Below are 55,106 nucleotides of genomic sequence, written 5' to 3' on the forward strand. Positions count from 1 at the left end.
CTCGCGCTCGACGTCGATGGCCAGCACGACGGCTTCGACTTCCTGGCCCTTCTTGTAGTTGCGCACCGCGGCTTCGCCCGGCTCGTTCCACGACAGGTCGGACAGGTGCACCAGGCCGTCGATGCCGGCCGCCAGGCCCACGAACACGCCGAAGTCGGTGATCGACTTGACCGGTCCCTTGACCTTGTCGCCGCGCTTGAAGTTCTGGCCGAACTCGTCCCAGGGGTTGGGCTTGCACTGCTTCATGCCGAGGCTGATGCGGCGCTTGTCCTCGTCGATCTCCAGGACCATGACTTCGACTTCGTCGCCCAGCGTGACGATCTTGCTGGGAGCGACGTTCTTGTTGGTCCAGTCCATCTCGGAGACGTGCACCAGGCCTTCGATGCCCGGCTCGATCTCGACGAAAGCACCGTAGTCGGCAATGTTGGTGACCTTGCCGAACAGGCGGGTGCCGGTGGGGTAGCGGCGCGAGACGCCGACCCAGGGGTCGTCGCCCATCTGCTTCAGGCCCAGCGAGACGCGGTTCTTCTCGGCGTCGAACTTCAGGACCTTGGCGGTCAGTTCCTGGCCGACCTGGACCACTTCGCTCGGGTGGCGGACACGGCGCCATGCCATGTCGGTGATGTGCAGCAGGCCGTCGATGCCGCCCAGGTCCACGAACGCACCGTATTCGGTGATGTTCTTGACGACGCCGTGCACCACGGCGCCTTCCTGCAGCGTCTCGAGCAGCTTGGCGCGCTCTTCGCCCATCGAGGCTTCGACGACGGCGCGGCGGCTCAACACCACGTTGTTGCGCTTGCGGTCGAGCTTGATGACCTTGAATTCGAGGGTCTTGCCTTCGTACGGGCTCATGTCCTTGACCGGACGGGTGTCGATCAGGGAGCCGGGCAGGAAGGCGCGGATGCCGTTGACCAGCACGGTCAGGCCACCCTTGACCTTGCCGGAGACGGTGCCGGTGACGAAGTCGCCGGACTCCAGCGCGCGCTCGAGCGACAGCCACGAGGCCAGACGTTTGGCCTTGTCGCGCGACAGGATGGTGTCGCCATAGCCGTTTTCGAGCGAGTCGATCGCCACGGAGACGAAGTCACCCACTTGCACTTCGAGCTCGCCCTGGTCGTTGCGGAACTCGTCGATGGGGATGTAGGCCTCGGACTTCAGGCCGGCGTTCACGACGACGAAGTTGTAGTCCACGCGGACGACTTCGGCCGTGATCACCTCGCCGGAGCGCATTTCAGAGCGCTGCAGCGATTCTTCGAACAGGGCGGCGAAGGATTCCGACCCTTGGGCGGTTTGGGTGGTTTGAGACATTCAGTTTCCTGGGGCCAGCCGCAGCTGGCGTGAGGTGCAACCTGGGTTGCGGGTTGAGTTGTCGAACCGGACCTTCGGCGTGCTTTGCAGCACAGGAGGGGGAAAAGGCCCGGGCCTGGGTGCCCCGCTCGCGCGGGGCGTCGCCGTTTCGGTGGCACAGGGCCGCAAGGCCCTGACCGTCAAACCGGCCGGCGTTGCTGCCACCAAGCCAGCACCTGCTGCACCGATTCCTCGATGCTCAGGGCCGAGTTGTCCAGCGACACCGCGTCCTCTGCCGGCTTCAGGGGCGCCGCACTGCGGGAGCGATCCCGGGCGTCGCGCGCCTCCAAATCCTGGCGAAGATCGGCAATGGTAGTTGAAATTCCCTTAGAAATCAATTGCTTATGCCGGCGCTCGGCACGTGTGGCGGCACTCGCGGTCAGGAAGACCTTCAGCGCGGCGTCCGGAAATATGACGGTGCCCATGTCGCGGCCGTCCGCCACCAGGCCGGGCAGCCGGCGGAAGGACAGCTGCAGGTCGCGCAGCGCCTCCCGCACGGCGGCGTGGGCCGAAACGCGCGAGGCCAGCAGGCCGACCTCTTCGCGGCGCAGCGCGTCGGTGACGTCCCGGCCGGCCAGCTCGATGCGCTGGTCGTCGAAGCGCAGTTGCAGGCCGGCGGCCAGCCGGGCCAGGCTGGCCTCGTCGTCGGCCGGGATGCCGGCGTCCAGCGCCGCCAGCGCGGTGGCCCGGTAGAGCGCGCCGGAATCGAGCAGGTGGTAGCCCAGCGCCTTGGCGACTTCGCTGGCGAGCGTGCCTTTGCCGGACGCGGTCGGGCCGTCTATCGTGATGACCGGGATGTCGGCCAGCTCGGCCTTCGCGACGCCGAACAGGGTCTCGAAGTAGTCGGGGAAGGTCTTGGCGACGCACTTCGGGTCGAGGATGCGCACCGGCGCCCCCGGCGCGGCGCCGGCCAGGCGGTTGAAGGCGGCCAGCGAGAAGCACATCGCGACGCGGTGGTCGTCGTAGGTGTGGATCGCGGCCGGGCGCCAGCCGTTGGCGGCGATCGGGTGCACCTCGATGAAGTCGGGGCCCTCGTTCACCTGCGCACCCAGCTTGCGCAGCTCGGTCGCCATCGCGGCGATGCGGTCGGTTTCCTTCACGCGCCAGCTGGCGATGTTGCGCAGCCGGGTCGGGCCGTCGGCGTAAAGCGCCATCACCGCCAGGGTCATGGCCGCGTCGGGAATATGGTTGCAGTCCAGGTCCAGCGCCTTCAAGGGCCAGGCGCCGCGCCAGACCTCCAGCCAGTTGGGGCCTTGCTGCACGATGGCGCCCATGGCCTGGGCCGCTTCGACGAAGCGGATGTCGCCCTGGATCGATTCCGAGCCGACGCCCTCGATGCGCAGCGGCCGCGCGGCATCCGCCGCGAGCGCACCCAGGGCCACGAAATAGGAGGCCGAGGAGGCATCACCCTCGACGTGCACGTGCCCCGGGGAGCGGTAGCGGCTGCCGGCAGGGATCGTGAAACGGCGCCACTCCTCGCGTTCGATCGGGATGCCGAAACGCTGCAGCAGGTTGAGCGTGATCTCGATATACGGCTTGGAAATCAGCTCGCCCTGTACCTCGACCACCACCGGGCCCTGCTCGCTGAGCAAGGGCAGTGCCAGCAGCAGCGCGGTCAGGAACTGACTGGAGACGTCGCCGCGCACCCGGATCGGCGGGCCCAGCCGCGGTGCACCGCCGGCCAGGCGCAGCGGCGGGTAGCCCTCGTTGCCCAGGTAGTCGATCCGGCAGCCGACGCCGCGCAGCGCGTCGACCAGGTCGCCGATGGGCCGCTCATGCATGCGCGCGACGCCGCTCACCTCGAACTCGCCGCCCTGCAAGCCGCTCAGCAGCGCCAGCGCCGCGCACAGCGGGCGCATCGCGGTGCCCGCGTTGCCGAGGAAAAGCTGAGCCTGCGTCACGGTCAGGCGCCCGCCCAGGCCGATCACGCACAGGCCGCCATCCTGTGGCGCGATGCTGCAGCCCAGCTGCCGCAGCGCGGCGATCATCACGCGGGTGTCGTCGGAGTCGAGCAGGTCGTGCAACACCGTGCGACCCTCGCTCAGCCCGGCCAGCAGCAGCAGGCGGTTGGAGATGCTCTTGGAGCCGGGCAGTCGCACCGTGCCGGCCGCGGCCTGCAGGGGAGGGAGGTCGAGGAATTCGGTGGCGTACATGGCGTACCGGGCCCGAAGGCCCAAAACAGGGGAGAAACGGCCGCGCCGGCGGCCGCACGTTGGGCCGGACTAGCGGCCGGGCGTCGGCTTGGGCGTGGACATCTGCCAGCCCGAGCGGGCGTCGGCCGCGTTGCGGATCAGGTCTTCCAGCGCCTCGGCATTGCCGCTTTTCATCACGTGCTCCAGCGCGTCCAGCGTGTGGCGGAAGCGCAGCGATTGCTTCAGGATCTCTTCCTTGTTCGCCAGCAGGATGTCGCGCCAGATGGCCGGGTCGGCGGCGGCGATGCGGGTGAAGTCGCGGAAGCCGGGGCCGGCCAGCGAGAGGAAATCCTTGCCCGCCGGCTGCTTGTGGATGGAGCTGAAGTAGGCGAAGGCCAGCAGGTGGGGCAGGTGGCTGACCGCCGCGAAGGCGGCGTCGTGGTTCTCGGGGCTCATCTTGAGCACCTGGGCGCCAATGGCGGCCCACACGTCGGTGGCTTTCTGCAGCAGCTTGACGTCGGTCTGCGGCAGCGGGGTCAGGATGACCTGGCGCCCCGAGTAGAGCAGCGAGTCGGCGTGTTCGACGCCCGCGACTTCCTTGCCGGCGATCGGATGGGCCGGCACGAAGGACTCGATGCGGTCCTTGAGCACACGGCGTGCCGCGTCGACCACGTCGCGTTTGGTCGAGCCGACGTCCATCACCAGGACGCCCGGCTCGACAAGGTGGCGGATCGCCTTGAAGGTCGCCTCCGACGCGGCCACCGGCACCGAGATCAGCACCACGTCGGAGCCCGAGACGGCCAGCAGGGCCGATTCCGCGGCGATGTCGATGACCCCCAGGCGCTTGGCCTTTTCAGTCGTCGAGGGCGACTTGCTGTAGCCGATGACACGCTTGACCAGGCCGGCACGCTTGAGCGCCAGCGCGAACGAGCCGCCCATCAGACCGCAGCCGATCACACCCAGTTGATTGAACATATCTGTGCGGACTCCAACAGCTCAGTGCACATCGATAGGATAGGTGCCGAGCAGCTTGAAGAAGGCGCACACTCCGCGCAGCTCCTTCAGCGCGGCGGCGACCGGCGCGTCGTCGGGGTGGCCCTGCAGGTCGATGTAGAAGTAGTACTCCCACTGGCCCGAGCGCGCCGGGCGCGACTCGAAACGGCTCATCGACACGCCGTGCTGCTTCAACGGCACCAGCATGTCATGGACCGCCCCCGGGCGGTTCACGACCGAGACGACGAGGCTGGTGCAGTCGTGGCCGGAGGCCTTCGGCTGGGGATGGCTCTCGGGCCGCGTGACGATGGCGAAACGAGTGCGGTTGTGCGGATCGTCCTGGATCGCCGGTGCCACCACGTGGAGCCCGTATTCGCTGGCGGCCCGCTCGCTGGCGATGCCCGCCAGGCGCGGGTTCTCGGCGGCCAGCCGGGCGCCCTCGGCATTGCTGGAGACCGGCCGCCGCTCCACGTTGGGCAGGTGGTTGCTCAACCAGCCGTGGCACTGCGCCAGCGCCTGGGGGTGGGCGCAGACCGCCTCGATGTCGTGCAGCGAGGTCTCCCTGCGCAGCAGGTTGTGGCGCACGAACAGGCTGGTCTCGCCGATGATGAACAGCGGCGTGGTCAGGAACAGGTCGAGCGAGCGCGCAACCACCCCCTCGGTCGAGTTCTCGACCGGCACCACACCGAAGTCGGCCGCGCCGGCCGAGGTGGTGCGGAACACCTCGTCGATGCTGGCGCACGGTACCTTGACGATGGAGGCGCCGAAAAAGCCCAGCGCCGCGAGTTCGCTGAAGGTGCCGGCGGGTCCGAGGTAGGCGACCCGGGTTGGCGTTTCCAGCGCCCGGCAGGCCGACATGATCTCGCGCCAGATCGGCGCCACCGAGTCGGTCTGCAGCGGACCGGCGTTGATGGCCTTCAAGCCGTCGATCACCTGGGCCTCGCGCTCGGGGCGGAACACCACCGAGCCTTCCTTCTTCTTGAGTTCGCCGACGGCCTGGGCCAGGGCGGCGCGGCGGTTGAGCAGCGCAAGCAGTTCGCGGTCGACCGAGTCGATCTGCGTGCGCAGCATTTGGAGGTCTGCGGGGGACATGATTTCAGCCATGGCGAGCAGCAAATTCTCGCATGTAGTCCACCAGCGCCTGCACGCCGGCCAGGGGCATCGCGTTGTAGAGGCTGGCGCGCATGCCGCCGACGCTCTTGTGGCCTTTGAGCTGCAGCAGCCCGCGCTCCCTGGCGCCGGCCAGGAAGGCCTCGTTGTGCGCCTCGTCGGCCAGGAAAAAGGGCACGTTCATGCGCGAGCGGCACTCCGGCGCCACGGTGTTGCGGTAGAAACCCGAGGCGTCGATGTAGTCGTACAGCAGCGTGGCCTTGGCGATGTTGCGCGCCTCCATCGCGGCGACGCCCCCCTGGCGCTTGAGCCACTGGAACACCAGCCCGGCCAGGTAGATCGCGTAGGTCGGCGGCGTGTTGTACATCGACTGGTTGTCGGCGACCGTCTTGTAGTCGAAGGCCGACGGGCAGACCGGCAGCGCGTGACCCAGCAGATCCTCGCGCACGATCACCAGGGTGAGGCCGGCCGGGCCGATGTTCTTCTGCGCGCCGGCGAAGGCCAGACCCACGCGGGTCCAGTCGATCGCGCGGGTGGCGACGTGGGAGGAGCAGTCGATGACCAGCGGCGCATCGCTGCCGAGCGCCTTGAGGTCGGGCAGTTGGTTGAACTCGACGCCGTGGATGGTCTCGTTGGTGCAGATGTGCACATAGGCGGCCTGCGGGTCCAGCTTCCAGCCTGCCGGGTCGGGCAGGCGGGTGTGGTGGTCGGCCTCGTTGCTCGCGGCCAGCGCCGGCGTGCAGTAGCGCCTGGCTTCCTTGTAAGACTTCTGCGACCAGCTGCCGGTGACGACGAAATCGGCCCGGCCGCCGCGCGACAGGTTCATCGGCACGATGGCGTTCTCGGCCAGGCCGCCGCCCTGCATGAACAGCACCTTGAAGTGGGGCGGAACCGCCAGCAGTTCCCTCAGGTCGGTCTCGGCCTGGTCCCGGATGGACATGAACTCGCGGCCGCGGTGGCTCATTTCCATCACGCTCATGCCGCTGCCGTGCCAGTCGAGCATCTCGTGCGCGGCCTGCTCCAGCACTTCGGGCGGCAGGGTGGCCGGCCCGGCGGAAAAGTTGTAGGGGCGGTTCCGGTTCATGGGGTCCTTACTTCTTCGGCTTGGCGCCCGCGGCGGGCGTGGCGGGTGGCTGGTCCGGCAGGCCCAGGTGTTTGCGGATGCTGGCCTGCAGTGTCCGGATCTTGGGCTCGACGGCGGGACGGGTCTCCTCGACCAGCTTCTGGGTCAGGTTGCGTTCGACCTCGGGCAGCACCTGCTGGTACTTTTTATAGGCCGGGGATTCCAGCCACGCGATCACCTGCTTGAGTTCGTCCTCGCTGAACTTCTCTTCGAGCGCCGAACCGAGCGTGGTGGGGGCCAGCTTGAGGGCCTTGTCACGTACCAGCGGGGTGGCCTGCTCGGCGTACTTCTTCAGGTCGGCCTCGATGGCCTTCGCGACCTCCTGGCGCTTGGCCTCGGGCACCTGGGTCTTGAGCAGGCGGCCGGCCTCCTGCATCAGCTCGACCGCGGGCTGCTCGGCGATGCGGCGTGCCATGTTCTCGACGGCAGGCTGCTGCATCTGCAGCAGCTTCTGGACCAGCTCCTTTTTGGTCTGGGCCTGCGCGGGCACTGCAAGGCCCCCCAGGGCGAGCACCAGCGCGGAACAGGCGAGGACGCGGGACGTGGACATGTAAGCCTCCTGAAGTTGAACTGTGCCATGCGCGGCGCGCGTCTGCTGCGCGCCGCGTGGCGTGTTGGAAGACGCCGCCGAGGGGCGGGCGCTCACTCCTGTGGCGCGCCCTCGGCACCGGCGGCGTCGTCGCCGCCCGCGTCGGCCGCCGTGACGGCGGCGTCGTTTTCGACGATGCGCTGCAGGCCGCTGAGCTTGGAGCCGTCATCCAGCGCGATCAGGGTGACCCCTTGCGTGGCGCGGCCCAGCTCGCGGATCTCCGACACCCGGGTGCGCACCAGCACCCCCTTGTCGGTGATCAGCATGATCTCGTCCTCGGGGCGCACCAGCGTGGCTGCCACCACCTTGCCGTTGCGCTCTGACTGTTGGATCGCGATCATGCCTTTGGTTCCCCGCCCGTGGCGGGTGTACTCGACGATGGAGGTGCGCTTCCCGTAGCCGTTCTCGGTGGCGGTCAGCACGCTCTGGGACTCGTCCTCGGCGACCAGCATCGCAATCACGCTCTGGCCTTCCTCCATGGTCATGCCGCGCACGCCGCGGGCCTGGCGGCCCATCGAGCGCACGTCGTTCTCGTCGAAGCGCACCGCCTTGCCGCCGTCGCTGAACAGCATCACGTCGTGCTTGCCGTCGGTCAGGGCTGCGCCGATCAGGAAATCGCCCTCGTCGAGGTCCACCGCAATGATGCCGGCCTTGCGCGGGTTGCTGAACTCGTCCAGCGCGGTCTTCTTCACGGTGCCCTGGGCGGTGCACATGAAGACGTAGTGATCGGCCGGGAAGCTGCGGAACTCGCCGGTCAGCGGCAGCACCACGTTGATCTTCTCGCCCTGCTGCAGCGGGAACATGTTGACGATGGGCCGGCCGCGCGAGTTGCGCGAGCCCTGCGGCACCTCCCAGACCTTGAGCCAGTAGACCCGGCCGCGGTTGCTGAAGCAGAGGATGTAGTCGTGCGTGTTGGCGATGAAAAGCTGGTCGATCCAGTCGTCTTCCTTGGTCGCCGTGGCCTGCTTGCCGCGGCCGCCGCGCCGCTGGGCGCGGTACTCGGCCAGCGGCTGGCTCTTGATGTAGCCGGTGTGGCTGAGCGTCACGACCATGTCGGTCGGTGCGATCAGGTCCTCGGTGTCGAGCTCCTGGGCGTTGTGCTCGACCACGCTGCGGCGGGCGCCGACCTTGGTCTGGCCGAACTCCTGCTTGATCGCGGTGAGCTCCTCGGAAATGATGAAGGTCACGCGCTCGGGCTTGGCCAGGATGTCCAGCAGGTCGGCGATGTGGGCCATGACCTCCTTGTACTCGCCGATGATCTTGTCCTGCTCCAGTCCGGTCAGGCGCTGCAGGCGCATCTGCAGGATCTCGCCGGCCTGGTCGTCCGACAGGCGGTAGAGCCCGTCGGGCTGCAGGCCGTAGTTCGCCGGCAGGCCTTCGGGCCGATAGGCGGCGCGGCCGGCCTCGCTGTCCGAGGCGCGCGCCAGCATCTCGCGCACCATCGAGGAGTCCCAGGAGCGGCTCATCAGCTCCTGGCGCGCGATGGGCGGAGTGGGCGAGTTCTTGATGATGGCGATGAACTCGTCGATGTTGGCCAGCGCCACCGCCAGACCTTCCAGCACGTGACCGCGCTCGCGCGCCTTGCGCAGCTCGTAGACGGTGCGGCGGGTCACCACCTCGCGGCGGTGTTCCAGGAAGATCGCCAGCAGGTCCTTCAGGTTGCAGAGTTTCGGCTGGCCGTCGATCAGGGCCACCATGTTGATGCCGAAGGTGTCCTGCAGCTGGGTCTGCTTGTAGAGGTTGTTGAGCACGACCTCGGGCACCTCGCCGCGCTTGAGCTCGATGACGACCCGCATGCCCGACTTGTCGGACTCGTCCTGGATGTGGCTGATGCCCTCGATCTTCTTCTCGTTGACCAGCTCGGCGATCCGCTCCAGCAGGTTCTTCTTGTTCACCTGGTAGGGGATCTCGTCGACGATGATGGCCTGGCGCGCGCCCTTGTCGATGTCCTCGAAGTGGCAGCGCGCCCGCATCACGACGCGGCCGCGGCCGGTTCGGTAGCCATCGCGCACGCCCGACAGGCCGTAGATGATGCCGGCGGTCGGGAAGTCGGGCGCCGGGATGATCTCCATCAGCTCGTCGATCGAGGCCTCGGGGCTCTTGAGCAGGTGCAGGCAGGCGTCGACCACCTCATTGAGGTTGTGCGGCGGGATGTTGGTGGCCATGCCGACCGCGATGCCGGCCGAGCCGTTGACGAGCAGGTTGGGCAGCCGCGTCGGCAGCACCAGCGGCTCCTTCTCCGAGCCGTCGTAGTTGGGGCCGAAGTCGACCGTTTCCTTGTCGATGTCGGCCAGCATCTCGTGCGCGATCTTGGCCAGTCGGATCTCGGTGTAGCGCATCGCCGCAGCGTTGTCGCCGTCGACCGAACCGAAGTTGCCCTGGCCGTCGACCAGCATGTGGCGCAGCGAAAAGTCCTGCGCCATGCGCACGATGGTGTCGTAGACCGCGGAGTCGCCGTGCGGGTGGTATTTACCGATCACGTCGCCGACGATACGGGCCGACTTCTTGTAGGGTCGGTTCCAGTCGTTGTTCAGCTCGTGCATCGCGAACAGGACCCGGCGGTGCACCGGCTTCAGTCCGTCCCGGGCGTCGGGGAGGGCCCGCCCGACGATCACGCTCATCGCGTAATCGAGATACGAACGCCGCATCTCTTCTTCAAGACTGATGGGGAGGGTTTCTTTAGCGAACTGAGTCATGCGATCCCTGAAATCGACGAAGCAAGGGGCGGGCGCTCGATGGCGCTGGCGTTAAACGCCAGAACCCAACATTCTAAATGGGGGTTGTTGTGGCCGTGACGCAACAGGGTCGGCCCGCGTACCGCACCCTATAGACAAAAACTTGTCCATGTGACGTGCTATGGCACAATGATTTGTCGGTAGCGAAACCCGCGCGTAACCGTGCGTTTCCTTAAGCCGTCCGATCTTTTAATGGACGTTTACGCAGTGACTCTGCGGCTTTTCTTGAGAGGAGAAACATGAACAAACTCAACAAAGTGGCGATGCTGTTTGCCTCGGCCGCATTGGCTTCTGGTGCCCTGGCTCAATCCGTCGACAACTGGCGCAACGTCGATGGCAACGTGTGGAAGAACGGCACCAATGAACTGTGCTGGCGCGATGCCACCTGGACCCCCGCGACCGCTGACCAGCGTTGCGACGGCGCCCTGAAGGCTGCCGCCCCGGCCCCGGCTCCGGCACCTGTCGCCGCCCCCGCCCCGGCTCCCGCTCCTGCGCCCACTCCCGCTCCCGTCCCCGCTGCTCCGACCAGCGAGAAGGTCACCTTCGCCGCTGACGCCTTCTTCGACTTCAACAAGTCCGTGCTGAAGCCGGAAGGCCGCGCCAAGCTCGACGACCTGGTCAGCAAGATGAGTGGCATCAACCTGGAAGTTGTCATCGCCGTGGGTCACACCGACTCCGTCGGCAGCGATGCCTACAACCAGAAGCTGGCCGTCAAGCGCTCCGAAGCCGTGAAGGCCTATCTGGTCAGCAAGGGCATCGAAAAGAACCGCGTCTACACGGAAGGCAAGGGCGAGAAGCAGCCCGTGGCCGACAACAAGACCTCCGAAGGTCGTGCGAAGAACCGCCGCGTCGAGATCGAAGTGGTGGGCACCCGCAACCGTCAGTGATCTCCCTTCTCCTCAAGAAACCCCGCCACGGCGGGGTTTTTTTTCGTCTGCAAGCGCCGACGGCCTGTGGCCTGCGCACCGGCCTCCGCGGTCTTCAAGGCACAATCCACAGCCATGACCCAAGCGACCAATGCCGATCCCCAGGAGCTGGCCAAGTTCAGCGAGCTGGCCCACCGCTGGTGGGACCCTGAGAGCGAGTTCAAGCCCTTGCACCGCATCAACCCGCTGCGCCTGGAGTGGATAGACAGGCAGGCGCGGCTGGACGGCAAACGGGTGGTCGACATCGGCTGCGGCGGCGGCATTCTCAGCGACTCGATGGCGCGCAAGGGCGCCAGCGTGCTGGGCATCGACCTCGCCGGCAAGGCGCTGAAGGTGGCGATGCTGCATGCGATGGAAGCCGGCACGCAGAACCTCGAATACCGCGAGGTCGCGGCCGAGGCGCTGGCCGCGGAGCAGCCCGCGCAGTTCGACGTGGTGACCTGCATGGAGATGCTGGAGCACGTGCCCGACCCCTCGTCCATCGTGCATGCGGCCAGCACGCTGGTCAAACCCGGCGGCTGGCTGTTCTTCTCGACCCTGAACCGCAACGCCAAGGCTTTCCTGTTCGCGATCCTCGGTGCTGAATACCTGCTGAATTTATTGCCGAAGGGAACCCACGAATACGGCAAATTCATCCGACCCAGCGAGCTGGCGCGCTGGTGCCGCGAGGCGGGGCTGGATGTCGTGGAGACCCGTGGCATGGAATACAACCCGCTGACGCAGCGCTATTGGCTGTCGGGCGATACCAGCGTCAACTATCTCCTGGCTTGCCGCAAAACATGAGTGAGGTTTCTTCCCGACGGATGCCGGCACCCTGGGCACCGCGTGCGGTGCTGTTCGACCTCGACGGCACGCTGGCCGATACCGCACCCGACCTGGGTGGCGCCTTGAACCGCCTGCGCGGGCGGCGTGGTTTGCCGGCGCTGCCGCTGGAGCAGTTGCGCCCGGTCGCCTCGGCCGGTGCGCGCGGCATGCTGGCGGTCGGCCTCGGCCTCTCGGTCGACGACCCCGACTACCCGGCGCTGCGCGACGAGTTCCTGGCCGAGTACGAGGCGGCGCTCGACGTCGACTCGACCCTGTTCGACGGGGTGCCCGCCTTGCTGGCAGCGCTGGCGGCTGCCGGCATCGCCTGGGGTGTCGTCACCAACAAGGCGATGCGCTTCACCGGGCCGGTGCTGCGCGGCCTCGGGCTCGAGGCCGCCGCGGTCGTCATCGCGGGCGACACGACGCCGCATCCCAAGCCGCATCCCGAGCCTTTGCTCGAGGCCTGCCGCCGCTTGAAGATCCGTCCCGAGGACGCCATCTACGTCGGCGATGACCTGCGCGATGTGCAGGCGGCGCGGGCGGCCGGCATGCCGGTCGTTGCCGCGGCCTACGGCTACCTGGGCCAGGAGCCGGACCTCGCGGCCTGGGAGGCGGATGCCGTCATCGAGCGGGTGGCGGCGCTGCTGCCGCTGGTCGGTATTGCGCAAGAAGTTCGCTGACGAAGAAGTTTGTGGGCGCCCCCTTGAAAGCGGGGCGGCGCACCCGATCTACAATAGCGAACACGGGGCCGACCTGGTTTCGACGTGGGTGCGGAATCAGAGCGGTGCATGCCGAGCACCAGTACGCTCGTAAATCCACTGGATCAAAGTAACTGCGAACGACGAACGTTTCGCCCTCGCCGCTTAACACCGGTGAGCCTCTCAACGGTTGGCCGATAGGCCGGGCCCGCAAGGGCTGAGAGGTCATTCATATCGGCTGGTCCTGAGCCGGGTCACTCGACCCAGGACGAGATCTAGTGACTGGCGTCGTTGGTAGCGTGCTCCTGCGCGACCGCGGCGTAAGAACCAAAGCAGTGAGCTAAGCATGTAGATCTGCCTGAGGATGGCTTGCGGACGCGGGTTCAATTCCCGCCGGCTCCACCACCTCCGGCTGCATGAAGTGCTGATCTGCAGCACTTCATGCAGCCATGAAGGCCCAGGGCGCTCGATTTTTCGAGTCCTGGGCCTTTTTTCTTGCTGGATCAGCCGACACGCGGAGGGCGCCGCCCCTGTCGGCGCTTCTTCGGCGAACCTTATTGTGGGTTCCAAGGCTCCCTCCACCGCGCGCCTCCGGGTATACCTCGCACCGGGCTGGTGCCGCTCGTCCCCTGCCTTGCTCCGTGGCAGCGGGGCCGCCGCCCGAAGAAGTAGCGCGCCATCCGCCAGGCGACCGGGTGGCGCGCTATGGCGGCGAGGAGTTCGCGGTGATCCTGCCCGATGCCCCGCTGGACGGCGCCCTGGTGGTCGCCGAGCGCATCCGTGCCGCGGTGGCGGCGCTGGAGCTGCCAGCCGCCGAGCCGCCCGGCAGCACGGTCTCGGTGAGCATTGGGGCGGCCACACTCCAGCAAGCGGAACGGGTGGGGCCGCGTGAGCTCATCCAGGCGGCCGATGCCGCGCTCTACCAGGCCAAGCCCGCCGGTCGCAACTGCGTCGCCGGGTTGGCGGCGGGGCCCGCACTCGCCTGAGGCTCAGCGCGGGGCCCGGGTCGACCTCGCGCACTCGCGCTGCAGCGCCCGCAGGTGAGCGGCGAAGACCGCGGCGTCCATGTGCCGTTCGGCGCTGTAGAGCAGGCGCGGACCAGTGATGGGGGCCGTGGGGGCGCCGGCTCGCTGCACCGCCTCGGCCTCGACATGGTGCAGGCCCGCGTCGTGGTCGGTGCGCACGCTGACGCGGCTGTCCAGCAGTGGCACCTCGAAGGACGCCTGCACGTGCTCGCCGCGGCGCTGCACCGTGCTGAAGGCGCAGGGGTCGGTGAGCGTGTAGCGCCAGGCCGCCCCCGCCGCGTCCTCACTGCCCAGCGTGTTGAGTTCGCGCAGCCGTTCACCGGCGCTTTGCGGCGGAGGCGGACCGAACGCGTCTTCACCCTCGGGGTAGCCGTCCTGGCAACCCATGGCCAGGGCCAGGGTGAACAGCTGCACCGCGGCCCAGGCGGCGCTGACGCTGCGGTCCCGGCCTCGGCGCGCCGATGCCATGCTCATTCCTCGGCAGCGGTCAGCGAGACCGGCGTCTCGTCCGGTGTCCGCCTCGCGAGCACCTTGTCGATGCGCTTGTTGTCCATGTCGACGATCTCGAACGTCCAGTCCTGCCAGTGCACCACGTCGCCGGTCTGCGGCAGCTTGCCCTGCAACAGCATGAGCATGCCGCTGAGCGTGTTGTAGCGGCCGCGCTGCTCCTCGGGCAGCTGGTCCAGTCCCAGGCGCTCCTTCAGCTCGTGGTTGGGGATCAGGCCGTCGACCAGCCAGGACCCGTCCTCGCGCTGCACGGCCCAGGCGTCCTCGGCGCGGTGCGGCTTGAACTCGCCGGTGATGGCTTCCAGCACGTCCTGCAGGGTCACCAGGCCCTGCACCTCGCCGTATTCGTCGATCACCAGCGCGAAATGGGTGTTGGTCGAGCGGAAGTTGTCGAGCAGTTCCATGCCGGTGAGGGTCTCGGGCACATACACCGCCGGCTGCATGTCCAGCGTCAGCCGGGGCTGTTCGCCGCGCAGGGTCTGGGCCAGCAGCTGACGGGCGTTGGCGAAACCGAGCACGCGGGCCAGTCCGCCCTCGCAGACCGGGTAGCGGCTGTGCTCGGCCGCTTCGAGCTTGCGCAGGCTCAGCTCGAGGGGTTCCTCGACATCAAGGTACTCGATCGCCGAGCGCGGCACCATCAGCGCGGTGATATGGCGCTCGTCGAGCTGGAACACATTGCGCACCATCTGGTGCTCGTGGTGCTCGATGACACCGGCATGCGAGCCTTCGGCCAGCATCGCACGGATGTCCTCCTCGGTCACCGGATGGGACGGCTGGTCGCGGATGCGCAGCAGTTTCATCAGCAGTTGCACCGAGCCCGCGAGCAGCCGCACGAAAGGCCGGGCCAGCGTTGCCAGCCCCAGCATGGGCCCGGCCACCCGGCGGGCAATGGGCTCCGGATTGAGCTGCCCGATGCGCTTGGGCAGCAGCTCGCCCAGCACGATGGAGAAATAGGTGATCAGCACCACCGCCAAGGCCGTGGCGGCCACTTCGCTGGTCTCGGCCGCGATGCCCCAGGCCTGCTGCAGCCAGCGCGCCAGCGGCCCGGCCAGCGCGGACTCGCCGACGATGCCGTTGAGCACGCCGATCGAGGTGATGCCGATCTGCACCGTGGACAGGAAGCGGGTCGGGTCCTCGCCCAGCTCGAGCGCCGCGGCGGCCGCGCCGTCGCCCTCGTCCACCAGGCGTTGCAGGCGTGACTTGCGCGAGGTCACCAACGCTATTTCGGACATGGCGAAAACGCCGTTGAGCAGGATCAAGCCAAAAAGCAAGGCGATTTCCATGAGGGGCAGCGCCGGCCGGCGGCGTGGTTGGGGGGGCAACCCCGAGCACCAGCAGGCGCGGTGCCGGGGGGCGATGGCCGGGGGTCAGCGCGGCACGCCGTGCTCCCACACCGACCAGCGTGCGACGATGTCGCGCACCAGCGCGCCACCGACCTTGGCGAGGTTGCGGGTGGCGGGCATGAAACCACCGGTGCTGCCCTCGGTCGACGCCATCAGCGACGCATAGGCATTCTGGCCCGGATGCGGCCGGTCGAAATTGGAGCCGGTGCGCAGCACCGCCAGGCGCTTGAGGTCCACTTTGCCGGCCGCCGCGGCGCGCGCCAGCGCGTTGTAGGTCGCATTGTCTTCCTGCTGGGTGGTGCAGTAGGTGGCCTGGCCATCGCTGAGCAGCCGGGTCCAGTCGCGCGCGTGCTGGCCGAGCCGGTGGCCGTGCCACCAGGTGTCGCCGCCCAGCGTGTCGCACTGGGTCACGCGCGGCGGCTGGTTGGCCGGCGGGAAGGGGTAACGCTTGCGGTAGGCGCGCGCGGCATCGCTGTCTTCCAGGGCCACATCGCGGCTGAGGGCCAGCGCCTTCTGCAGCAGCGCCTCGTCGAGCTGGAAGGCTTCGGTCCGGTAGTCGAACTTCGGTTTTTCGCCCGGCCCCTTGGTCATGATGCCGAAGTAGCCGCTGCGCCAATGGCGCGGCATCTCACGCGCATCGATCTCGTGCGCGATGCCGACGTCGACCAGCCAGCGCGCCCAGGCGGCGGTGCCCAGCGTGCCGCGCGCGGGGTCGATGCCGGCGATGCCTGCGATCAGGAAATAGGTCTTGCGCAGGTCGAACCGCGGGTCGAGCGTGACCGCCAGCGTGGACGCCGCCGCATTGGCGTGGCCCATTCCGGTGGTGAGCAGGCAGACGTCGTCGGTGTTGCAGCGCAACTCCGGCGCGTCCTGCGAGAGGCCGGGCACGCGGATCTTCTCGGTCAGCACGAAGGGATCGATCCAGGGCGCGGCCTCGGGCTCGAACATCGAGATGATGAGGACCTTGAGCGGACGCGGCGTGTCGGTGGCCTGGGCGGCGGCCCCGGCGGCCAGCAGGACGGCCGCCAGCAGGCGGCCGAGGGTTCTTGTACCGAGCTTCATCTTGACTCAACTCCTTGGAAGCCGTGCCGCCCCCTCGGCGGCAGCATGCAGCCGCAGCGTAGCGAGGGGCAGGGCGGCCGGCCGTGTCAAGATGTCTGCAGGGGCCGTCGCTTCAACGCCGGGGGAGCGGCGCCTCCGGCTCGGGGTGGGGCATCTGCGGCAGCTCCTCGTCCGGCGCCATCTCGGGCGGGATCGGATCTTCCTCGGGTTGCCCGGGCAAGACCCTGGGCGAGACCGGTTCGTGTTTTGGCGTGGGGGTGGCGTGGCTGAGCTTCATGGGCAACTCCTGCGCGGGGTGCCGGCGGCCGCTGCGGCCGGCCCTCGCCTTCCCGGAAAGGGAGCAATGCGGATGCCATGCGTGGCTGCGGCGCTTCAAGGTGTGCACTATTGCACCCGCCATGCGGCGGATGAAGACCTCAGGGTTATTTCCAGGGGCCGGGACGGGTCGGCCATTTAAGTTCCGCGCGCAGGCCGCCGCCTTGTACAGGCAGAGGGGATGACAGTTGCTCCCCCTGCTGTTCAAACCCAACCGGAGTTCCACCATGCTCAGCCTGCACACCAACGCCGCTGCCCTGTCCACCAAGTCCGCCCTCAGCAACACACAAGGCGCGCTGACCACCTCGATGACCCGCCTGGGCACCGGCTTCCGCATCAACTCGGCGATGGACGACGCCGCCGGCCTGCAGATCGCCACCCGCCTGAACGGCCAGACCCGCGGCATGGCCGTGGCGATGCGCAACACGCAGAACGGCATCTCGATGCTGCAGACCGCCGAAGGCGCCTTCAGCGAGATCACCAACATCCTGCTGCGCATGAAGGACCTGGCCACCGAAAGCGCCAACGGTTCGACCACCGCCGCCGACAAGACCGCCATGCAAGCCGAGTTCGACGCGCTGGGCCTGGAAGTCGCCAACATCATGAACAACACCACCTTCGGCGGTGAATCGGTGATGAAGAGCGGCACCGGCAAGCTGACCGCCGCCGTGAACTTCCAGATCGGCTCGGCCTCGGCCGAAACGATGACGGTGGACGTGACCACGGGCCTGGCCGACCTCGAGACCGCCTTCGCGGGCGTCAGCGCGAACTACACGGCTGCCGCGACCGGCGCCGAGCTGACGGGCGGCGGCGCCAACGCCATGATCGGCACCATCGCCACTGCGCTGGACAAGGTCGGCACCGTGCGCTCGGCTCTGGGTGCCGCGGCCAACCGCCTGAACCACGTCCACAACAACCTGTCCAACATGAGCACCAACGCCGAAGCCGCGCGTGGCCGCATCGTGGACGTCGACTACGCGACCGAAACCGCCAACATGACCTCCAAGCAGATGCTGCTGCAGGCCAGCACCTCGATGCTGAAGCAGAGCAACAGCATGTCGCAGCTGGTCCTGTCGCTGATGCAGTAATCGTCGACAACGCAGCGGGCGCCTGGCGGCGCCTGTCGCGCTGGACGCCAGCAAAAAAACAGGCCGGGCGCTTTGGTGCCCGGCCTGTTTCTTTTTGGAGTCCGGGACATCGAGGCGTCCCGGGCTCGCCTGCCCGACGGCTTACTGCGCGTTGCTGCCGCCGACGTCCAGGAAGATCGCCGAGACCGGGCCCTTCTGGCCCGAGGCGTCGCGTGCCTGCACATAGACAATGTGCCGGCCATTGCTCAGGCCGTTGCTGGACAGCGTGCCGCGCACCGCTTCGGTCTTCTCGTCGTAGCGGCCGTCAGCCGCCTGCAACGGCACGGCGACCGCGCCCGCCGCCCAAGGCGGCGTGTCGATGTAGGCATCGGCGCCGGCGATGTTCTGCGTCGGCTCGGTGCCGTTGCTGTTGTTGAAGCGCAGGTCGCTGACGCTGGCCGCCAGTTGCACCGATGCGCCTGGCGCAACACGCTTGGCGAAACGCTCGCCGTCCAGCGTCAGTTCGTCGGCGTCGGGCCCGGAGGGCAGGACGTAGGGCGCGCGCACCACCTTGGCCGCGTACACCAGGGCCTTGAAGTTGTCAGGCCGGATGGTGCCGTTGTAGTCGGCGCAGCTCTGGAAGAAGCTGGTGCCGAGCTCGAAGGTGAAGGCCGCGACGCCCAGCTCCCCATAGCTGGGGCCGTCGCTGGTGCCGTCGGTCGGGTAGAGACCGATGGACTGCTGCGGGGTGTAGCCGTTGAACCAGGCGAAACGCCGGCCCAGGGTCTGCAGGTCGCTCGCGTTGCCCGAGGGTGTGTCGGTGGTGCCCCAGGGCCACAGCACCAGCTCGCTGTAGCTGTGGATGTCGAGGTGGATGCCGCTGGTGTCGCGCGGTGCCGCGTCGCCCAAGTTGGGCCCGCGGCGGTCCGGCCACAAGGCGCGGATGTAACGCTCGATGGCCTGCACCTCCGGCTCGGAGCCCGGGCCGCTGCCGCGGTAGGTCTCGTCGCACTGGTTGCCGCTGGAGCCTTCGCCGCCGGTGCTGTTCCAGCTGAAGCTGAAGTTGCGGTTCAGGTCGGCGCCCCGGCGGTTGCTGCGCGGGCCGCAATAGGCCGTGTTGGTGTTCTTGCGCCAGAGCACGCCGCCTTCGGCTTTCTTGCGTCCGTCGGGGTTGGCGTGCAGCAGGATGTGCACCTCGTTGTGGTCCAGGATCCAGGTGGCGTCGGCGTGGCGGCCGTAGTATTCAACCAGCCAGCGCGCGAAATAGGTCGCCAGCGGCGCCGTGGTGTACTCGCGGGCGTGGATCGCGGCGTTGATGAACAGCTTGGGCTTGCTGCCGGTCACGCGGGTGTTGGTCAGCTTCAGCACGCGCATGTCGTAGCCGCCGATCCCCTTGGTCTTCTCCCAGGAGTCGCCGATGTCGACCCAGCTGGCCAGCCGAGGCTGGCTGGTGACCAGCCGGTCGCCGATCGCGAAGGTTTCCTCGACGGTGGGATAGCAGGCGAAGCCCGGGATGGCCGCGATGCCGACGTCGCCGGCGGCATCCGCGGCGATGCCGCTCTTGCGCTGCGCCGCGGCGGCCTCGATGGCCCGCACGAACTCGTCGCGTTTGGCGACGTAGTCCGGCGCGTGCTCGATGCGGAAGCCGAAACGCTGCAGCTTGGCGATGTCGGCGCCGTCGAGTTCCAGTACCAGGAAGCCGCCGTTGTAGTTGGCTTCGAGCAGCTGGGCGTGGAAGCTGATGGCGGCCTTGCGTGCGGTGGCGCGGTCCGGGAACCAGGCCTTGTAGATCTCGACCCGCTGCTGTTCCTGCTGGCGCAGCTGGCGCATGGTTTCCCGGCCATGATCGTGGCCCTGAGCGGCCAGCGTCGGCGCTGCCGCCATCGCGGCCAAGCCGGCCGCAGCCAGCGTTCCGCAGAGTCGGGTGCGGCTGAACTTGTTCATGTTGTCCCCTTCAGGTTGATGCCCGGCCGCCCGGCGAAGGTGTCAAGGGGCGGCAGGCCCCGCTTTGTGAACGGGGCCCTGACCAGGCACAGGCATTCTCGAAGGTGAGACAGGGAATCGGGGGATCGGCCCCGAATGTCATCGGTGGATACAGATCAGGAACGAGGGTAAGCGTATGCTGCCGCGCCCTCGACGAAAGCTGTGTGGAGTTTCGGCCGACGCAGTCGCGGTGTCCCTTGATGGGACTGGGGGCGCCGGCACGAAAAGGCCGATCGGCGAGACCGGGGGTCTGTCACCGGCAGCATGGGAGTGGCGCAGGAGTGTTACCTGTGTCGTCGACTGCAACGAGCACCGAGGGGACACCGCCGCCGGAACAAGGGCTTCGGGACGATCCGGAGGATTTTTATCCGAGCGTGCCGACGATGCTGATCTCGCGCCGCTCCGGGATCTCGTTGTAGGACAGCACGTTCATACCCGGCGCGAACAGCCTGGCATAACGCGCCAGCAGGGGCCGGATCTGCGGCATCACCAGTAGCAGCGGCGGCAGCGACTGCTGTTTCATCTGCTCGGCGGCCGCCGGCATGTTGAGCTGCAGCTGCGACAGCAGCTGCGGGTCCACCGGGTAGTTGTCGAGCGCCACCTTGCCGGCCTGGCGGGCCTGGTTCAGCGAGCCGAGCAGCATGTTCTCCAGCTCGGCGCTCAGGCTGAACACCTTCAGCTCCGGTGAACGGCCGCACAGTTGCGCAACGATCTCGCGCCGCAAGGTGCAGCGCACTTCGGCCGCCAGCAGGATCGGGTCCTTGGTCGTCTCGGCGCTGTCCAGCAGCGTGGTCGCGATCGGCACGATGTCCTTCAGCGGCACGTTCTCCGCCAGCAGCGCGCGGAACACCTTCAGCAGCTGGCTGTGGTTGAGCACCTTCTCCAGCGCGGCGGCCAGCTTCGGCGCCAGCGCCGCCAGGCGCTCCAGCAGCGCCGGCACGTCCTCGTGGCCCAGCAGCTCGGGCAGGTGCTCGCGGATCAGCTTGGACAAGTGGGTGGCGATCACGCTCTGCGGCTCCACCACCTGGTACCCCAGCCCCAGCGCATGCGCCTTGTCCTCCGGCGTGATCCAGGTTACCGGCAGGCCGTAGGCCGGCTCGATCCCCGGAATGCCGTCCAGCTGGCCCCACACCTGCGGCGAGGGCAGGGCCATCAGGCGGTCGGCATGCACCTCGGCCTCGGCCACGATGTTGCCGCTCAACAGCACCGCATACTGCGAGGGCTTCAAGGTCAGGTCGTCGCGCAGGCCGATCGGCGGCAGCAGCAGGCCCAGCGATTCGCTCATCGTCTGGCGCAGGCCCTGCACCCGCTTGCTCAGCGGCGCACCCTGCGCCGGGTCGATCAGGCCCACCAGCTTGTAGCCCACCGTCAACGAGATCGGCTCCACCACCGGCAGGCTTTTCCAGTCCAGCTCGGGCGCACGCTCGGTCAGCACGGCCGCCTGCACCGCCGCCACGTCCTCGGCGGCCGGCCGCACCGCCCGCTGGCTCATGCGCCAGCCGACAAAGGCCAGCACCGCCGCGAAACACAGGAAGGTCAGCCAGGGCATGCCCGGGATCGCTGCCAGCGCCACCATCAGGCCGGCCGCGCTGTAGAGCACGCTCGGCGAGGCGAGCAGCTGCGACGAGACCTGCTGCTCGAAGTCGCCCGAATCGCTGACGCGCGTCACGATCACCGCCGCCGCGGCCGACAGCAGCAGCGCCGGGATCTGCGCCACCAGGCCGTCGCCGATGGTCAGCAGCGCGTACTGGCGGAAGGCGTCGGCGAAGGACAGGTCGTGCATCAGCGCGCCGATCGCCACGCCGCCGACCATGTTGATCACCAGGATCAGGATGCCGGCGATCGCGTCGCCGCGCACGAACTTCGAGGCGCCGTCCATCGCGCCGTAGAAGTCGGCCTCGGTCGCCACCTCGCGGCGCCGCGCCTGCGCCTTCTCCTGGTTGATCAGCCCGGCGTTCAGGTCGGCGTCGATCGCCATCTGCTTGCCGGGCAGCGCGTCCAGCGTGAAGCGTGCCGAGACCTCGGAGATGCGCTCCGCGCCCTTGGTGACCACCACGAAGTTGATGATCATCAGGATGATGAACACCACCAGGCCGACGACGAAGTTGCCGCCGATCACGACATTGCCGAAGGCCTCCACCACCTGGCCGGCCACGTGGGTGCCCTCGTGGCCCTTGAGCAGCACCACCCGGGTGGACGCGACGTTGAGGAACAGCCGCATCAGGGTGGTCGCGAGGATCACCGTCGGGAAGATCGAGAAGTCCAGCGGCCGGCGGCTGCTCACCGCGACCAGGATGACGATCAGCGACAGCACGATGTTGAACGTGAACAGCACGTCCAGCATCACGCCCGGCAGCGGCAGGATCACCATGCCGAGCATCGCGAACAGGAACAGCGGGATCGCGAAACGGTGGCGGCGCAACTCCGCCACCGCCTGGGTCAGGTAGTTCATGTCGGTCTGGCCTTCAGGTCAGATGGGTCGGAACATCGAGTTCGGCGCTGCTCAGGAGGCGCGGCTCGGCCTTGCGCTTGCCGCCGCGGAACGCCTGCAGCTGCAGCACATAACCCAGCACATGCGCCACCGCCTTGTAGAGCGAGGCCGGGATCTGCTGGTGCACCTGGCTGGTGTTGTAGATCGCGCGTGCCAGCGGCGGCAGGCTCACCACCTCGACCCGGTGCTCGGCCGCCACGGCACGGATGTAGAGCGCCATCTCGTCCACGCCCTTGGCGACCACGAAGGGCGCCTGCGCGCGGCCTTCGTCGTATTTCAGTGCGACCGCGTAGTGCTCGGGGTTGACGATCACCACGTCGGCCGTCGGCACGGTCTTGCGCACGCTGCGCCGCGCGATCTGCTGCTGCAGCTGGCGGATGCGCTGGCGCACCTCGGGCCGGCCTTCGCTGGTCTTGTGCTCTTCCTTGATCTCGCGCTTGCTCATGCGCTGGCTCTGCATGAAAAAGAAGCGCTGCAGCGGCAGGTCCAGCAGGGCGAAACCGAGGAACACGACACACAGGGCCATCACGCCGTCGAGCGCCAGGTCCAGCGCGTGCGCGAGCGCCTGCGGCAACGGCATCGAAGGGGCACGCAGGTGTTCGCCCAGCGTCGACAGCGACACGTGATACAGCACCGCGCCCAGCAGACCGGCCTTCAGCAGCGAGACGGCGAAATCGCTCCAGTGCTTGCCGCCGGCCAGCCGGCCGAGGTTTTTCATCGGGCTCAGGCGCTCCATCTTGAAGCCGATGCTTGCGGTGCTGAACACCCAGCCGCCGGGAAAGAGCGAAGCCGCCACCAGGGTCGCCGGCACCGCCAGCAGCGGCAGCACCATCTTGACGAGCAGCAGCAGGGTGGTCGAGAAGGCGGTGGACCAGGCGTTGTCCAGCGCACCGTCGCCGCCCACGTGGGCGAAGCCGTGCGCGAACAGCAGCCGGAAGTCGTCCAGCCAGCCGGGCAGCATCAGCACCGTGAGCTTGAGCGCGATGAGGATGCCCACCACCGTCGGCAGGTCGCGCGAGCGCGCCACCTGGCCCTGCTCGCGCGACTTGCGCAGCTTCTGCGGTGAGGGCTTTTCGGTCTTGTCGTCGCTGCCCGGCTCAGCCATGCGGCCCTCCGACCTGCAGACTCTGGTGCAGCATCTGCAGCACCCGCTCGCTCATCCGCACATAGTGTTCGGGGATGAAACGCACCATTTGCGACAGCACGAACAGGCCGAACAGGGTGACCACCGAGAAACCGAGCGAAAACAGGTTGAGCGAGGGCGCGATGCGGTTGAGGAAACCGAAACCCAGCTGCACCACGCCGGTCGAGAAGATCACCGGCAGCGCCAGCAGCAGCGCGGCCGAGAACACCCAGGCGACATTCAGCGCCAGCCCCTGCAGGGTCGCCAGGGGGATGCCGGCGTTGCCGACCGGCCAGGCCTTGAAGCTCGATCCGAGTACGCCGGTCAGCACCAGGTGGCCGTCGATCGCGAAAAACACCAGGATGCTCAACATGTAAAGCAGGCTGGACACCACGTCCGAGGAGCTGCCGTTCATCGGGTCGTTCATCAGCGCCATCGACAGGCCCATCTGCGAGGACACCATGTAGCCGAGCACCGTCACCACCGCCATCGTCAGATGGAAGGCCAGCCCGAGGCCGAAGCCGATCAGGGCCTGCTCGATGGTCGCGGCCACGCCGCGCAGCGAAAAGGCGTCGATCGCCACTGCCGGCTGCGCCGCCGGCAGCAGCACCACGGCCAGCACCAGTGCCAGCAGCACGCGCGGCGCCGGCGGCACCATCGCTTCGCCGACCACCGGCGCGGCCGACAGCATCGCGAGCGTGCGGCAGAAGGGCCACCACAACGCGCTCAGCAGCGCCACCAGCTGGCTGAACATCAGCTCCATCGCGTTTATCCGACCAGACCCGCGGCCCGCTGGAAGATCGAGACGCAGAAATCCATCAGCCAGCTGGCCATCCAGCCGCCGGCCAGGGTGATCACGAGCAGCGTGACCAGCAGGCGCGGCAGGAAACTCAGGGTCTGCTCGTTGATCTGGGTGGCGGCCTGGAACAGGCTCACCACCAGGCCCACCACCAGGCCCGGCAGCGCCAGCACGGCCACCAGCACCATCACGATGTGCAGGCTCTCGCTGACGAGGTCGACGGCGACTTCAGGCGTCAGCATGTCAATACGCCTGGATGCTCGTGACGAGCGTGTTGACCGTCAGCGTCCAGCCGTCCACCAGCACGAACAGCAGCAGCTTCAGCGGCAGCGAGATCACCAGCGGCGACAGCATCATCATGCCCATCGCCATCAGCACCGAGGACACCACCAGGTCGATCACCAGGAAGGGGATGAAGAGCATGCAGCCGATCTGGAAGGCGGTTTTCAGCTCGCTCAGCACGAAGGCCGCCAGCTTGACGGTGAAGGGGTGCTGCTCGGGCTTGGCGACCTTGGGCGCGTTGGCCAGCCCGGCCACCTGGGCGAGCGAGGCCTTGCTGGTCTGCGCCAGCATGAAACGCGACAGCGGCGCCTCGGCGATCTTCAAGGCCTGCATCAGGCCGATCTTGTCCTCGTCGTAGGGCACGAAAGCCTCGGTCCAGACCTGTTCGCCGACCGGCCGCATCACCAGCAGGGTCAGGATCAGCGCGATGCCGGTCACCAGCCGGTTGGGCAGGCCCTGCTGCAGACCGAGCGCCTGGCGCAGCAGCGACAGCACGATCACGAAGCGGGTGAAACTGGTCATCATCAGCATCAGCGCGGGCAGCAGCCCGAGCAGGGTCATGATGATGAGGACCTGCGTCTTCACCGTGAATTCTTGGGTGGTTCCGTCGCTGCCGGCGCGGCCGAGCAGCTCGATGGTGCCCGCCTGCGCGGCCTCCGGCAGCAGCGCCAAGGCCGCCACGGCGAGGCCCGCCGGCAGGAGCAGGCGGCCTTGCGTCATGGGTGCAGCCTCTCGCTTCGCGAGATCCCTCCGGGAGGGATGGAGCGCCCGCTTCGGAGCGGCCGTGCGGGGGCGCTCACGCCAGCGCTCCCAGGTCCAGCCCGCTGCTCAGCTCCACCACCTTGAGCGCGTAGTTCTCGCCCGAGACCACCACCTCGGCCCGGCCCACCTCGGTGCCGTTGACCTTGATCACCAGCGGTTCGCCGGCCAGGGTGTCGAGCTCGACCACGCTGTCGGTGCGGATGTCGGCCAGGTCCTGCAGCGACACGCGGGCGCTGCCGACCTCCAGGGTCAAGGTCACGGGGATCTTGCGCATCATGGCGCCCAGGTCGCGGCGCGGCGCGGCCGCCGGTGCGGGGGCCAGGTCGTCGGCGGGTGCGCTCGCGGCGTCGCCGAGCAGGGCATCGATGGCGGCGTGGTCACTCTGGTCCATGGGGTCTCTTTAAAACGGGGATCGGTCAGTCGACGTCGGAGAAGGCGGTCAGGCACAGCTTGCCCTGGTGCTCGGCCACGGTCGCGGTGAAAAGCTGCGTGTCGTCGACCAGCACTTCGGTGGGGCCGAGCCGCACCGGGATCAGGTCGCCCACACGCAGCGCCAGCAGCTCGCCCAGCGGCAGCTCTTTTTCGAGCAGGCGCGCGGTCAGGGTCAGGCGCAGCTGCTGGCTCAAGGGCCGGGCCGGCTCGCTGCGCTCGGTCGCGCGCGGCCGCGCCGGCGCCAGGCCGGCCAGCAGCCGGTCCATCCAGGCCGCGTCCAGCGTGAACCACAGCGAGGTGTCGATGTCCAGGGCCGGCTCCAGCACACGGGCCTGCAGGGTCCAGCCGGCCGTGCGCGGCACCTGCAGCCCGGCGCGCTGCAGCGCGGCAGGGCCAGGGGTGTCGGGGGCGTCTTCGGTGCAGCCGGCCTCGATGCGCCCGGCCAGCGCTTCGGCGAACTGCTGAGCCAGCTGCGCGGCCAGCCTTTCCTCGGTGGCCGTTTCCGGCACCGCGGCCGGCGTCGCGACCGGGGCGCCATAACGCCGGGCCAGCAGCGCCAGCAGCAGCGGCCGCTCGATCGCGCAGGCGATGCGGCCGGCGGCAGAGGTGAAGGCCATCCAGCGGCCCGCGTCGGCCGGGGCCAGGCGCTGCTGCAAGCTCACCTCGCCGATTTCGAAGGCGGTGCGCCAGCGGCGGTTCAGCCCGTCGCGCAACTGCTGGCCGAGGTCCTCGCGCCAGCGCCGGGTGAAACGGTCCAGCCGGTGCACCGGACGGCCGAGGGTGGACGGATCCAGCACCTGGCAGGGCGTCAGCGGGGACGTCGTGAGTTTCATGGCGTGTGGGCTTGGACTTCTGAAGCGGACAGCGGCCGCGGCCGCCGGCATATCGGCGGACCTGAAATATTCTTGAGTGGAGATTTAAGTTTTTCGCTCAGGTGGCCGCCTTATAAAAGCGGGCACCGGAGCGGCCTCGATACTCGTTCGACTCGATGAAACATCGGGTGTCGCGGCGGATTGTATGGACCCACTCCGGGCGGTCTTAAGGCATTTTCCTAACCCTGCGGCAGGGTCGGGGCGAGGTTTGAAAACGCTGCGGGTGAGCGTGCAAAAATACCGTCGGACCGCACGCCGACTCCGTTTTGGAGAATTCACGGAAGTCCGCCGGCTCGATTTTCAAAAGCCGGCCGCCCTTCGAGAACTGGTTCTCGGTTGGCGGGCTTGATAAGAATTTTCCGGTGTCCCCCGAGTGCATCTCCTTTAGGGCTCGCTGCCCGTGGGGACGCAATATCGCTGCCCGAATGCAGCCCCGGTTTTCGCGTCCCGCGAGCCGCCCGGCTGCGCCAGACCTGGGATCACGCGATATGAACCTCGAATTGGGCGCCTGGGCGCGCGCCGCCGCTGGCGGCGATGCCGGCCTGTCCGACTTCGCACTGCCGCAAGCCCCCCGGCCGGCCGCCATGGAAGGCGACGCCGCGACCGGCAGCAGCTTTATGGACAGCCTCAAGAACGCCGTCCAGAGCGTCGACGCGCAGGACCGCGCCGCCAGCGACAAGATGGCGGCGGTCGATGCCGGGCGCAGCGACGACCTGGTCGGTGCCATGCTGGCCAGCCAGGAAGCCAGCCTCTCCTTCTCCATGCTGACCCAGCTGCGCAACAAGGTCGTGGGCGCGATGGACGAGCTGATCAAGCTGCAGCTCTGAGGGCGACGCCGTGTTGAACTCCGTCAAGACCGGGCTGCAGAGGCTGGGTCCCCAGGTGGTGCGCGGCGGCTTGCCCGCCGCGCTCTTGAGCCGCCTGCTGCCGCTCGTGCTGCTGGCGATCGGCGTCACCGCGCTGGTGATGATGCTGGTGTGGCGCGATCAGTCGGCCTACAAGCCGGTGTTCGGCAGCCGCGAGAAGGTCGCGGTGGCCGACATGATGGCCGTGCTCGACGCCGAGCAGGTGTCCTACCGCGTCCACCCCGAGACCGGCCAGGTGCTGGTGCCGGAGGAGCAGCTGGGCCGCGTGCGCATGCTGCTGGCCGGCAAGGGTGTGGTCGCCAAGCTGCCCGCCGGCCTCGAGCTGATGGACCGCAACGACCCGCTGGGTGTCAGCCAGTTCGTGCAGGACGTGCGCTTCCGCCGCGGCCTGGAAGGCGAGCTCGCGCTCAGCATCATGTCGCTCGACGCGGTCGAGACCGCCCGCGTGCACCTGGCGATGGCCAAGTCCTCGTCCTTCGTGGTCAGCGACGGCGCCCCCAGCTCCGCCTCGGTGGTGCTGACGCTCAAGCCCGGGCGCAGCCTGGCGGCCGAGCAGATTGCCGCCGTCGTCAAGCTGGTCTCGGGCAGCGTCGCCGGGCTGGACGCCCAGCGCGTCAGCCTGGTCGACCAGGCCGGCAACCTGCTGTCCTCGCGCATCGACCTGAGCGACGGCTTCGACGGCAGCGCCCAGGGCGACGAGGCGGCGCGCCGCGCCAAGGAAGAGACGCTGCGCAACGTCGCGGCCCTGCTGGGCCCGATGCTGGGCGAGGCCAACTACAAGGCCAGCGTCACCGCGGTGGTCGACAACGACCGTGTCGAGGAGACGCTGGAGCGTTTCGGCGAGGCGCCCAAGGTCACCAACGAAGCGATGCGCGAGGAGCAGGACGTCGACCCGATGGCGCTCGGCGTGCCCGGCTCGCTGAGCAACCGCCCGGTGCCGGCCGGCCCGGCCGCCTCGGGCGCCGAGCCCGGCACCGCGCGCAAGAACGCCACCACCCGCCAGTACGCCTACGACCGCAGTGTCACCCGCATCAAGCGCAGCCGCGGCAAGCTGAGCAAGCTCAGCGTCGCGGTGGTGCTCAACAACGCCGCCGCGCCCGGCGGCAAGGGCCAGTGGAGCGCGGCCGAGGTCGCCGGCATCGAGCGCCTGCTGCGCACCGGCCTCGGCATGGACACCGAGCGCGGCGACCAGATCGCTGTCTCCGCGGTGGCTTTCCCGTCTGCCGCGGCCCTGCCGCAGGTGGCCTGGTGGGAGCAGCACGATCGCTGGCTGGACATCGGCTCCTGGCTGCTGACGCCGCTCGCCTTCCTGTTCGGCTACCTGCTGATCGCCCGCCCGCTGCTGCGCAGCCTGCAGCAGCGTTTGACGCCGCGGGCTGCAGCGATGGCGTCAGGCGCCAGCGCTGCGGCCCTGGGCGGCGAGACGCTCGCGAGCCACCCCGGCGTGATCCCGCTCGGCGGCCCGGCGGCCGCCGGCCCTGCCGCGGTGGCCACCGCCGCGATGGCCGCGCCCGGCATGCCGGTGGTGCCCTTGCTGGAGAACTACGACCTGCCGCCCGCCGGCTCCCCGGTGGACGTGATGGTGGATCACCTGAAGACCCTGGCCGCCAAGGAGCCCGAGCGTGTCGCCGAGGTCGTCAAGCAGTGGATGCAGAAACATGGCTGACCTGAACAAGCCCGCCGAAGCCGTTGCCGAGAACAGCGCTCCCAGCCGCATCGAGCAGGCCGCCATCGTGCTGCTGAGCATGGGCGAGGCGCCTGCCGCCGCCGTGCTGCGCTGCCTGTCGCGTGAGGAGCTGCTCGAAGTGACCCAGGTGATGTCGCGCCTGAGCGGCATCAAGGTCGACTCGGTGAAGACCGCGCTGCAGCGCTTTTTCGACGACTACCGCGAGCAGAGCGGCGTGCATGGCGCCTCGCGCGCCTACCTGAAACGCTCGCTCGACCTGGCGCTGGGCAGCGACGTCGCCAACAACGTGCTCAACAGCATCTACGGCGACGCGATCCGGCCCAAGATGGCGCGGCTGCAATGGGCTTCGCCCAAGTGGCTGGCCGAGCGCATCGCCAGCGAGCACGTCGGCATGCAGGCGGTGTTTGTCGCCTTCCTGCCGCCGGCGCTGGCCGGCGACGTGGTCGACGCGCTGCCCGCCGAGGGCCGCGACCTGGTGCTGCTGCAGGTGGCCCGGCTGGGCGACATCGACGCCGAGCTGCTCGGCGAGCTCGATGCGCTGGTGGACCGCTGCCTGGAAGGCCTGGGCCTGCAGAGCGCCAGCGTCGAAGGGGTCAAGCAGGCCGCCGAGATCCTCAACCGGCTGCAGGGCAACCGCCAGCAGATGGTGGAGCTGCTGCGCGCGCACGACCCCCAGGTGGTCTCGCAGATCGAGGTCAGCATGTATGACTTCTTCCTGCTGTCGCGCCAGAACGATACGGTGCTGACCCGCATCATCGAGGAGGTGCCGCTGGAGCAGTGGGCCATGGCGCTCAAGGGCGCCGAGCCGGCCATCCGCGACGCCGTGCTGCGCTCGATGCCGCGTCGCCAGGCGCAGGCCTTCGAGGACACCATGCGGCGTGCCGGCCCGGTGCCGCTCAGCCGCGTCGAGCAGGCGCGCCAGGAAATCATGACCCAGGTCAAGGCGCTGGCCGACGCCGGCGAGATCGAGGTCCAGCTGTTCGCCGAGGCGGTGGTCGAATGACACAGCAGCACCGGCCGCATCGCTTCCCGCCGCTGTCGCAGCTCGGCGCCGGCGGCGTGCTGCCGCCCGGCGCGGGCGTGCACGCGCAGGCCTCGCTGGCCGAAGCCTTTCAGCAGGGGCTGGACCGGGGCTGGCGCGAGGGCTACGAGGGCGGCCAGCAGCGCGGCCTGGAAGAAGGCCATGCCGAGGGCCGCGCCGCGGGCCTGGCGGCCGGCCGCGAGGAAGCCTTGGCGGAAGCCCGGGCCGGCTTCGAGACCCTGGCCCGCCCGCTCGACAGCCTGTTGTCCCAGCTGCAGCAGCTGCAGCACGACTACCAGACCGCGATGCGCAAGGAAGTGGTCGAACTGGTGGCCCGCGTGGCGCGCCAGGTGATCCGTTGCGAGCTGGCACTGCAGCCGGTGCAACTGCTGTCGCTGGTCGACGAGACCCTGGCCACCATGCCGCCCGTCAGAGAAGGCGTGGAGGTCTACCTGAATCCCGAAGAGGCCCAGCGCATCGCCGAGCTCGACCCCGAGCGCGCGCGCCGCTGGACCTTGATCCCCGACCCGCGGCTGGAGGCCGGCGAATGCCGCGTCAAGGCCGACGGCCGGGAGGCCGATGCCGGCTGCCGCCAGCGACTGGCGGCCAGCATGGACCAGATCGCCGCCCAGCTGCTGCCGGGCACCGCTGCCGGGGAGGCCGCATGATCGCCGACCTGCTGCGCCGGCTCGAACTGGAGGAGGTCCCGGTCGCCACACCCACCGGCCGGCTGGTGGGTGCCTCCGGCTTGCTGCTGGAGTGTGTCGGCTGCCCGCTGCAGACCGGCCAGCGCTGCCGCATCGAGACTGCCTCGGGCGAGTGGCTGGAGGCGCAGGCGGTGGGTTTCCGCAACGAGCTGTCCTTCCTGATGCCCTTCAAGAAACCGGTCGGGCTGGTGACGGGCGCGCGCGTGCTGCCCCTGCCGGACAAGACCACGCTGTCGATCGGCCCGTCCTGGCTGGGACGGGTCGTCAACGGCCTGGGCGAGCCGCTCGACGGGCTGGGCCCGCTGGGCGGCGAGCACCCGCTGCCGGCCCAGCCGCCCAAGGTGCACCCGCTGCGCAAGCGCCCGGTGCACGAAACCCTGGACGTCGGCGTGCGCGCCATCAACGGACTGCTGACCCTGGGCAAGGGCCAGCGGGTCGGCTTGTTCGCCGGCAGCGGCGTTGGCAAAAGCGTGCTGCTCGGGCTGATCACGCGCCAGACCGTCGCCGACGTGGTGGTCGTCGGCCTGATCGGCGAGCGCAGCCGCGAGGTGCGCGAGTTCATCGAGATGTCGCTCGGTCCCGAGGGACTGAAGCGCGCCGTGGTGGTGATCGCGCCGGCGGACGAATCGCCGCTGATGCGCCTGATGGCCACCGAGCTGTGCCATGCCATCGCCGCGCACTACCGCGACCAGGGCCAGGACGTGCTGCTGCTGGTCGATTCACTGACCCGCTACGCCATGGCGCGGCGCGAGGTCGCGCTGGCGCTGGGCGAGCCGCCGGCGACCAAGGGGTATCCGCCGTCGGTGTTCAGCCTGCTGCCGCAGCTGGTCGAGAGCGCCGGCAACGGCGAGCACGAGCGCGGCAGCATGAGCGCGATCTACACCGTGCTGGCCGAGGGCGACGACCAGCAGGACCCGGTGGTCGATACCGCCCGCGCCATCCTCGACGGCCACATCGTGCTGACGCGCGAGCTGGCCGAGCGCGGCCACTACCCGGCCATCGACATCGCCGCCTCGGTGAGTCGCTGCATGGCCCAGGTGGTGCCCGAGCCCCACCTGCGCGCAGCGCGCCAGCTCAAGGAGCTGGCGTCCCGCCACGCCCAGGTGCGCGACCTGATCCCGCTCGGCGCCTACGTGCCCGGCGCCGACCCGCACACCGACCGCGCGGTGAGCCTGTTCCCGCGCATCGAGGCCTTCCTGCGCCAGGGCACGCGCGAAGGTGCCCCCCTGGGCGAGACCCGGGCCCAGCTCGAAGGACTGATGAAATGAGCGTGTCCAGCCTGAGCCGCCTGGTGGACCTGCGCGAGCGCGAGGTCGACCGCCTGAGCGCCGAAGTGGCCGCCAAACACGCAGTGAGCGAGCGCTATCGTCGCAACCTGGAGCGCATGGACGCGCTATGCCAGGGCAGCGGCGCCACCGCCGTGCTGCCGCCGGCGCTGTCGCTCAACTGCGGCAACTACAAGCAGGCGGTGATCGGCATGAGCCAGCTGCACCGCCAGGACCTGGCGCTGCACGAGGCCGACATGGCGGTAACGCAGCGCGCGCTCACTGCCGCGGCGCGCAAGCATGAGGTGTTTTCGCAGTTGCTGGTGCGCCGCCAGGACGAGCAGCGCCGCGTCGTCGAGCGCGAGGAGCAGAAGCGCCAGGACGAAATGGCCACCCAGGTGTGGTGGAGGTCCCAGCGGTGAGCGCTACCCGGCTTCAGCGGCGGGCGGGGACGGTCGCCTTATGCGGTGGAGAACACCCTTCGAGGAGCCCCGCATGACCCAGATCGACCCCGTCTCGATGGCGACCCAGCTCGCCACCGCCTACACCCAAGGCACGCGCACCCAGCTGAACACGCAGACCCAGCGCGCCGAGGAAACCTCCAGCGCCCTGAGCAAGCTGCAGTCGGCGCTGCGCGCCTTCGAGAGCGCGGCTGCCGCGATGTCGGCGAAGAAAGGCATGCTGCAGTTCGGCGCCAGCCTGAGCGTCAACGGCATCGGCAGCGCCAGCGCGACCAGCACGGCCCAGCCCGGCACCCAGAGCCTGTGGGTCGAGCAGGTCGCCACCGCGCACCAGATTTCGTATGCCAATGTGCCGGCCGTCCCGGTCGCCCAGGGCGGCACGCTGTCGCTGCAAGTCGGCTCGGGCACGGCCTTCAGCGTGGACCTGAGCAGCGCCGACTCGGATGCCGACGGCACCCTGAGCCAGGCCGAAACCGCGCGGGCCATCAACCTCGCGCCGAACAACCAGGGCCAGGTCTCCGCCATGATCGTCACGGTCGGCGCCCAGACGCAGCTGGTGCTGACCTCGGCACAGACCGGCGCGGGCAGCACGGTGACCCTGGATGTCACGGGCCTGCCGGCCGGTGCGCTGAAAGACTCGCTGTCCGCCGGCCCCACCACCCTGGCCCAGGCGCGCGACGCGATCGTCTGGCTGGGCGCCAAGGACACCGGCGTCAAGCTGCAGCAGGCCTCCAATACCTTCACCGCGATCCAGGGCGTGAGCATGACCTTCACGCGCGCCTCGGCGGTCGGCGACGCGCCGCTGACCTTGAGCGTCAGCCGCGACGCGGCCGGCACCGCCGACAACGTGCGCGCCTTCGTCGACGCCTTCAACACGCTCAAGACCACGCTGGACGAGCTGACCCGACCGGCCAAGGTCGACGACGGCAAGGCCGCGGCCGTGTTCGCCTCGGACTCCGGGGTGCGCTCGCTGCGCAACAAGCTCAACGACCTGATCCGCCAGGACTGGGGCGGCGTGCGGCTGATGGAGTTCGGTGTGGCGATGGACCGCCACGGCGCGCTCTCGCTCGACACCGCCAAGCTCGACAAGGCGGTGGCCGCCCGTCCCGACGCGCTCAACCAGCTGTTCGGCAGCACCAGCCTGAGCGCGCGTTCGGGCCTGCTCGCCGCGCTGGACACCGAGGTCGACCGCTGGGCCGACAGCTCGGGCGGGCAGATCAAGCGCCGCCAGGACTCACTGGCGACGGTGCAGAAAAACGTGCGCGCCCGCCAGACCCGGCTCGATGACCAGTACGAGCAGGCCTACAACCGCTACCTGAAACAGTTCTCGCAGCTGCAGACCCTGATGTCCCAGATGGACCAGACCAGCAGCATGTTCTCCACCACGACCTGAGAGCGGGCGCGGCCCGGCCGCGCCCGCTCCGATCCGAGGGACCGCCTTGACCTACGACGCCTACCGCAGCTACCACGCTGTCAACCTCGAAGCCCGCACCGCCCAGGCCTCGCCCGTGCAGCTGGTGCTCATCCTGATGGACGGCCTGCTGGAAGAGCTGGCCCGCGCCCGCGCCCACATCGAGGCGCGCCGCTACGAGCTCAAGGCGAAGAGCCTGGACAAGTGCATCGACATCCTCAACGGGCTGTCGAGCGCGCTCGACCCCGAGTCCGGCGGCGAGGTGGTCGCCAACCTGGGCCGCCTCTACGACCACTGCGCACAGCGGCTCTACCAGGCCGGCTACGAGCTCGATCCCGCGATGGTGGACGAGGTCAGCGGCCTGGTCGGCACGCTCAAGCGCGGCTGGCAGGGCGTGGAGTCGCGCCGTGGCTGACCGGCAGGCGCGGCTGCTGAGGCTGGCGGGGCGCCTGAGCCATGCCGCCACGATGCGCGACTGGGCCGAGCTGGCCGAGGCCGACGCCGAACTGCGCGCGCATGCCGCCGAGTTCGCCGCGCGCGAGCACTGGAGCACCGCCGAGCTGCGTGCCTTCGCGGTGCTGGAGCACGCCCATCTGCAGGCGCGCGAGCGCTGCGCCTGCGAGGCCGAGCGCACCGAGGCCCGGATGGCCGAACTGCGCAGCCGCAGGTCCGGCTGGATGGCCTACGCCCTCAACGGCGATCCCGACGAAAGCAACCCATGACCCCTCTCACGATGACGGCCCCGACGGCCGGTCGGCCGCTGGCCGACAGCGCACCGGCCTTGCCCGGTGGTTCGGCGCCCTTGGCCGCCGCTGGCCCCGCCGTGGCCGGCCGGCCTGCGGCGGCTGTGGTGCCGCCCTTTGCCGGCGCCTTGCAGCAAATGGTGATGCAAGGCGCGACGGAGCTCCTGCGCGAGCCTGCCGCGCTGCCGGTGCTGCCCGCCGGGGTCCCGGCACAGCCGGAGCCGGCCGTGGCCCCGCCGGCCCTGCCCATCGGGCTGCCGGTGCCGGCACCGCTGGCGGTCTTGTCTGCGCTGCCCGCTGCGGCCCCGGTACTCCGGCCCGTGGCGCCCCGGCCTGTCGAGGCCGCCGAGCCGGCAGTCCCTGCCGACGCAGCTCCGCGGCTGCCCGAAGCGTCCGCCGAGGCGGCCGCGGCGCTCGGACTCGCGATGCCGCCCTGGATGGCCGCGCTCCTCGGGGCGCAGCCGGCCACGGCGGCTGTGCAACCCGGCGCGCAACCCGTCACGGCGGCTGTGCAGCCTGCCACGGCGGCTGTGCAGCCGTCGGCGCTTGTCGGCGCCGACCTCGCGCTCGCCGTACCGGCCCGTCTGCCGGCCGGGGTGCCGGACCTGATGAATGCCGCTGCGGCGGCGCAGCTGAAACTGGCGCTGCCGGCCCAGGCGGCCGGCGAGCCGGCGTCCGCTGCCGCTGCCGCTGCCCCGGGGGCTGCGGCTCCCGCGCCGCTGCCGGCGCTGCTGCGCGAGCTGCCGGCCGTCGCAGCGCCGCCGGACCAGGGTTTCGGCAGCGGCGGCACCGGCGAACCCTTGCCCTCGCAGGCCGGCGCCACCGGCCACGCGCTGCAGGCGGCCTTGTCGCTGCAGGCCGGCCCCGACGCTGTCGAAGCGGCGGCCGCGCCGGCACAGGGCCTGCACACACGCCAGCCCGGCTCCACGGGACTGGCCGAGGTGCTGGGCGAACGCCTGCGCTTCCAGCTCGCCAGCGGCAGCGACCGCGCAGTGATCCGGCTCGACCCGCCCATGATGGGCAGCATCGAGATCGTGATCCGGCACGAGGCGGGCGGCCTGCAGGTGCAGATGAGCGCCACCCATGGTGAGGTCGCGCGCCAGCTGCAGGCGATCGGCGACACCTTGCGCCAGGACCTGGTGCAGCGCCAGTACGGCGAGGTCTCGGTGGTGGTGGTGGCCGACGGTGGCGCGCGCGATCGCGACGCCCAGGGCCGCCAGGGCCGCGAGCAGGGGCAGCCACAACAGCCGGGCCGTGGCCTGGCCGAGGAATCGGATGAAGGTCGCGGCGGCTTCGGGCTTGCCGACGACGGCAAGGAAGGACGATGAAAAAAAGCATGCTCGTGCTCAGCCTGGTGCTGGGCGGCACCCTGATCGCGGCGGCCGCCGGCGGCGCCGCCTGGTTCCTGTTGCCGCGCCAGGCCGCGGCGGGCGCCCCGGCAGCGGCCGCGCCCCCCAAACCGGAGCTGGAGCCGGACACCCAGGAGTACCGCTACGTCACGCTGGACAAGGTGATCGTGATGCTGCGTGGCCTGGACGGCGAGGCGCGGGCCCGCTACATCGCAGTGGATCTGGTCTTCAAGACGCCCGTGAAGAAGGAGAAGGCCACCAAGGCCCAGCTGCCGCTGCTGCGCAGCGTCACGGTGCAGGCGCTGTCGAACTACACCCGCGAGCAGGCCAGCCAGATGAACGTGGAGCAGTTCACGGCGGTGCTCAACCGGGCCTTCGCCAAGCGCTATGCCAGCGACCGGCAGGAGGCGCCTTTCACGCAGGCCATGCTCGGCAAGCTGATCATCGAGTGAGCACAGTTCCGGGCCCGGGCGCTTAAGGATTTGGCTGATCAAGGAAACCTGCGGAACAGCCGCAAACCAGGGGGCGTCCTGCCGTCGGCGGGCCGCCCCTTGTTCGATCCACACTGCCTGATACCGCACCCATGGACTACGGCTACGCCGAACTGCAGAGCGTCGAGAGCGTCGCCACGCGTCTCGCGCCCGGCGAGGAACAGCGCCAGCTGCTGGCCTATGCGCCGCTGGTCAAGCGCATCGTGCGGCAGCTGTCGTCGCAGGCGGGCGGCGCGATCGACCGCGAGGACATGGAACAGATCGGCCTGATGGGCTTGCTGGAGGCGTTGCGGCGCTACGGCACGCCGGACGAGAAGTTCGGCGCCTTCGCGGCGCTGCGGGTGCGCGGCGCCATCCTCGACGAGCTGCGCCGGCAGGACTGGCGGCCGCGCGCGGTGCGCCAGGAAAGCCACCGGGTGCGCGACGCGGTGCGCGAGCTGACGCGCAAGCTCGGCCGCGAGCCGGCCGAGGCCGAGATCACCCAGGCGCTGGGCTTGAGCTCCGAGGCCTGGCAGGCCCACCAGCTGAGCGAAAACGCCGAGGTGATGGCGAGCTTCGACGAGCTGCTGCACGAGCTGGACAACCAGCCGGCCGACACACTCTCGCCCGAGACCCAGCTGGTGCGCCGGCGCTCGCTGGAGCAGGCGCTGGGCCAGCTCGACGAGCGCGAGCAACGCGTGATCCAGCTCTATTACGAATACGAGGCGAACTTCAAGGAGATCGCGGCCGTGCTCGACCTCACCGAGGCCCGGGTGTGCCAGATCAACAAGGGCGCGCTGAAGAAGATGAAAGCCTTTCTCGAGGCCTGAACGGAGAACCAAGAGATGATGCAACTCATCGGTATCGGCATCGTGCTCGGCTGCGTGTTCGGCGGCTTCATGCTCATGGGCGGCAGCTTCAGCGTCATCTGGGAGCCGGTGGAGCTGTTGATCATCGCCGGCGCGGCGCTGGGCGCCATCGTGCTGGGCAACCCCAAACATGTGCTGGCGGAGATGGTGATCCAGCTGCGCAAGCTGATCACCACCAAGCAGCAGGGCTCGGAGTTCCAGCGCCAGCTGCTGCTGCTGATGTACGAGCTGCTGCAGACCGCCGGCGGCGGCCTGAAGGCGCTCGACCAGCACGTCGAGGCGCCGCACCAGAGCCCGCTGTTCCAGCGTTATCCGCTGATCCTCGAAGAGCCCAAGCTGCTGGCCTTCATCGTCGACAACTTCCGCCTGATGGCGATGGGCAAGATCAACGCCCACGAGCTCGAAGGCGTGCTGGAGCAGGAGCTGGAAGCCATCCACGACGAGCTGACCCAGCCGGCCAAGTCGCTGCACAAGATCGCCGAGGCGATGCCGGGCTTCGGCATCCTGGCCGCCGTGCTGGGCATCGTGATGGCGATGAACACGGTGGCCGACGGCGCCGCCGCCGGCGAGATCGCCGCCAAGGTGGCCGCCGCGATGGTGGGCACCTTCATCGGCATCTTCTTCTGCTACGGCGTGATGGACCCGATCAGCAACATGATGAAGCAGCTGGTGACCCAGGAGATGTCCACGCTCGAATGCGTGAAGGTGGTGCTGTGCACGCATGTGGCCGGCAAACCGCCGCTGCTGGCGATCGACGCCGGGCGCCGCTTGGTGCAGCTGAACATCAAGCCCAGTTTTGCGCAGCTGGAGTCGTGGATCGACGCGCTGCAGCAGCAACCTGCTTGAGCGCCAACGCGAACCACCCATGAGCTCAAAGCACGACAAGCACGCGGAAGCCGTCATCAAGCGGGTTTCGCGCAAGCACGAGGACGACGGGCACGGCGGCGGCTGGAAGGTCGCCTTTGCCGATTTCTGCCTGGCGCTGATGTGCTTGTTCATGCTGTTGTGGGTGCTCTCCGCACGCGACAGTGAGCGTGCCTCGCAGGCGCTGGCGGCCGGCAGCACGATCGAGGAGGGTGCCGGCCCCCAGTTTGGCGAATCGATGCGCAGCGCCGACGGCAGCCTGATCTCGCGCGAGCCGGTGCCGGCCACCGCGACCGGGCCCGCCGGCGATTCGGCCGAGCCGCGTCCCGAGAAGGTCGAGCCGGTCAAGCGCCGCTACGACACCGCCGCCGAGCAGGAAGACCTGTCGCAGCTGCTCAAGCAGCTCAGCGCGGAATCCGGCCTGGCCGGCAACCTGATGACCGACATCACGCCGCAGGGCCTGCGCGTGATGCTGCACGACACCGAGCGCCGCGGCATGTTCAAGCTGGGCAGCGCGGTGCCCAGCGAGCGTTTCTCGGAGCTGCTGCGCCGCATGGGCCCGCTGTTTGCGCAGATCGAGAACCAGATGCTGATCGTCGGCCACACCGATGCGCTGCAGTACGCGAGCGCCGGCACCAGCGGCCAGTCCAACTGGAGCCTGTCGAGCAACCGCGCGATGGTGGCGCGTGCCCACCTGCTGGCCGGCGGCATGCCGACCCAGAGCGTGCTGCAGGTGGTCGGCATGGCGGAGCGCGCGCCCATCGATGCCGTGCGCCCCACCGCGGCGGTCAACCGCCGCATCGAGCTGCTGATCATGACCACCTCCCAGGCCCGCGCGACCGCCGCGATGTTCGGCGTGCCGGGCGAGGTGAAACCGCTGACGGAAGGGGTCGACACGGCCCTGCCCGAGCGCGAGGCGCTGCGCGATCTGCGCCACCGACTGAGTGAGGGCGGGCCCGCTGCCGCGGGCCGCTGACCAGATGCGTACCAACAAGACACGAGGCGATCGAATGAGAATCACCGCAACCGGCCCCCAGACCGCGGCCGCTCCCGTCGCTTCCACCGCTCCCGCCGTCGAGGCGACGGCCCCCGTCGCGGCGGTTGCCCCGGTGCGCGCCGCCGGCCTGCAGTCGGCGGCCCTGCAGCCGGCGATGGCCGCGATGCAGGCCCTGCCCGAGATCGACGCCGCCAAGGTCGAGGCCTTGCGCGATGCGCTGGCGCGCGGCGAGGTGCGCTTCGACGCGAAACGCCTGGCGGGTCTGATCGAGCGCTATCACGGAGCCGGTCGATGAGTGCTCAGGGACCGCTGGCCCAGCTGCTGCAAGGCGTGCGCGCCGACCTCGGCGACTACGCCCGGCTGCACGAGCTGCTCGAAGCGCAGTTCGAGGCCGCGCTGCGCCACCAGAGCGCGCGACTGGGCGAGCTGGCCGAGCAGATCAGCGGCCTGGCCGCGACGCTGGAGTTGCGCCGCCAGCAGCGTGTTGTGCTGGCCGCGGAACTGCTCGGTGCCGGGACGCGCCCGAACGTCGCGGCGATCGAGCCGCTGCTGCCGCCGCAAAGCGGCGCCACCTTGCGCGAATGGTGGAGCTCGCTGGAGCAGAGCGTGCGCGATTGCAAGGCGCTCAACGCGCGCAACTGTCGCCTGATGATGGACCAGCACGAGATCATGCAGCGGGTGCTGCACCCGGAGGCCGACCTCTATGCTCCGGCCTGAGTTCGACCCTTTTTCCGCTGCGCTGCCGGCCTTCGGCGAGCGCATCGCCGCGCCCACGGGTGGCAGCGGCTCGGCCGCCTTCGCGCTGGGTGCGCAGGTGCGTGAGGAAGTGCGGTCCTTCATCGAAGCCGGCGCGGGTGGCAGCGCTGCCACCGGCCTGAGCGTGGAGGGCGGCCTGCATCGCGCGCGCCTGCAGGCCGGCTCGCCCGCTTCCATCGCGGCGGCGGCGTTGGAGCCGGCGGCCCTGCGGGCTGATGGCCTGGACCTGCAAGCGCCGGCCGGCAGCATCTCCGACCCCCAGCAGCGTTTCCTGGCCGAGATCGCTCCCTGGGCGGACGAAGCCGGGCGCCGACTGGGCGTCGCGCCGCACTTGGTGGCCGCGCATGCCGCGCTGGAGTCGGGCTGGGGCCAGCACCCGCTGCGCGGCCCCGACGGCCAGACCACCCACAACCTGTTTGGCATCAAGGCCGGCAGCCGCTGGAGCGGTGCGGCCGCCGATGCGGCGACCACCGAATACGTCGGCGGCAGCCCGGTCGCGACGACCGAGCGCTTCCGCAGCTACCCGGACGCCGGCAGCGCCTTCCGTGACTACGCGGGGCTGCTGCTGGGCAACCCGCGTTACCGCGAGGCACTGAACACCGGCAGCGACGCGCGCGCCTTCGCCGAGGGCCTGGCGCGCGGCGGTTATGCGACCGACCCGGCGTATGTCGACAAGCTGGTGCGCATCGCGACGCGCCTTCAGTCGGTGGAGTGAGCAGGCATGGCTGGCGGCAAGTCCGGTTCGACGGTGGAGCTTGAAGTGATGCGCGCTTGGATCACGCGGCCGGTTTTCGCGTTGCGCACGCGGACCACCTCGCCCCGGCCGCCGGCTTCCAGTGCCTCGCCGGCCACGCTGACCTCGATGCCGGCGTGGCGCGCGACGATCTGCACCTTGTCGCCGCGCCGGAGCAGCTGCGGCACCACCAGCGCGCGCCGCGACAGCGGCTGGCCGGCTTTGAGCGGGCGCCGGCTGGTGCGGCCCACCGCGTCCTCGGGATCCGACAGCGTGTCCTGCAGCGACGCCACGGGGCGCCGCTCCAGCGCCAACTCCTCGGCTTGCAGCGGGCGGCCGGCGGGCACTTCGGTGGTGCTCACCAGCACTTCGGCCGAGACGACCGCGCGCACGACCACCGCCACCCTCCAGCTGCCCGCGTCGCCCGCGCGGCAGTCGGCGACAAAACGCAAACGCGCCGGATGGCGTGCGTCGAGCGTCTCGATCTCCAGCGTCCCGGGGCAGGGCGGCAGCGGCCGCGTGCCGGTCAGCACCTTCAACTCGAAGCCCGGCTCGCGCAGCCCCTCGCGTCGGGCCTGCTCGTCGAGCAGCCCCCGCGCGACCTGCGCGACCTGGTCCTCGGGCGTCGCCGGGGCGCCGGAGACGGCCTCGCCCAAACACCCCCACAGCAAGGTTGCACCGCAGACCGCGGCGCAGCGCCGGTTTTTCTTCGATCCGTTTTTCGATGCGAAAGGCAAGAGCATGGCTATCGATTTCGACAAGGCCCTGGGTCTGCACCCGGAGGCCCTCAAGCTGAGGGCCGAACGGACGAAGATCCTGGCGTCCAACATCGCCAACGAGAACACCCCGGGCTACCAGGCGCGCGACATCGACTTCGCCGCGGCGCTCGCCGGCGCCGTGGCCGGTGAAGACGCCGGCGGCCTGGCGCTGGACACCGACACACTGTATCGCGTCCCGAACCATGCCTCTCAGGACGGCAACACGGTGGAACTGGGTGTCGAGCAGGCGGCCTTTTCCCAGAACGCGTCGGACTTCCAGACCAGCCTGACCTTTCTCAACATGAAGCTCAAGGGACTGGCCAAGGCCATCTCGGGACAGTGAGACCATGACCTTCCGCAACATCACCCAGATCGCCGGCTCGGCGATGACCGCGCAGTCGGTGCGGCTGAACACCGTCGCGAGCAATCTCGCCAACGCCCACTCGGCCGCTGGCAGCGAGGCCGAGGCCTACCGTGCCCGCAAGCCGGTGTTCGCCGCCGTCGCGCAGCACAACGGCCTTGCCGGCGGTGCCCGCGTGCAGGTGCTGGACGTCGTGCAGAGCGACGAGCCGGTGCGCCGGGTCCACGAACCGGACCACCCGATGGCCGACGCCGAGGGCAAGGTCTACTACCCCAACGTCAACAGCGTCGCCGAGATGACCGACATGATGGCCGCCTCGCGCGCCTTCGAGAGCAACGTCGAGGTGATGGGCCGCGTCAAGCAGATGCAGGCCAGCCTGCTGCGCCTGGGTGAGGGTTGAAGACCATGCAGACCACACTCGACACCACCACCCAGAGCAGCGGCGCCGGCGCGAGCACCACACCGGCCGCAGCGGCCGGCGGCAACGGTGCGCCCTCGCAGCTGTTCACCACCTTGCTGGTGGCGCAGATCAAGAACCAGAACCCGCTGGAGCCGGCCGACCCCAGCCAGTTCGTCGGCCAGCTGACGCAGCTGAGCCAGATGGAGGCGCTGCAGAAGCTGGCCGCCCAGGGCGAAGCCCAGGCCGCGATGCTGGGCAGCCTGCAGCAGCTGGCGCTCGGCGCCCAGGTCGGCGCCACGGTCAGCGTGCGCAGCGACAGCGTGCGCCTGCAGGACCAGCCGGTGTCCGGCCGCTTCGTGCTGGACAACGCCACGCAACAGACCGCCGTCGTGCTGACCGGGGCCGACCGCCAAGCGCGCCGCATCGAGCTGGGCCCCCAGCCGGCCGGCGAGGTCGGCTTCAGCATCGATCCGCAGATGCTGGGTCTGCCGCCCGGCCGCTACGCCCTGCAGGTCGACACCGGCAGCGGCAGCGGTCCCGAGGTCGAGGTCAGCGGGATTCTCCAGAACGTCAAGCTGTCCGCCTCCGGCGGCAGCCTGCTCCATATCGATGCCGTCGGCGACGTCGCGGCGAACGCCATCACCGGCCTGCACGGCCGTCCCTGAAGAGGAGGAGACATCATGAGTTTTGCCATTGCACTGTCCGGCATCAACGCGATCAACTCGGAGCTGAACACCATCTCCAACAACATCGCCAACGCCGGCACCTACGGCTTCAAGTCCAGCCGCACCAACTTCGCCGCGATGGTCGCGGGCACCCAGCCCACCGGCGCCGAGGCGGCGTCGATGACGCAGAGCATCGAGACCGGCGGTGGTGTGGTCAACACCGGGCGCGCGATGGACGCCGCCATCCAGGGCCGTGGCTTTTTCGTCACCCGTGACAGCTCGGGCGAGATGCTCTACACCCGGGTCGGCATCTTCAATGCCGACAAGGACGGCTACGTGGTCGACAGCTTCAACCGGCGCGTGCAAGGTTACGCCGCCACCGAGGCCGGTGCTGCCGCGGGCGCCATGGGTGACCTGCGTGTGCCGATGGGTCAGGTCGCGGCCAAGCCCAGCGACGAGCTGAAATACGTCGGCAACCTGTCGGCCGGCTGGACCACGCCCACGGTGGCGACCTTCGACCGCACCGACCCGCTGAGCTTCAACAGCTCCATGGTCTCGGTGGTGCACGACTCGCTGGGTGTGCAGCACAGCGTGACGCAGTACTTCGTCAAGAGCGCGACCAACCAGGTCACGGTGCACTACACCTTCGACGGCGCCGGCCTGGCCCAGACCACCACGCTGGACTTCGGCAGCGACGGCCAGCTGACGGCGCCCCTCGGCCCGCTGGCGCTGGCCCTGGGCACGCCCGCCGGCGCCAATGCGCTGTCTGTCGCGCTGGACTACACCGGCACCACCCAGTTCGCCGGCGAAAGCACCACCACCGTCAACAGCAGCAACGGCCACGCTTCGGGCACGCTGATCGGCCTGCAGCTGGACGACACCGGCTCGGTGGTGGCCCAGTACAGCAACGGCGAGAAGCAGAGCGTCGGCACCCTGGCGCTGGCGACCTTCGCGAACGAAAACGCGCTGGTGCCGGTCAGCGAGACCAGCTGGTCGACCTCGGTCGGCTCGGGCACGCCGCTGTTCTTCACGCCGGGCTCCGGCATGGCGGGGACCCTCAGCGTGGGCGCGCTGGAGCAGTCCAACGTCGACATGACCGGCCAGCTGGTCAGCCTGATGTCGGCCCAGCGCAACTACCAGGCCAACACCAAGGTCATCTCGACCCAGAACGAGATGATGCAGTCGCTGATGCAGGCGGTCTGAGCGGGCCATGGACGCGCTGATCTACACCATCATGAGCGGCGCCGAGCGGGCCCAGCGGGCCCAGCAGGTGCATGCCAACAACCTCGCCAACCTCGAGACGCCGGGCTTTCGCGCCGACCTCGAGCTGGCCACCGCGCAGCCGGTCGAAGGCTATGGCTACGACGCGCGCCATCTGAGCGGCCTGCAGGCCAACGCGGTGAGCTCGCGCGAAGGCGCGCTGCGACAGACCGGCCGCGAACTCGATGTCGCGATCACCGGCCCGGGCTACTTCGCCGTGCAGTGGGGCGAGGGCGAGGCCTACAGCCGCGCCGGCGCCTTCACGCTGGATGCCGAAGGCCAGCTCACCTTGGGCGGCCGCCCGGTGCTGGGCGACGGCGGGCCCATCGTGCTGCCGCCCTTCAGCCGCGTCGAGATCGGCAGCGACGGCACCCTCTCGATCCAGCCTCCCGGCCAGGCCGAGCTGCAGCCGGTCGACAAGCTCAAGCTGGTGCGCCCCGAGTCGGGCGAGATCAGCAAGAACGAAGCGGGCCTGATCGTGCCGCGGCAGGGCGGTGAGCTGCCCGCCGACGAGACGGTGGTGGTGAAAAGCGGTTTCCTCGAAGGCAGCAATGTCTCGGCCATCGAGGAGATGGTCGCGACCATGAACCTCAATCGCGACTTCGAATTGCAGATGAAGCTCTATCGCGCGGCCGACTCCATGGCCGAAGCCGGCAACCGGCTCATCCGCGAGTGAACACACGAAAGGACAGGACATGAATCCCGCAATGTGGATCAGCAAGACCGGCGTGCAGGTCCAGGACGCGAAGCTGCAGGCGATCGCGAACAACCTGGCCAACGTCAACACGGTCGGCTTCAAGCGCGACCGCGTGGTCGCCGAGGACCTGTTCTACCAGGTCGAGCAGCAGCCCGGCGCCCAGCGTGCCGACAACACGCTGGCGCCCTCGGGCATCCAGCTCGGCAACGGCACCCGCGTGGTCGGCACCCAGAAGGTGTTCACCACCGGCAACCTGCAGACCACCGGCCAGTCCCTGGACGTCGCCATCGTGGGCAACGGTTTCCTGCAGGTGGCGCGCCCCGACGGCGAGACTGCCTACACCCGCGCCGGCCAACTGCAGGTGGACGCCGAGGGCCGCCTGGTCAATGCCCAGGGCCTGCCGCTGCTGCCCGAGATCACGGTGCCGGCCAATGCGACGGCCATCACGATCGGCGAGAACGGCGTGGTCTCGGCCACGGTGCCGGGCTCGGCCACCCCGACCGAGCTGGGCCAGCTGACGCTGGCCAGCTTCGTCAACCCGACCGGCCTGCTGGCGCTGGGCGAGAACCTCTACCAGGCCACCGCCTCGAGCGGTGCCGCCACCGAGGGCAACCCCGGCGAGGAGGCCTTCGGCAAGCTCAAGCAGGGCGCGCTGGAAGGCTCCAACGTGCAGGTGGTGGAGGAAATGGTGGACATGATCGCGGCGCAGCGCAGCTACGAGATGAACACCAAGGTGCTGTCGGCGGCGGACAACATGCTGCAGTCGCTGGCGCAGGCGGTGCGGTGATGCGCACGGCCTTCTGCTCCGTTTCGCTGGCCCTGGCGGCCTTGCTGCAGGGCTGCGCCACCCAGGCGCTGCAGGCGCCGCTGGCCGACGAGCCGCCGCCCCCGGTGGCCGCCGTGCCGCAGGCCAAGGGCAGCGGCGGCGGCGTCTTCACGGGCGGCAGCTCGTGGTCGCTGGTGGCCGACCGCCGGGTGTTCCACCCCGGCGACGTGCTGACCGTGATGCTGCAGGAGACCACCCAGGCGAGCAAGAAGGCCGACACCAGCATCGGCAAGGACAGCGACGTCGCGGTGAAGGCGCCGGTGCTCGCGGGCAAGGCGCTCAAGGCGGACATCGGTCTGGGCGCCTCGCGCGACTTCTCCGGCAGTGCCTCCAGCACGCAGCAGAACACGCTGCAGGGCGCCATCACGGTGGTGGTGCAGGAAGTGCTGCCCAACGGCCTGATGCGTGTCAGCGGCCAGAAGGTGCTGACGCTCAACCAGGGCGAGGAGTTCATCCGCCTGAGCGGTTATGTGCGCCCGGCGGACGTGGACGTCAGCAACCGCGTGTCCTCGCAGCGCATTGCCAACGCCCGCATCGCCTACGCGGGGCAGGGCGCGATGGCGGATGCCAACAGCGCCGGCTGGCTGACCCGGCTGTTTTTCAGCCCCGTGATGCCGTTCTGAAGCAAGGAATTCCGAGATGATCTCCCCCTTCCGTGCCGCCCTGGCGCTGGCCCTGGCCGGCCTGATCGCGGCCTTCGCGGCACCCGCCGCCGCTGCGTCGCAAACGCTGCGCAACCTGGTGCGCGTGGAAGGCATGCGCGAGAACCAGCTGATCGGCTACGGCCTGGTGGTCGGCCTGCACGGCACCGGCGACAGCACCCAGGTGAAGTTCTCGGGCCAGTCGGTCACCAACCTGCTCAAGCAGTTCGGCATCGAGCTGCCCGGCGGTGGCGACACCAAGCTCAAGAACGTCGCGACCGTGATGGTCAGCGCGGTCTTTCCGCCCGGCTACCGGCGCGGCCAGACCATCGATATCACGGTGTCCTCGCTGGGCGACGCCAAGAGCCTGCGCGGCGGGGTGCTGCTGCTGACGCCGCTGCGCGCGGCCGACGGCGAGGTGTATGCACTGGCGCAGGGCAACCTGGTGGTCGGCGGTCTCTCGGCCCAGGGCAACAGCGGGTCGAGCGTGACCGTGAACACACCGACCTCGGGCCGCATTCCCAACGGCGCCAGCGTGGAGCGCGAGATCGCGACCGATTTCGACTCCAACCCGACCGTGCGCCTGAGCCTGAAGCGCCCGCACTTCCAGACCGCGACCAACATCGTCGAGGCCATCAACCGCCGTCACGGCGACATCGCGACAACCCGCGACGCCACCAGCGTCGAGGTGGTCGCGCCCGCCGACCCGACCCGGCGGGTGGCCTTCGTGGCCGCGCTGGAAGCGATGCCGATCGACGTCGGCGCGGAGGTTCCGAAGGTCGTGTTCAACTCGCGCACCGGCACGGTCGTGATCGCCGAAGGCGTGCGAGTGCGTGCGGCCGCGATCTCGCACGGCTCGCTGAAGGTGGTCATTTCCGAATCCACCGCGGTGAGCCAGCCCCAGCCCTTCGGCCGCGGCGAGACGGTGGCGACGCCGCAGTCCCGGGTCGCGGTGGACCAGGGCTCGGGCCAGATGTTCAAGTGGCCGGCCGGCGCCAGCCTGCAGGCCATCATCGACACCGTCAACAGTACCGGCGCCTCGCCCGACGACATCATGGCCATCCTGCAGGCGCTGGACCAGGCCGGTGCGATCGACGGCGAACTCGTGATCCTGTAAGCCTGCCATGGACCCCTTGCTGACCCCCGCCGCCGGCGCGGCGCCCGCCGCGGGCGCGCCCGAGGACAAGGTGCGCGCCCAGGCCGAGGCCGCGGCGCAGAAGTTCGAGGCCTTTTTCATCACCGAGATGCTGCGCCAGATGCGCCGCACCACCCGGGAGATGGCCGCCGACGACAGCGCCTCCAACCAGCGCATCAACGAGGACATGCTGGACATGGCCGACGGCCGCACGGCCGACACGCTGGCCGGCCAGCGCGCCTTCGGCATCGCCGACGCCATCCTGCGCCAACTATTACCGCCGCAGGCCCCCGGCGTGACGGCGGCGGTGGATCGGGCGTTTAAGCCCGGCGCGAAACCGGTCGCCTCGGCAGAGTAAGCACCACCGTCGAAGCCATGTCCATCATCCAGAACGCACTGTCCGGTTCGCTGGCCGCGCAAGCCGCGCTGAACACCGCCAGCCAGAACATCGCCAACGTCATGACGCCGGGCTACACCCGCCAGGGCGTGCTGCTGGTCGCCGCCAAGCCCAGCCAGGCGGGTTCGATGGGCGCCGGTGACGGCGTCAAGGTACCGGCGCTGCAGCGCTTCAGCGACGGCTACAAGAGCCTGCAGCTGTGGAACGCCGCGTCCGAGCTGGGCCAGCGCGAGAGCGTGCAACCCTACCTGGGCCAGCTGGAGCAGGTGATGGGCGACGAGGCCTCCAGCCTCAACGCCGGGCTGGACCAGTTTTTCGGCGCCCTCAACGCGGCCAGCGTCGAGCCCACCTCCAGCCCGCTGCGGCGCCAGATCGTCACCGCGGCCGACGCGCTGGCGCAGCGCTTCAACAGCCTGCACCAGGTGCTGTCCAACCAGCGTGCCTCGATCTACCAGCAGCGCCTGGCGAGCGTCGCGCAGATCAACACCTTGTCGGTCGACATCGCCGCGCTCAACCGCGAGATTTCGGCCACCCGCGCCAGCGGTCTCAACCCCTCGGGACTGATGGACGAGCGCGACCAGAAGATCGATGCGCTGGCCGGACAGGTCGGCATCCAGGTGGTCGAGCAGGCCGACGGCAGCCGCAACGTGCTGCTGCGCAGCGGCCAACCGCTGGTGGTCGGCAACGCCGCCTCCACGATCGTCGCGCAGGGCCAGCCCGACGGCACGCAGAAGCTGGTGCTGAGCTTCGCGAGCGAAAGCTTCACGCTCGCCACCGACCGCCTGGGCGGCCCGCTGGGCGGGCTGCAGGACTTCGAGCAGCGGGTGCTCGGGCCGCTGGTGGCCTCGGTGCGCGAGATGGCCGAGGCCATCAGCACCCGCTTCAACGACCAGCTGGCGGCCGGCTACGCGATGGACGGCAGCGCCGGCGCGCCGCTGTTCAGCTTCGACGCCTCCGCCGCCGACGGCCTGCTGCAGGTGGACACCAGCCTGTCGGCCGACGCGCTGGGCTTCTCGGCCGACCCGGCCCAGCCCGGCAACAGCGACAACCTGCTGGAGCTGATCGAGCTGCGTCAGCAGCCGGTGACGCTGAGCTCGCTCGGCGACGTGCTGCTGCGCGATGCCTACACCCAGCTGGTGGGCAAGATCGGCACCGACAGCCAGCAGAACCAGACCGCGCTGAAGACCGCCCAGACCGTGCGCAACCAGGCCGAGGAGAGCTGGAAGTCCACCAGCGGCGTCAACAGCGACGAAGAAGCCATCAACCTGATGCAGTACCAACAGATGTACCAGGCCAACATGAAAGTCATCGCGGTGGCGAACCAGCTGTTCGACAGCACGCTTGCGATGCTGGCCTGAGCGGAGACATAACAATGCGCATCGCCAGCAGCCACTACCACAACACCATGAACACCGCGCTGCAGACCGCGTCGGCCCGGGTCGGCGAGGTGCTGCAGCAAATGGCCTCGGGCCAGCGCCTGATGGTGCCCAGCGACGACCCGGTGCGCCAGGTGCGTGTATCGCGCCTGCAGCGCGAGGACGCCGCGATCGGCCAGTACCGCGACAACATCGGCGCCTTGCAAAGCCGCCTGAGCCAAAACGAGGCGCTGCTCGGCAGCATGACCCAGGACATGCTGCAGGCGCGCGACCTGCTCGTCTGGGCCTCCAACGGCGGCAACACCGCCGAGGACGTGGCGGCGATGGCCGACGCCATGAGCGCGCTGCGCGACAGCCTCTACTACAGCGCCAACAGCCGTGACCAGGAAGGCCGCTACATGTTCTCGGGCACCGCCACCGCGACGCCGGCGGTGGCCCTCGACACGGGCGCGGCGGCCGGCGCGCGCTACAGCTTCGGCGGCAACACCGTGACCCAGAAGGTCATGGTCGGCAATGGCATCACCCAGCCGGCCAACGTCAACGTGTCGGACCTGCACGAGCTGCTCAACCTGCTGGACCTGACGGTCGAGACCCTGCGGACGCCCGGCGCCTCGGTGGCCGATCCCGTCACCCGCGACACCTTGCGCAACACGCTGGACGGGCTGGATGTCACGCTCGGCACGGTGGGCGACCGCATCGCCTCGCTGGGCGGCGCGCAGAACATCCTCGAGACCCTGGACGGCAACCACGAGAACGTGAGCCTGGCGAACCAGCAGGCCCTGATCGATCTGGGCCAGCTCGACTACGGCGACGCGGCGGTGCGGCTCAACGGCTACACCACCGCGCTGCAGGCGACCCAGAAGGCCTATGGCCAGGTGAGCCGCCTGTCGCTGTTCGACGCGCTGTAAGCGAGCGACCGACCGGAGCCCTGCGCCATGCAGATCACCCCCCTCGCCAGCGGCGCCAACACGCCGCGCGTGGCCGCCAGCGACGAGGCCGCGCCCGCGGCCCCGCGCAGTGCCGGGCAGGCGGCGGTCGCCGCCCGCGAGACGCCCGCGCCCGCGCGCGCGCCGCGTGCCGGCCTGCGCTCGTGGGACCCCCGCTTCAACCAGCAGCTCGCGGGCGCCCAGCGGGCGCTGGACTTCCTCAACGAAACGGTGCGCCAGCTGGAGCAGCTCAAGACCCAGCTGGCCGGCCGCCTCGCGGCCGTCTCGGCCGAAGCGGGCGGCGCCCAGGCCGGCTCGCTGGAGCGCTCGCTGCAGCGTTTCGCCGCGCACTGGCGCCGGCGCGCCGAGGCCGGCGGCGGCACGCTGGACAGCCGGCTGGCCCACGTTGCGCAGGGTAGCGCCCGGCAGCGTTTCACGGTCCGCGGCCTGGAGCTGGCGAGCCTGCGCAGCGGCGGCGCCGAGACGCTGGCCTTCAGCGTGGGAGCGGCCGGCCAGAAGGCCGTGCGCGTGCACCTGGAGCCCGGGCTGTCGGACGATGAGCTGGTGCAGCGCCTCGACCAGGCGCTCGCGCCAGCCGGCATCCGCGCCGAGCGCGACGCCCGCGGCGAGCTGGTCTTCAGCACGCCGGAGTCGGAATGGGCCCGCGTGCGCGACGGCCTGGCCGTGCACGGCGGCGGCATCCGCTTTCCCGGCGGTGCCTTCCATGCCGCCCGCATCGAGGCGGAGCCCGAAGCGGTAAGGCCGGAATCCTGGGCCGTCGAGCAGCGCGCCAAGCTGCGCGAGACCCTGCAGGAAGTGCTCGACGCGCTCGACCGGGTGCGGCGCGCGCGCGAGTCGGTGCAGCAGGCGCTGGCGCGCAGCGGCGAACGCTTCGACGCCGGCGCGGCGCTGCAGGAGGCCGGCCGGGCGCAAGGCCAGGCGGTCGAGTTCGAGCGTGCTGCCGCGCAGCCGGGCTACGACCTGCTGCAGTCCATCGCCCCGGCCTTGAGCGGGCTCGGGCGCCACCGTGTGCTGGCCCTGCTCGGCCTGGGCGGCGGCTGACCTGCGCCCGCTGCGGCGTGTCGTGGCGGCTGTTCCGGCCGGATAAGCATTTTTCCTAGGTCGCGCTACGGCAACACCGAGCGCCGGGCCCGACCCTCCTGAATATCCTTACAGGATGACCTCACCCAGCCGGCTGCAGCACGACGCGCGTGCGCCACGCGGCGGCGGCAGGCTGGCAGCGTGGACGTTGACAGTGGCCGCCGTCGGCGCGGCGGCGTCGCTCGGACTCGCCCAAGCGGCCGGCGGCCAGCCGCAGGCGGTGCTCGGGCTGGGCCTGCTGCTGTCGGCGGGCGGCGCCGCGGTGTTGCCGCTGGCGAGCCTGCTGCGCCGACGTCGCCGCGACGCCGAGGCCGCCCGCGAGGCGCTCCAGGGGGCCGAGCAGCGGCATGCCGAAGTGCTGGCCGAACTGCGCCAGGCGCAGGCGCGGCTGCAGGAACAGGCGCAGATCGCGCAGGCGGCACCGGCCGCCGTGGACGAGCCGGCGCCGGGGTCGACCGCCGCGGACGACGCGCTGGCGGTCCTCGATCCGCAAGGACGGGTGCAGCGCTGGAATGCGGGCGCGGTGCGCATCTGGGGCCAGAGCCCGGAGGCCGTGCTGGGCCGTCCTTTCGAAGACCTCTTCGAACAGGCCGATCGGGTGCAGGTCCACGACGCCGTGGCGCAGGCCCTGCACGAGGGCAGCGGCCCGGGCGGCGCGGAGGTGCGGGCGCTGTCGGTCCAGGGTGATGCCTTGTGGGTGCTGCTGTCGGTCTCGCGTGCGCCGGACGCGGCGGGCCCCGGCCCCTGGCTGCTGGTGCGCGGCATCGACGTCACCGCCCGCCGCCTGGCCGACGACGCGCTGCGGCACGCACTGCGGGGCGCCCAGACGCACAACGCCCGGCTGCTCGGATTGAGCCGTGCCTCGGTCGAGATCAACCGCCTGATCGGCCATCCCGAACTGGCCCAGCGCATCGCCGACGACGCCCGCCACCTGATTCCCGCCCACCTCTGCCTGCTCAGTTTGCGGCCGGCCGCGCCCAGTGCCGCGCCGGTGCACGCGATGTCGCTGTCTTCGCGCCACGCGGGCCTGCGCGGCGGCGACCCGGACGCGCTGGGACAGGGCCTCTATGCGATGGTGATGCAGCACGCGAGCCCGCTGCTGCTCGGCAGCGAGGAACTGCAGCGTCATCCGCGCTGGAGCACCTTGGCTGCGGCTTTGCCCGGGCAGCCGGCGCTGCGCGGCTGGCTGGCGGTGCCCATGTTCGGGCGCGACGGCGAGCCGCTGGGCGTGCTGCAGCTGGCCGACCGCTACGAAGGCGAGTTCGATCACGAGGACCTCGCGCTGGCAGGCCAGCTGGCCCAGGTGGCGGCTGCCGCGATCGAGTCCGACGCCTTGTGCGCGCGTGCCCAGGCGGTGGGCCGGCAGGCCCTGCCGCCTGCGGCCGAGAGCGGCTCTGTCGCTGCCGGCCAGCCGGCCGGCGGATCCGAGCCGGCCTTCCCGCTGGACGAACTCGCGACGCTGGCTTCGCAGGAGCTGCAGGAGCCGGTGCGCAAGCTGCAGGGTTTCGCCGAGCGCCTGCGTGAACGCCAGGCGGGCCGCCTCGACGACGCGGGCCGGCAGGACCTCGACCGCATCACGCAGGCGGCGGCCCGCCTGTCGCGCCTGCTTGCGGGGCTGCAGGACTACATGCGCCTCGCGGCGGCTCCGACGGCTTTCCGCAGCACCGACCTGTACGAACTCGCGCGCGCCGTGCTGGCCGACCTGGAGCCGGCACTGCGGCGCAGCGGCGCCGAGGTGAGCCTGCAGCCGATGCCGGTGGTGTCGGCTGACGCGGCGCAGCTGCAGCAGCTGCTGCGCCAGCTGCTGGACAACGCGCTCAAGTTCACGCATCCCGGCGTGCCGCCCCGGGTGAGCATCGCGGCGCGCACCATGGTGGCGCCGGCGTGGCCGGGCCAGGCCGCCCGCGCCATGGTGGAGCTGGAGGTGCGCGACGAGGGGCCGGGCTTCGACCCCGAGCATGCGGAGCGGGTTTTCCTGCCTTTCCAGCGCCTGCATGGGCGCAGCCGCTACGAAGGCTCCGGCCTGGGCCTGGCGATCGCGGCCCGGGTGGCCGAGCGGCACGGCGGCAGCATCGAGGCGCGCCCGGTGCCCGGGCAGGGCGCCTGTTTTGTCGTCCGGCTGCCGTTGCAGCAGGGCGAGGTGGAAGCGCTGCCGGTGCCGGCGGAGGCGCCGGGGCGGCCGGCAGCCGCCGGCGTGGCCGTGCAGGACGCGGCATGAGGAACACAAGGCCATGACGCAGGAAGTGCGCGTCCTGTTGGTGGATGACGACGAGGAAGACCGCTTGCTGCTGCAGGACATGCTGTCCGGTGCCCGCCCCGGGGCGCCGCGGCACGTGTTCAGCGGGGTGGACAGCCTGGAGGCGGCTGCGCCCGCCCTCGCGAGCGGTGCCCACGACCTCTGTCTGGCAGCCTCGCAGCTGGGGGCCCAGCGCGGCGAAGCGCTGCTGGGCCTGCCTCACGGCCCGGCGGGGCCGGTGCCGGTCATCCTGCTGCTCGGCAGCAGCGACCCGCAGCGCGAACGCGAGCTGCTGGCGCGCGGCGCGGCTGATTGCCTGGTGAAGGGCGAGATCGACGCGCGTGCGCTGGTGGCTGCGATCCGCGGTGCACTGGCGCGCCACCGGGCCCAGGCAACGCTGGTCGCCGAACGCGACCAGCTGCGCGCGCAGCTGCGCACCGAGGTCGAGACGGTGCGCGAGCTGAGCCAGGCACAGCGCCGTCTGGCGCGCCGCGAAGCGAGCCTGCGCGCGGTGCTGCACGACAGCGCCGATCCCTTGCTGATCGTCTGCGCGGCACGCCGCCTGCTGTATGCCAACCCGGCTGCGCTGCAGCTGCTGGGCGACGCGGCGCAGATCGGTGCGCGGCTGCCCCTGCCTGCGTCCGCCATCGAGGACGGCAGCGAGCACCTGGCGCTGACCGATGCCCGCGGTCTGCAGCGGCGTTTCCAGCTGAGCGCCTCGCACACCGAGTGGGAGGGCGAGCGCGCGACGCTGCTGGCCTTGCGCGAGCGGGCCCTCGCCGGCGCTGTCGACGCGCTGACCGGGCTGCCGGGGCGCGAGCGCATCGAGGACCTGTTGGGCGAGCAGATCGAGCGCAACCACCAGCAGGGCCAGCGCCTGGTCGCGCTGGCGATCGACCTCGACCACTTCAAGGAAGTCAACGACACGCTGGGCCATGCGGCCGGCGATGCCCTGCTGCGCGAGGTGGCTCAGCGTCTGGCCGCCTGCCTGGGACCACAGGACCTGCTGGCGCGGCTGGGCGACGACGAGTTCGTGGCCCTGCTGCCCGGGCTGGACTCGGCCGAAGCGGCGCGCCCGGTGGTCGAGGCGCTGCTGGCGGCGGTGGCGCTGCCCTGCGAGCTGGCCGGGCGCACCCTCTATCCCGGTTGCAGCATCGGCGTGGCCGTGTCCGGCAGCGGCAGCGCGGCCGATCCGATGCAGCTGCTGCGCCATGCCGACGTGGCGCTGCATGCGGCCAAGCGGGCCGGACGCAACACCTGGCAGGCCTGCAGTCCCGAGCTGGTGCTGCGCCTGAATGAAGGCATCGAGTTGCGCCAGCGCCTGCAGACCGCGATACGGCAGCGCGAGTTCGAGCTGCACTACCAGCCCGTGATCGACCTCGACAGCGGCCGCGTTTGCGGCGCCGAGGCGCTGATCCGCTGGCAGCACCCCGGGCTGGGCCAGCTCAGTCCGGCGCGTTTCCTGCCGCTGGCGGAGCAGAGCGGCCAGATCGTCGCGCTGGGCGCCTGGGTGCTGGAGCAGGCCTGCGAGCAGCACCGCCGCTGGCTGGACCAGGGCCTGCTGGATGGCGCGGTGGCCGTCAACGTCTCGGCGCTGCAGCTCGAGCG

Annotated in this window: 56 protein-coding genes and 1 other RNA gene (2 of these 57 running past the window's edge); 37 read left to right on the plus strand and 20 right to left on the minus strand. The window is 69.8% G+C overall.

Going from position 1 to position 55,106, the window contains the following annotated elements:
* The 7 genes from rpsA to gyrA all read right to left on the minus strand — a co-directional run.
* Positions 1–1,308: the 5' portion of a 30S ribosomal protein S1 gene (gene rpsA, locus OOT46_RS01305; RefSeq protein WP_265401769.1), read on the minus strand. 408 nt of this gene lie to the left of the window's left edge; 1,308 of the gene's 1,716 nt are visible here — the first part of the coding sequence; the start codon lies at positions 1,306–1,308; its stop codon lies off the left edge, out of view.
* 179 nt (positions 1,309–1,487) lie between these two features.
* Positions 1,488–3,500, minus strand: a complete 2,013-nt coding sequence (locus OOT46_RS01310) for a bifunctional 3-phosphoshikimate 1-carboxyvinyltransferase/cytidylate kinase (RefSeq protein WP_265401770.1) — start codon at positions 3,498–3,500, stop codon at positions 1,488–1,490.
* Between the two features lie 69 nt (positions 3,501–3,569).
* Complete coding sequence (locus tag OOT46_RS01315) at positions 3,570–4,454, minus strand: prephenate dehydrogenase (RefSeq protein ID WP_265401771.1); 885 nt, start codon at positions 4,452–4,454, stop codon at positions 3,570–3,572.
* A gap of 21 nt (positions 4,455–4,475) precedes the next feature.
* Complete coding sequence (gene pheA / locus OOT46_RS01320) at positions 4,476–5,564, minus strand: prephenate dehydratase (protein ID WP_265401772.1); 1,089 nt, start codon at positions 5,562–5,564, stop codon at positions 4,476–4,478.
* Positions 5,565–5,568: 4 nt separating this feature from the next.
* Positions 5,569–6,666: a 3-phosphoserine/phosphohydroxythreonine transaminase gene (serC, locus tag OOT46_RS01325; protein WP_265401773.1), complete on the minus strand. Its 1,098-nt coding sequence runs from the start codon at positions 6,664–6,666 to the stop codon at positions 5,569–5,571.
* Between the two features lie 7 nt (positions 6,667–6,673).
* Positions 6,674–7,255 carry a DUF2059 domain-containing protein gene (locus OOT46_RS01330; RefSeq protein WP_265401774.1) on the minus strand — a complete coding sequence of 194 codons (582 nt, stop codon included), beginning with the start codon at positions 7,253–7,255 and terminating at the stop codon, positions 6,674–6,676.
* Positions 7,256–7,347: 92 nt separating this feature from the next.
* Positions 7,348–9,990, minus strand: a complete 2,643-nt coding sequence (gene gyrA, locus OOT46_RS01335; protein ID WP_265401775.1) for a DNA gyrase subunit A — start codon at positions 9,988–9,990, stop codon at positions 7,348–7,350.
* A 278-nt stretch (positions 9,991–10,268) separates the two neighbouring features.
* Between gyrA and ompA the strand changes: the two genes are divergently transcribed.
* The 5 genes from ompA (at position 10,269) to OOT46_RS01360 (ending at position 13,443) form a co-directional block, all read left to right on the plus strand.
* Positions 10,269–10,916, plus strand: coding sequence for an outer membrane protein OmpA (ompA, locus tag OOT46_RS01340; protein ID WP_265401776.1), 648 nt, complete (start codon positions 10,269–10,271; stop codon positions 10,914–10,916).
* Between the two features lie 114 nt (positions 10,917–11,030).
* Positions 11,031–11,738, plus strand: coding sequence for a bifunctional 2-polyprenyl-6-hydroxyphenol methylase/3-demethylubiquinol 3-O-methyltransferase UbiG (gene ubiG, locus OOT46_RS01345; protein WP_265401777.1), 708 nt, complete (start codon positions 11,031–11,033; stop codon positions 11,736–11,738).
* The gene (locus OOT46_RS01350; RefSeq protein ID WP_265401778.1) at positions 11,735–12,439 is read left to right on the plus strand and encodes an HAD family hydrolase; all 705 of its coding nucleotides are present in this window, start codon (positions 11,735–11,737) and stop codon (positions 12,437–12,439) included. Before ubiG ends, OOT46_RS01350 begins: the two co-directional genes overlap by 4 nt.
* Positions 12,440–12,503: 64 nt before the next feature.
* Positions 12,504–12,862, plus strand: a transfer-messenger RNA (tmRNA) gene (gene ssrA, locus OOT46_RS01355).
* Positions 12,863–13,098: 236 nt separating this feature from the next.
* Positions 13,099–13,443, plus strand: a complete 345-nt coding sequence (locus OOT46_RS01360; protein ID WP_265401779.1) for a GGDEF domain-containing protein — start codon at positions 13,099–13,101, stop codon at positions 13,441–13,443.
* A 3-nt stretch (positions 13,444–13,446) separates the two neighbouring features.
* Here the strand turns inward: OOT46_RS01360 and OOT46_RS01365 are convergent, their stop codons facing one another.
* The 4 genes from OOT46_RS01365 to OOT46_RS01380 all read right to left on the minus strand — a co-directional run bounded on the left by OOT46_RS01365 (position 13,447) and on the right by OOT46_RS01380 (position 16,671).
* Positions 13,447–13,950: a hypothetical protein gene (locus OOT46_RS01365; protein WP_265401780.1), complete on the minus strand. Its 504-nt coding sequence runs from the start codon at positions 13,948–13,950 to the stop codon at positions 13,447–13,449.
* Between the two features lie 2 nt (positions 13,951–13,952).
* A complete protein-coding gene (locus OOT46_RS01370; protein ID WP_265401781.1) occupies positions 13,953–15,272 on the minus strand; it encodes a hemolysin family protein in 1,320 nt (439 codons plus the stop codon).
* A gap of 84 nt (positions 15,273–15,356) precedes the next feature.
* Complete coding sequence (locus OOT46_RS01375) at positions 15,357–16,394, minus strand: purine-nucleoside phosphorylase (protein WP_265401782.1); 1,038 nt, start codon at positions 16,392–16,394, stop codon at positions 15,357–15,359.
* A 112-nt stretch (positions 16,395–16,506) separates the two neighbouring features.
* Positions 16,507–16,671: a hypothetical protein gene (locus OOT46_RS01380; protein WP_265401783.1), complete on the minus strand. Its 165-nt coding sequence runs from the start codon at positions 16,669–16,671 to the stop codon at positions 16,507–16,509.
* A gap of 265 nt (positions 16,672–16,936) precedes the next feature.
* Here OOT46_RS01380 and OOT46_RS01385 point away from each other — a divergent pair, with 265 nt between their 5' ends.
* Positions 16,937–17,797, plus strand: a complete 861-nt coding sequence (locus tag OOT46_RS01385; protein WP_265401784.1) for a flagellin — start codon at positions 16,937–16,939, stop codon at positions 17,795–17,797.
* Between the two features lie 141 nt (positions 17,798–17,938).
* Here OOT46_RS01385 and OOT46_RS01390 read toward each other — a convergent pair whose 3' ends face one another.
* From OOT46_RS01390 to OOT46_RS01425, 8 genes are all read right to left on the minus strand, one after another.
* A complete protein-coding gene (locus OOT46_RS01390; RefSeq protein ID WP_265401785.1) occupies positions 17,939–19,720 on the minus strand; it encodes a M14 family metallopeptidase in 1,782 nt (593 codons plus the stop codon).
* 403 nt (positions 19,721–20,123) lie between these two features.
* The gene (gene flhA / locus OOT46_RS01395) at positions 20,124–22,211 is read right to left on the minus strand and encodes a flagellar biosynthesis protein FlhA (protein ID WP_265401786.1); all 2,088 of its coding nucleotides are present in this window, start codon (positions 22,209–22,211) and stop codon (positions 20,124–20,126) included.
* A 13-nt stretch (positions 22,212–22,224) separates the two neighbouring features.
* Positions 22,225–23,355, minus strand: a complete 1,131-nt coding sequence (locus tag OOT46_RS01400) for an EscU/YscU/HrcU family type III secretion system export apparatus switch protein (RefSeq protein ID WP_265401787.1) — start codon at positions 23,353–23,355, stop codon at positions 22,225–22,227.
* Complete coding sequence (gene fliR / locus OOT46_RS01405; protein WP_265401788.1) at positions 23,348–24,136, minus strand: flagellar biosynthetic protein FliR; 789 nt, start codon at positions 24,134–24,136, stop codon at positions 23,348–23,350. Before fliR ends, OOT46_RS01400 begins: the two co-directional genes overlap by 8 nt.
* Positions 24,137–24,141: 5 nt before the next feature.
* Positions 24,142–24,414, minus strand: a complete 273-nt coding sequence (gene fliQ, locus OOT46_RS01410) for a flagellar biosynthesis protein FliQ (RefSeq protein ID WP_322114217.1) — start codon at positions 24,412–24,414, stop codon at positions 24,142–24,144.
* A gap of 1 nt (position 24,415) precedes the next feature.
* Positions 24,416–25,174 carry a flagellar type III secretion system pore protein FliP gene (gene fliP / locus OOT46_RS01415; RefSeq protein WP_265401789.1) on the minus strand — a complete coding sequence of 253 codons (759 nt, stop codon included), beginning with the start codon at positions 25,172–25,174 and terminating at the stop codon, positions 24,416–24,418.
* Between the two features lie 76 nt (positions 25,175–25,250).
* Positions 25,251–25,607: a FliM/FliN family flagellar motor switch protein gene (locus tag OOT46_RS01420; protein WP_265401790.1), complete on the minus strand. Its 357-nt coding sequence runs from the start codon at positions 25,605–25,607 to the stop codon at positions 25,251–25,253.
* A 25-nt stretch (positions 25,608–25,632) separates the two neighbouring features.
* Complete coding sequence (locus tag OOT46_RS01425; protein ID WP_265401791.1) at positions 25,633–26,481, minus strand: FliM/FliN family flagellar motor C-terminal domain-containing protein; 849 nt, start codon at positions 26,479–26,481, stop codon at positions 25,633–25,635.
* 527 nt (positions 26,482–27,008) lie between these two features.
* Here OOT46_RS01425 and OOT46_RS01430 point away from each other — a divergent pair.
* The 17 genes from OOT46_RS01430 to OOT46_RS01510 all read left to right on the plus strand — a co-directional run bounded on the left by OOT46_RS01430 (position 27,009) and on the right by OOT46_RS01510 (position 40,701).
* On the plus strand, positions 27,009–27,347 hold the full coding sequence (locus tag OOT46_RS01430) for a flagellar hook-basal body complex protein FliE (protein WP_265401792.1): 339 nt from the start codon (positions 27,009–27,011) through the stop codon (positions 27,345–27,347).
* Between the two features lie 10 nt (positions 27,348–27,357).
* Complete coding sequence (gene fliF / locus OOT46_RS01435) at positions 27,358–29,052, plus strand: flagellar basal-body MS-ring/collar protein FliF (protein ID WP_265401793.1); 1,695 nt, start codon at positions 27,358–27,360, stop codon at positions 29,050–29,052.
* A complete protein-coding gene (locus OOT46_RS01440) occupies positions 29,045–30,076 on the plus strand; it encodes a flagellar motor switch protein FliG (protein WP_265401794.1) in 1,032 nt (343 codons plus the stop codon). Before fliF ends, OOT46_RS01440 begins: the two co-directional genes overlap by 8 nt.
* Positions 30,073–30,762, plus strand: a complete 690-nt coding sequence (fliH, locus tag OOT46_RS01445) for a flagellar assembly protein FliH (RefSeq protein ID WP_265401795.1) — start codon at positions 30,073–30,075, stop codon at positions 30,760–30,762. The genes OOT46_RS01440 and fliH overlap by 4 nt, the downstream gene beginning before the upstream one ends.
* Positions 30,759–32,069: a flagellar protein export ATPase FliI gene (gene fliI / locus OOT46_RS01450; RefSeq protein WP_265401796.1), complete on the plus strand. Its 1,311-nt coding sequence runs from the start codon at positions 30,759–30,761 to the stop codon at positions 32,067–32,069. Before fliH ends, fliI begins: the two co-directional genes overlap by 4 nt.
* Positions 32,066–32,488: a flagellar export protein FliJ gene (gene fliJ, locus OOT46_RS01455; RefSeq protein WP_265401797.1), complete on the plus strand. Its 423-nt coding sequence runs from the start codon at positions 32,066–32,068 to the stop codon at positions 32,486–32,488. The genes fliI and fliJ overlap by 4 nt, the downstream gene beginning before the upstream one ends.
* Before the next feature lie 73 nt (positions 32,489–32,561).
* Positions 32,562–33,920: a flagellar filament capping protein FliD gene (gene fliD / locus OOT46_RS01460; protein WP_265401798.1), complete on the plus strand. Its 1,359-nt coding sequence runs from the start codon at positions 32,562–32,564 to the stop codon at positions 33,918–33,920.
* Between the two features lie 46 nt (positions 33,921–33,966).
* On the plus strand, positions 33,967–34,353 hold the full coding sequence (gene fliS / locus OOT46_RS01465) for a flagellar export chaperone FliS (protein ID WP_265401799.1): 387 nt from the start codon (positions 33,967–33,969) through the stop codon (positions 34,351–34,353).
* Positions 34,346–34,660 (plus strand): hypothetical protein, encoded by a 315-nt coding sequence (locus OOT46_RS01470; protein ID WP_265401800.1) that lies wholly within the window; start codon positions 34,346–34,348, stop codon positions 34,658–34,660. The genes fliS and OOT46_RS01470 overlap by 8 nt, the downstream gene beginning before the upstream one ends.
* Positions 34,657–36,009, plus strand: coding sequence for a flagellar hook-length control protein FliK (locus tag OOT46_RS01475; protein ID WP_265401801.1), 1,353 nt, complete (start codon positions 34,657–34,659; stop codon positions 36,007–36,009). Before OOT46_RS01470 ends, OOT46_RS01475 begins: the two co-directional genes overlap by 4 nt.
* Entirely contained in the window at positions 36,006–36,482 is a 477-nt protein-coding gene (locus OOT46_RS01480; protein WP_265401802.1) for a flagellar basal body-associated FliL family protein, read from the plus strand. The genes OOT46_RS01475 and OOT46_RS01480 overlap by 4 nt, the downstream gene beginning before the upstream one ends.
* Positions 36,483–36,613: 131 nt before the next feature.
* Positions 36,614–37,330, plus strand: coding sequence for an RNA polymerase sigma factor FliA (gene fliA, locus OOT46_RS01485; protein WP_265401803.1), 717 nt, complete (start codon positions 36,614–36,616; stop codon positions 37,328–37,330).
* Positions 37,331–37,345: 15 nt separating this feature from the next.
* Positions 37,346–38,215: a flagellar motor stator protein MotA gene (motA, locus tag OOT46_RS01490; protein WP_265401804.1), complete on the plus strand. Its 870-nt coding sequence runs from the start codon at positions 37,346–37,348 to the stop codon at positions 38,213–38,215.
* Positions 38,216–38,234: 19 nt separating this feature from the next.
* Entirely contained in the window at positions 38,235–39,209 is a 975-nt protein-coding gene (locus OOT46_RS01495) for a flagellar motor protein MotB (RefSeq protein WP_265401805.1), read from the plus strand.
* A 34-nt stretch (positions 39,210–39,243) separates the two neighbouring features.
* On the plus strand, positions 39,244–39,525 hold the full coding sequence (gene flgM, locus OOT46_RS01500) for a flagellar biosynthesis anti-sigma factor FlgM (protein WP_265401806.1): 282 nt from the start codon (positions 39,244–39,246) through the stop codon (positions 39,523–39,525).
* Positions 39,522–39,947, plus strand: coding sequence for a flagellar export chaperone FlgN (gene flgN / locus OOT46_RS01505; RefSeq protein ID WP_265401807.1), 426 nt, complete (start codon positions 39,522–39,524; stop codon positions 39,945–39,947). The genes flgM and flgN overlap by 4 nt, the downstream gene beginning before the upstream one ends.
* Positions 39,934–40,701: a glycoside hydrolase family 73 protein gene (locus OOT46_RS01510; RefSeq protein WP_265401808.1), complete on the plus strand. Its 768-nt coding sequence runs from the start codon at positions 39,934–39,936 to the stop codon at positions 40,699–40,701. The genes flgN and OOT46_RS01510 overlap by 14 nt, the downstream gene beginning before the upstream one ends.
* Here OOT46_RS01510 and flgA read toward each other — a convergent pair.
* A complete protein-coding gene (gene flgA, locus OOT46_RS01515; RefSeq protein ID WP_265401809.1) occupies positions 40,686–41,462 on the minus strand; it encodes a flagellar basal body P-ring formation chaperone FlgA in 777 nt (258 codons plus the stop codon). The genes OOT46_RS01510 and flgA overlap by 16 nt on opposite strands.
* Between flgA and flgB the strand changes: the two genes are divergently transcribed.
* From flgB to OOT46_RS01585, 14 genes are all read left to right on the plus strand, one after another.
* A complete protein-coding gene (flgB, locus tag OOT46_RS01520; RefSeq protein WP_265401810.1) occupies positions 41,461–41,820 on the plus strand; it encodes a flagellar basal body rod protein FlgB in 360 nt (119 codons plus the stop codon). The two genes, flgA and flgB, sit on opposite strands and share 2 nt — an antisense overlap.
* 4 nt (positions 41,821–41,824) lie before the next feature.
* Positions 41,825–42,238: a flagellar basal body rod protein FlgC gene (gene flgC, locus OOT46_RS01525; RefSeq protein ID WP_265401811.1), complete on the plus strand. Its 414-nt coding sequence runs from the start codon at positions 41,825–41,827 to the stop codon at positions 42,236–42,238.
* Between the two features lie 5 nt (positions 42,239–42,243).
* The gene (locus OOT46_RS01530; RefSeq protein ID WP_265401812.1) at positions 42,244–42,903 is read left to right on the plus strand and encodes a flagellar hook capping FlgD N-terminal domain-containing protein; all 660 of its coding nucleotides are present in this window, start codon (positions 42,244–42,246) and stop codon (positions 42,901–42,903) included.
* 15 nt (positions 42,904–42,918) lie between these two features.
* Positions 42,919–44,106 carry a flagellar hook protein FlgE gene (locus tag OOT46_RS01535; RefSeq protein ID WP_265401813.1) on the plus strand — a complete coding sequence of 396 codons (1,188 nt, stop codon included), beginning with the start codon at positions 42,919–42,921 and terminating at the stop codon, positions 44,104–44,106.
* 7 nt (positions 44,107–44,113) lie between these two features.
* On the plus strand, positions 44,114–44,839 hold the full coding sequence (locus tag OOT46_RS01540) for a flagellar basal body rod protein FlgF (RefSeq protein WP_265401814.1): 726 nt from the start codon (positions 44,114–44,116) through the stop codon (positions 44,837–44,839).
* Between the two features lie 19 nt (positions 44,840–44,858).
* On the plus strand, positions 44,859–45,647 hold the full coding sequence (flgG, locus tag OOT46_RS01545) for a flagellar basal-body rod protein FlgG (protein WP_265401815.1): 789 nt from the start codon (positions 44,859–44,861) through the stop codon (positions 45,645–45,647).
* Positions 45,647–46,309, plus strand: a complete 663-nt coding sequence (gene flgH, locus OOT46_RS01550; protein WP_265401816.1) for a flagellar basal body L-ring protein FlgH — start codon at positions 45,647–45,649, stop codon at positions 46,307–46,309. Before flgG ends, flgH begins: the two co-directional genes overlap by 1 nt.
* A gap of 16 nt (positions 46,310–46,325) precedes the next feature.
* The gene (locus OOT46_RS01555; RefSeq protein WP_265401817.1) at positions 46,326–47,444 is read left to right on the plus strand and encodes a flagellar basal body P-ring protein FlgI; all 1,119 of its coding nucleotides are present in this window, start codon (positions 46,326–46,328) and stop codon (positions 47,442–47,444) included.
* Positions 47,445–47,451: 7 nt separating this feature from the next.
* Entirely contained in the window at positions 47,452–47,820 is a 369-nt protein-coding gene (locus OOT46_RS01560) for a rod-binding protein (RefSeq protein ID WP_265401818.1), read from the plus strand.
* A gap of 17 nt (positions 47,821–47,837) precedes the next feature.
* Complete coding sequence (gene flgK / locus OOT46_RS01565; protein WP_265401819.1) at positions 47,838–49,217, plus strand: flagellar hook-associated protein FlgK; 1,380 nt, start codon at positions 47,838–47,840, stop codon at positions 49,215–49,217.
* A 14-nt stretch (positions 49,218–49,231) separates the two neighbouring features.
* Positions 49,232–50,143: a flagellar hook-associated protein FlgL gene (gene flgL / locus OOT46_RS01570; protein WP_265401820.1), complete on the plus strand. Its 912-nt coding sequence runs from the start codon at positions 49,232–49,234 to the stop codon at positions 50,141–50,143.
* 27 nt (positions 50,144–50,170) lie between these two features.
* Entirely contained in the window at positions 50,171–51,223 is a 1,053-nt protein-coding gene (locus OOT46_RS01575) for a hypothetical protein (RefSeq protein WP_265401821.1), read from the plus strand.
* A gap of 115 nt (positions 51,224–51,338) precedes the next feature.
* On the plus strand, positions 51,339–53,480 hold the full coding sequence (locus tag OOT46_RS01580) for an ATP-binding protein (protein WP_265401822.1): 2,142 nt from the start codon (positions 51,339–51,341) through the stop codon (positions 53,478–53,480).
* A gap of 13 nt (positions 53,481–53,493) precedes the next feature.
* On the plus strand, positions 53,494–55,106 hold the 5' portion of the coding sequence (locus OOT46_RS01585) for an EAL domain-containing protein (RefSeq protein ID WP_265401823.1). Its footprint extends 904 nt past the window's final position; only the first 1,613 of its 2,517 coding nucleotides appear in the window; the start codon lies at positions 53,494–53,496; its stop codon lies beyond the right edge, outside the window.

This window comes from Aquabacterium sp. A7-Y (genome assembly GCF_026153205.1).
Classification (GTDB): Bacteria; Pseudomonadota; Gammaproteobacteria; order Burkholderiales; family Burkholderiaceae_C; genus Caldimonas.

Excerpts from the sequence above, each read along its gene's own strand:
- OOT46_RS01310 (WP_265401770.1), bottom strand. The coding sequence starts at position 3,500 with ATGTACGCCACCGAATTCCTCGACCTCCCTCCCCTGCAGGCCGCGGCC.
- OOT46_RS01315 (WP_265401771.1), bottom strand. The coding sequence starts at position 4,454 with ATGTTCAATCAACTGGGTGTGATCGGCTGCGGTCTGATGGGCGGCTCG.
- pheA (WP_265401772.1), bottom strand. The coding sequence starts at position 5,564 with ATGTCCCCCGCAGACCTCCAAATGCTGCGCACGCAGATCGACTCGGTC.
- serC (WP_265401773.1), bottom strand. The coding sequence starts at position 6,666 with ATGAACCGGAACCGCCCCTACAACTTTTCCGCCGGGCCGGCCACCCTG.
- OOT46_RS01330 (WP_265401774.1), bottom strand. The coding sequence starts at position 7,255 with ATGTCCACGTCCCGCGTCCTCGCCTGTTCCGCGCTGGTGCTCGCCCTG.
- gyrA (WP_265401775.1), bottom strand. The coding sequence starts at position 9,990 with ATGACTCAGTTCGCTAAAGAAACCCTCCCCATCAGTCTTGAAGAAGAG.
- ompA (WP_265401776.1), top strand. The coding sequence starts at position 10,269 with ATGAACAAACTCAACAAAGTGGCGATGCTGTTTGCCTCGGCCGCATTG.
- ubiG (WP_265401777.1), top strand. The coding sequence starts at position 11,031 with ATGACCCAAGCGACCAATGCCGATCCCCAGGAGCTGGCCAAGTTCAGC.
- OOT46_RS01350 (WP_265401778.1), top strand. The coding sequence starts at position 11,735 with ATGAGTGAGGTTTCTTCCCGACGGATGCCGGCACCCTGGGCACCGCGT.
- OOT46_RS01365 (WP_265401780.1), bottom strand. The coding sequence starts at position 13,950 with ATGGCATCGGCGCGCCGAGGCCGGGACCGCAGCGTCAGCGCCGCCTGG.
- OOT46_RS01370 (WP_265401781.1), bottom strand. The coding sequence starts at position 15,272 with ATGGAAATCGCCTTGCTTTTTGGCTTGATCCTGCTCAACGGCGTTTTC.
- OOT46_RS01375 (WP_265401782.1), bottom strand. The coding sequence starts at position 16,394 with ATGAAGCTCGGTACAAGAACCCTCGGCCGCCTGCTGGCGGCCGTCCTG.
- OOT46_RS01380 (WP_265401783.1), bottom strand. The coding sequence starts at position 16,671 with ATGAAGCTCAGCCACGCCACCCCCACGCCAAAACACGAACCGGTCTCG.
- OOT46_RS01385 (WP_265401784.1), top strand. The coding sequence starts at position 16,937 with ATGCTCAGCCTGCACACCAACGCCGCTGCCCTGTCCACCAAGTCCGCC.
- OOT46_RS01390 (WP_265401785.1), bottom strand. The coding sequence starts at position 19,720 with ATGAACAAGTTCAGCCGCACCCGACTCTGCGGAACGCTGGCTGCGGCC.
- flhA (WP_265401786.1), bottom strand. The coding sequence starts at position 22,211 with ATGAACTACCTGACCCAGGCGGTGGCGGAGTTGCGCCGCCACCGTTTC.
- OOT46_RS01400 (WP_265401787.1), bottom strand. The coding sequence starts at position 23,355 with ATGGCTGAGCCGGGCAGCGACGACAAGACCGAAAAGCCCTCACCGCAG.
- fliR (WP_265401788.1), bottom strand. The coding sequence starts at position 24,136 with ATGGAGCTGATGTTCAGCCAGCTGGTGGCGCTGCTGAGCGCGTTGTGG.
- fliQ (WP_322114217.1), bottom strand. The coding sequence starts at position 24,414 with ATGCTGACGCCTGAAGTCGCCGTCGACCTCGTCAGCGAGAGCCTGCAC.
- fliP (WP_265401789.1), bottom strand. The coding sequence starts at position 25,174 with ATGACGCAAGGCCGCCTGCTCCTGCCGGCGGGCCTCGCCGTGGCGGCC.
- OOT46_RS01420 (WP_265401790.1), bottom strand. The coding sequence starts at position 25,607 with ATGGACCAGAGTGACCACGCCGCCATCGATGCCCTGCTCGGCGACGCC.
- OOT46_RS01425 (WP_265401791.1), bottom strand. The coding sequence starts at position 26,481 with ATGAAACTCACGACGTCCCCGCTGACGCCCTGCCAGGTGCTGGATCCG.
- OOT46_RS01430 (WP_265401792.1), top strand. The coding sequence starts at position 27,009 with ATGAACCTCGAATTGGGCGCCTGGGCGCGCGCCGCCGCTGGCGGCGAT.
- OOT46_RS01440 (WP_265401794.1), top strand. The coding sequence starts at position 29,045 with ATGGCTGACCTGAACAAGCCCGCCGAAGCCGTTGCCGAGAACAGCGCT.
- fliH (WP_265401795.1), top strand. The coding sequence starts at position 30,073 with ATGACACAGCAGCACCGGCCGCATCGCTTCCCGCCGCTGTCGCAGCTC.
- fliI (WP_265401796.1), top strand. The coding sequence starts at position 30,759 with ATGATCGCCGACCTGCTGCGCCGGCTCGAACTGGAGGAGGTCCCGGTC.
- fliJ (WP_265401797.1), top strand. The coding sequence starts at position 32,066 with ATGAGCGTGTCCAGCCTGAGCCGCCTGGTGGACCTGCGCGAGCGCGAG.
- fliD (WP_265401798.1), top strand. The coding sequence starts at position 32,562 with ATGACCCAGATCGACCCCGTCTCGATGGCGACCCAGCTCGCCACCGCC.
- OOT46_RS01475 (WP_265401801.1), top strand. The coding sequence starts at position 34,657 with ATGACCCCTCTCACGATGACGGCCCCGACGGCCGGTCGGCCGCTGGCC.
- OOT46_RS01480 (WP_265401802.1), top strand. The coding sequence starts at position 36,006 with ATGAAAAAAAGCATGCTCGTGCTCAGCCTGGTGCTGGGCGGCACCCTG.
- fliA (WP_265401803.1), top strand. The coding sequence starts at position 36,614 with ATGGACTACGGCTACGCCGAACTGCAGAGCGTCGAGAGCGTCGCCACG.
- motA (WP_265401804.1), top strand. The coding sequence starts at position 37,346 with ATGATGCAACTCATCGGTATCGGCATCGTGCTCGGCTGCGTGTTCGGC.
- OOT46_RS01495 (WP_265401805.1), top strand. The coding sequence starts at position 38,235 with ATGAGCTCAAAGCACGACAAGCACGCGGAAGCCGTCATCAAGCGGGTT.
- flgM (WP_265401806.1), top strand. The coding sequence starts at position 39,244 with ATGAGAATCACCGCAACCGGCCCCCAGACCGCGGCCGCTCCCGTCGCT.
- flgN (WP_265401807.1), top strand. The coding sequence starts at position 39,522 with ATGAGTGCTCAGGGACCGCTGGCCCAGCTGCTGCAAGGCGTGCGCGCC.
- OOT46_RS01510 (WP_265401808.1), top strand. The coding sequence starts at position 39,934 with ATGCTCCGGCCTGAGTTCGACCCTTTTTCCGCTGCGCTGCCGGCCTTC.
- flgB (WP_265401810.1), top strand. The coding sequence starts at position 41,461 with ATGGCTATCGATTTCGACAAGGCCCTGGGTCTGCACCCGGAGGCCCTC.
- flgA (WP_265401809.1), bottom strand. The coding sequence starts at position 41,462 with ATGCTCTTGCCTTTCGCATCGAAAAACGGATCGAAGAAAAACCGGCGC.
- flgC (WP_265401811.1), top strand. The coding sequence starts at position 41,825 with ATGACCTTCCGCAACATCACCCAGATCGCCGGCTCGGCGATGACCGCG.
- OOT46_RS01530 (WP_265401812.1), top strand. The coding sequence starts at position 42,244 with ATGCAGACCACACTCGACACCACCACCCAGAGCAGCGGCGCCGGCGCG.
- OOT46_RS01535 (WP_265401813.1), top strand. The coding sequence starts at position 42,919 with ATGAGTTTTGCCATTGCACTGTCCGGCATCAACGCGATCAACTCGGAG.
- OOT46_RS01540 (WP_265401814.1), top strand. The coding sequence starts at position 44,114 with ATGGACGCGCTGATCTACACCATCATGAGCGGCGCCGAGCGGGCCCAG.
- flgG (WP_265401815.1), top strand. The coding sequence starts at position 44,859 with ATGAATCCCGCAATGTGGATCAGCAAGACCGGCGTGCAGGTCCAGGAC.
- flgH (WP_265401816.1), top strand. The coding sequence starts at position 45,647 with ATGCGCACGGCCTTCTGCTCCGTTTCGCTGGCCCTGGCGGCCTTGCTG.
- OOT46_RS01555 (WP_265401817.1), top strand. The coding sequence starts at position 46,326 with ATGATCTCCCCCTTCCGTGCCGCCCTGGCGCTGGCCCTGGCCGGCCTG.
- OOT46_RS01560 (WP_265401818.1), top strand. The coding sequence starts at position 47,452 with ATGGACCCCTTGCTGACCCCCGCCGCCGGCGCGGCGCCCGCCGCGGGC.
- flgK (WP_265401819.1), top strand. The coding sequence starts at position 47,838 with ATGTCCATCATCCAGAACGCACTGTCCGGTTCGCTGGCCGCGCAAGCC.
- flgL (WP_265401820.1), top strand. The coding sequence starts at position 49,232 with ATGCGCATCGCCAGCAGCCACTACCACAACACCATGAACACCGCGCTG.
- OOT46_RS01575 (WP_265401821.1), top strand. The coding sequence starts at position 50,171 with ATGCAGATCACCCCCCTCGCCAGCGGCGCCAACACGCCGCGCGTGGCC.
- OOT46_RS01580 (WP_265401822.1), top strand. The coding sequence starts at position 51,339 with ATGACCTCACCCAGCCGGCTGCAGCACGACGCGCGTGCGCCACGCGGC.